Consider the following 57,671-nt stretch of genomic DNA (forward strand, 5'->3'; position numbering starts at 1 on the left):
CCACCCACCCCAGCCGCCGAGGCCCTCCAGCTAGCCGGCTCGGCCTTGAAAATTCGTGGTGTTGGGTACCCACCATTGTTTGGTAACCCAACACCTCGAATGCGTTTCAAGCCATGCCGCGTGCGGCTGCGATTATCTACTGCCCTTGCTGATAGGCAACACCCGACAGCTCATTGCAGATGTCTTTGACCCTTGCCTATGCAGCCGTTGCCGTCTTCACTTCATAGTCTCCCCTGCCGTGCGGGCACATGCCACAGGCCCCCCGACCTTGCGCCCTCTGTGCAAAGACCGGCCGTCAGGAACCGACGCGCAGCCGAACAGCGCGGTAGCCGAGGCCCACCGCAAACATGACCAGTCCCCCGATGACCGCGCTGGGCGGAAGCGTGGCAACAAGTACGACGCAGCCAACGGCCCCCGCGACTCCCAACCAGGCAGGGCTCATGCGTTCTTCCCGCGGCTGCTTGACCGCCGCGAGGTTGGCGATCAGGTAGTAGACCAGCACGCCAAACGAGGAAAATCCGATGGCAGTTCGCAGGTCGAAGAACATGATCAGCAAAACCACCGCGACACCGACGGCCAACTCGGCTCGGTGCGGCGTGGAGAACCGCGGGTGGATGGCAGCCAGGGGATGGGGCAGGTCGTGTTCCCGTGCCATGGCCATTGCCGTGCGCCCGATTCCCGCGATCAACGCAAGCAACGCCCCGAGAGATGCCAACGCCGCGGCGATCTGCACCAGCGGCAGGGCCCAGGAATCCCCCAGCGCGGTCGCCAACGGCTTGGCGCTCTGTGCAATGCCGCCGGTGCCCAAGACACCGAGGAGCACCAGGGCGACCGCCGTGTAGAGCACCACGACGATGCCCAGTCCGATCGCAATGGCACGGGGAATGCTCTTGGTCGGGTTCCGCACTTCCTCGCCCAGGGTCGCGATGCGTGCATATCCGGCGAAGGCGAAAAACAGCAGCCCGGCTCCCTGCAGGACGCCAAGGAGGCCCATGCTCTCCCCTGCAACATAGGCCGGTGGCACATGGGTGCCGGCCAGGATCACCACCAGGACCACGGCCAGGAGCGCCAACACCGCAGTGACAATGACTCTTGCTGCTGCCGCGGTGCGTGTAACTCCCAGGTAGTTGACTCCGACAAGCACCGCCACCGCCAGCGCGGCAACGGGCTTCACCCAGGCTTCGGGAACCGTGTAGGTTGCGAAGGTCAATGCCATGGCCGCTGCCGAAGCCGTCTTGCCGACCACGAATCCCCAACCGGCGATGAAGCCCGGCCACGGGCCAAGCACCTCACGCCCGTAGGCATAGGTCCCTCCTGAAGTCGGGTAGCGTGCCGCGAGCTGGGCACTGGAGCGTGCGTTTGCGGATGCCAACGCGGCGGCCAGGAACAGCGACACCAGAAGTGCGGAACCGGCCGCGGACGCCGCGGGAGTGAACGCGGAAAAGATCCCGGCGCCAATCATCGCGCCCAGCCCGATCATGACTGCGTCTTGGGTACCCAATCGACGTTGAAGGCTTGGACCCACTTGTTCTCCACTCAGGCTGCGCATTCTCAACAACTACTACATTGAGATTAACGATGGGTGGCGCACCGGCATCATAGGACGCGCCCAAGGCATGCTCTCCGACTCCCCTGCCCGCTGCCCGAGGAACCCGACGAATGCGGTCCGCAGGGGATTGTCCACAGAACATCATTGCTACGGGGACCATCCATGGTTGGTTCGCCTAGGCTCAGAGAAGATTGTTCGAACGGGCAAGATTCGGAGACTCGCATGACGCTGGGACATTTCGCAGTAATTGACACGGAAACCACGGGACTGTTCCCGGGCAACCACGACCGCATTGCAGAAATTGCGGTCATCACGATGGACCGTTCCGGCACGGTCTTGGATCGATGGGAGACATTGATCAATCCAGTGCGTGACCTGGGCAAGCAATCGATCCATGGGATTCGAGCCAAGGGCATCCTCGATGCACCACGCTTTGGCGACATCGCGGAGGAACTTGATTGGCGCCTTTCCGGAACCATCATCGTGGCGCATAATCTCGGCTTCGACGCGCGATTCCTCCGTGCCGAGTTCCATCGCGCGGGACTCGCACTGCCTGATTTCTATCTTCCCCGTGGATTGTGCACCATGCAGATGGCGCACGAATACCTGCCCGGTGCCGGTCGCTCCCTGCAGGACTGCTGCGATTCATTCAGCATCGAACTGCGGCATGCCCACAGCGCCGGGGACGATGCCGAGGCCACGGCGGTGCTTCTGTCGCGGTACATGGAGCTTGACCCCGATCTGGGCGATTGGGACCACCTGCTGAACGAGGCTGCGGCAACCACGTGGCATGACGCATCGCCTACCGCCCTGCTCGCACCCATCCACCGTGCGTCAGGGGAATCCAGGGAAACACACTTCCTTGATCGCATAGTGGTTCGTCTGCCCGAAATCGCCGGGCCAGCCGAGCACCAGGAATACCTCGCACTGCTCGACCGCGCGCTACTTGACCGGTACCTCTCGGCCCACGAACAATCCGCGTTGGTAGCGATGGCCGATGAACTCGAACTCAGCCGAACCACCGTCCTGGAACTCCACTCGCAGTACTTCTCGTCGGTCGCGGATACCGCATGGGCCGATGGTGTTCTCACCGACGAAGAACTGCACGATCTTGCGATCATTTCGGAGTTGCTCGGCATCGAGTCCGAACAGCTTGAAGCCGCTACCCGAACGAGACCGGATTCCCCGGCACTGGCACCCACCATGAAAACCGCCGCAGCATCATACCTGGAGCCTGGTGATCTCATCGTGTTGACCGGCGACATGAGCAGGCCCCGCAGCGCCATCGAAGCCGAGCTGAAAGCTGCCGGGTTCAAGCCGCACGGTGCCGTAACAAGAAAGGTCAAACTACTCGTGGCCGCCGATCCGGACAGCCTCTCGGGCAAGGCCCGAAAGGCCCGGACTTACGGCATCCCGGTCGTTGGCGAAGACTACTTGTGGAACCAGGTATTCCACTCAACAGGGCGTTGAGATCGATCCGGAAAACATAATTTTCTGTACTATCGGACCCTGCTCGCTAGTATGCTCAACTCATCAGCGGCCGTGCCGTCCCATGAGGCCTTGCCACGAGACTCAACCCCTGCGGAATGATGATGTCGCACAAAGACCCGAAGTCTGCCAAGAATGCCGAACCTGCGCCACACGAAGCAAGTGGACCGTTCATCGTCAACATCGGCGAGCACCGGATTCGTCGCGAGATTCCACGTATTTTCCCGTCTTTCGAGGCTTGGTGCCAGGAACAAAAGTTCGATGTCCAGGGCGAAGCCCTCAAGACACGAATCACCGCCTTTCTGGGACACTACGCGCGACTGAACAGGGACAGCGACATCACCCTTCTGAATGTCCAGGCTTTCGCAGCAACGCTGGATGAATTGATGTTCCTCGGGAAAACCAATGACTTCCTGGAAATGACCCACGTCTTCGGTGCCTACCTCGAGTTCCTGCATGTCTCGGGTAGGTGGGGAGGGACCCACGAAGAATTCGAGCAGATCGACTCCTATTTCAGATGCTTCGACTTCCCCAAGTTCGAACCGGATTACTCTCCGATCCCCGAACTTCAAGCCGCAATAATTACCGTCCCAAAGCTCACCGAGGAAGAAATTCTCGAAGCGATCAACAACTTGCCGGTGGCCGAGCGAGTGCAGTCGTTCCTGCGATGGTTCGGCCCGAAACGTGAAATCACCAGTTTGAAAGTCCTGAACAAGAAACATGTTCAAGAGGCTGCCGCCGCTCTGGATGTCGATGCAATGTTCATCTCTGGTGACATACCAGTCGGAGGACAACCCAAGACCGGCCCGATCCTGTTCAAGGGAGCACAAGGCGTGTTCCGGCTTGGATTCTACTGGGACGCGCTGGTTGCTGCGGGACTGATCGACCTGAGTGCCACCCGTGCCTACCCGAGCCGCGAGGCGATCCGCTTTCTCGAGGATCCTGCGGCGAACCTTGTCGAAGTTACCCGTTGCGTGGCTCAGAATATGTACCGGGCAGTCTCAGTGGAGATCAACGACCGTTATCAGGATATGGAGATGGGCTACCTGACCCGGTATTTCCTGTTGGAGGCTGCGGTGGAACCGATAATCGTCGAGGTGCTCAAGCACCCGATTCGCGGCCTTGACGATTTTGATCCGCGGGGAGATGCCGACACCATCGAGATCGCTTGGAATAGGCTGGAACGGTTACGCGACGAAGGGCTCGTGACAATTGATTCGCGGCTTTCCATCCCTCCTGCCTTGCTAAAACCCTTGGTTCTTGAACTCGCGAAGGCTTCCGAGGTCGAGTTCCGATTCAAGGACCCCGCCGACGAGGGGCCCGATTTGGCGGACCGCCCGTGGACATGAGACTGACGATTCGCCGGAAAGCTACGTCTGGATTCCCAGGTAGTTCGCTAACACGTGTTCGGCAATGGCCATGGAGGAAGTCGCCGCGGGCGAGGGCGCGTTTCGAAGCAGGGTGACCGGGCCGACTTGGTCCACGGCGAAGTCATCCAGCAAAGACCCGTCCCGGGCCCACGCCTGAGCCCGGACTCCCGCAGTGGTCTTGTGCGTCAGATCCGAGGGCAGCAACTCAGGGATAAACGCCTGGGCAGCCTTGAAATACAACGGCTTGAATACCGAGGCCGCGATTTCCTTTCCGCCCATTTTCCAGTGGGCCTTGGCCAGCGTGCCGGCCCCGGGCCACCGCAGTGACTCCCAGGTGTCGCGAACCGAAATCTTGCCCCAGGAATATCCCTCGCGGGCCAGGGCAGGCACGGCGTTGGGTCCCACATGGACCTCGCCATAAACCCCGCGGGTGAAATGGACCCCGAGGAACGGGAAGGCAGGATCCGGAACCGGGTAGATCATGCCCTTGACCAGGTCGCTGCGTTCGGGCGCCAGGGACCAATACTCGCCTCGAAAAGGTAGGATCCGTGGCGACTCCGCGGCACCAACCAGCTTGGCGATCGTATCGGAGTGCAAGCCGGCGCAAACCACCAACCGGTCAAAGGCATGGGTGGTACCGGCGGTGGAGACCAGACACGCGCCGGCGGCCGTTTGCACGGCCGTGACTTCCTGATTCAGCAGCACCCTGCCGCCGGCCTTCCGGACCTGGTGCGCCATGGTTTCGGCAATGGCCGCATAATCGACCACGGCGGTATGCGGGGAATGCAGTGCGGCCACTCCCGCGGCATGGGGCTCGATTTCTCGCAGCCGCGCCATGGAAACGCGGGCCAGGCCGGGCACCGCATTGAGTCGGGAGCGACGCTCGATCTCGTCAAGACGAGGCACCTCGTCCGCGTTCAAGGCGACGACCAGCTTTCCGATTTCGCGATACGGGAGGGAGTGTTCCAGGCAATATTCGCGGATCAAGACACGCCCCTTGGCGCAGAGTCCCGCCTTGAGCGAGCCCGGCTGGTAGTACAGCCCGGCATGCACTACCCCGGAGTTCCGTCCGGTTTGGTGCGTGGCCACGCGCGCTTCCTTTTCCAGGACCGTGACGTCGTATTCCCCGGTGCGCACCAGTGCCTGGGCAATGGCGAGGCCCACGATACCGGCACCGACAATTCCAATTCGTTCAGTCATCGATGTGGCCGGTCCCGCGTGGCTCCACGAATTTCCCCATGGCCTTCATCCTCGAATCGTCTCATGTCACCGTCCGGATGGCCACGGCGTCCGGGAGCATTCTCCCGGCAAGACCCGCCGCCGGCAGGGGACGCCTCGGCTACTGGGCGAGCGGGGATCCGGTCGTTTCCCCGTTGACGCTGCGCACCTTCCAGCCACCCTCGTCGTTGTCGACCAGCGAGACCGAGCCGTTGAGAATGCTGTCGAATTGGTCTCCGGCGAGCGCGGAGAGGGTGTAGCGGATGATCGTTCCGTGGCATACGACCGCGACGTTCTTGCCCGGGAAGTCGGCGGCGATCTGGTCGATCGCGGCGCGGCCGCGGGCCACCACCGAGTCCAGCGTCTCTATTCCGCCGCCGGCCTTGTTGGGCCACAGCTTTTCCCATTCCCCGTCCTGCATGCCCTCGGCCTGGCCGTAATCGCGCTCGATGAGCTCGTTGTAGCTGCGTCCCAGCTCGATGCCCAGGCCGGCGGCGATGATTTCTGCCGTCTCACGCGCCCGGGACAGCGGGGAGCTGACGATCGCATCCCAGGTGCCTGCGCGAAGCATGGCCACGGCGTCGCGCGCCTGCTGGCGTCCCACATCGTTCAGCGGGATGTCGCTGGAGCCCTGCAGGCGGCTTTCCGCGTTCCAGTTGGTTTGTCCGTGTCGAATGAATCCGAGTCTCATTCCTCCATTCTCGTGCTTGCGTGCCCGGACTGCCTATTTTCGACACCCGCCCGGAAGGATATCTGCCAACGTCCAGGGGCAACCGGTGGGTCCGCGTTTGAGGGCCCCTGTCCAAGGGGCCGACTTCCGTGCGATCCTCTAATGGTTGAGAGGTGGGACACATGGGCGCACATCGGCTGGAAGCCGCACTGGCGGCATTCGAGGATCCGGCGGCCAAGGCGCGGTCGCTGGTGCCCCTGCACCGGGCGTGGGCCAGCACCGAGAGCATCCCCGAACCGGTGCGTCCCGTGGTGGCCCGCTCCTGGAAGCGGCAGTCGCTGAAGAACCCTGCCATCCGGCCGCTGGGCACCGAGGACATTGTTGACCGCAGGGAACGTGCAGCGGTGCTGTCTGGCCTGGTGCCAATGCTTGAAGACCGCCTGCTGCAGTTGGCCGCGGATGCCGGCAACGAGCTGGTCATCAGCGATGACGAGGGCTACGTCCTATGGGTTGCGGGGCCCTCCCCGATTCGCCGGCGCAGCGAGGACATCGGATTTGTTGCCGGGGCGCGCTGGCGCGAAACGGATGTCGGAACCAACGGGCTGGGCGCCGCAATGGCAGAACGCACCCCGGTACAGATCTTCGGACCCGAGCATGCCCGCGAGGAGCAACATACCTGGGTGTGCACCAGCGCCCCGATCATCGAGGAGCGCACGGGCCTGGTGCTTGGCGCCATCACGCTCTCCGGGTCCTACCGCACCGCGCATCCGCACACCCTGGCATTGGTCAGCGCGACGGCGCGCGAGGCGGCCGGGCTGCTGGCCGCGCGGCACGACCGCGAGCTGCATCGGCTGGCAGGTTCGGTTCCCGCCCCGGCCGGCCGCCATGTGCTTGTCGATGCGCAGGGCTGGGTGGCGCATTCGGCGGGCTTCGGGGTGGGGAACCGCTTGCGCCTGCCCGGAACCCTCTGCGTCGGCGGGGCCTGGCTGCCCGAGCTCGGGGCGGTGGTGGCCGAACCCGTCCCCGGGGGCTGGCTGCTGCACGGCGGCAACCGCGAGTCGGACGCCCGACTGGAACTGGCCCTTGCCCCGGTGCCGGTTGCCATCGTCATCCAAGACGGGCAGCGCACGGAGATCCGTCTCAGCGAGCGGCACGGCGAGATCCTGGCACTGTTGGTGGCCAACCCCGCGGGCCTTGACGCCCACGGCCTCATGGAGCTGCTTCCCGGCGTCACCACGACCGTCACGGTGCGCGCCGAGCTGTCCCGGCTGCGCGCCAGGCTCGGCGGGTTGATCGAGTCCCGTCCATACCGCTTGGGCCTGCCCGCGACCTTCCGAGCCTGACTGACCGCCCGGCGTTGCAACCTCTTGCAACCCTCGCGGCACTGTGATGCAGCTCATAGCATCGTCTCCATCGCAACATGCTTTCGAAGGAGACGGACATGATGGAAGAGAACGCCGGCACGGTGGCAGGGCAATGGCTCGGCGAGCTGGATCGGGCACTGGAGGCGGGCAACACCGAGGCGGCAGCTGCCCTCTTCGGCGAGGAATCCTATTGGCGGGACCTTTCCGCGCTGACCTGGAACCTGCACACCTCCGAGGGCCGGGAGCAGATCAAGGCCATGCTGGACGGGGTCGGGCCCGACGCCTGGCCGCGGGACATCGCGCTGACCTCGGCCACCGAGGGCGACGGCGTGATCGAGGCCTGGTACACCTTCACCAACAAATCCATCGACGGCAAGGGGCTGCTGCGGCTGCGCGACGGCAAGTGCTGGACCTTGCTTTCCACCGCCCAGGGCCTGCGCGAATTCCCGGAACCGGCAGGGGCCCTGCGTGAACGCGGGGCCGACCACGGGTCCGAGATGTCAAGCGAAAACTGGCTGGATAAGCGCAACCGGCGCGCTGCCGAATTCGGCATCACCGAACAGCCCTACGTGCTGGTCATCGGCGGCGGGCAGGGCGGCATCGGGCTCGGCGCCCGGCTCAAGCGCCTGGGCGTCCCGGCCCTGGTCATCGACAAGCACCCGCGCCCGGGTGACCAATGGCGCTCGCGCTACCACTCGCTGGCCCTGCACGACCCGGTCTGGTACGACCACATGCCCTACATCCCCTTCCCCGACCACTGGCCGGTGTTCACCCCCAAGGACAAGATGGGCGACTGGCTCGAAAGCTACACGCAGCTGATGGAACTGGACTACTGGTCCAACACCGAGGCCACCTCCGCCACCCACGACCCTGACACCGGGGCCTGGAGCGTGCAGATCATCCGCGAGGGCCACAAGCACACCCTGACCCCCTCGCACGTGGTGATCGCCACCGGCATGTCCGGGATCCCCAACATCCCCTCCTTCGAGGGCCAGGACGCGTTCGGCGGGGAACAGAACCACTCCTCGACCCACCCGGGCGGCGAGACCTACCGGGGCAAGAACGTGGTGGTCATCGGCGCCAACAACTCCGCCCACGACATCTGTGCCGACCTCTACCAAAACGGGGCCAAACCGGTCATGGTGCAGCGCTCCAGCACGCACATCGTGCGCTCCGAGTCCCTCATGAACACCGTGCTGGGCCCGCTGTACTCGGAGGAGGCTCTGGCCAACGGGATCGACCACGAAACCGCTGACCTGATCTTCGCCTCGATCCCCTACAAGGTCCTGCCCGAATTCCACCGCCCCGCCTTCGAAAAGATCCGCGCAGACGACGCCGACTTCTACCAGGGGCTCGCCGATGCAGGGTTTGACCTCGATTTCGGGGACGACGAGTCGGGGTTGTTCCTCAAATACCTGCGCCGCGGCTCGGGCTACTACATCAACATCGGCGCCTCCGAGCTGGTCGCCGACGGGTCGATCGCCCTGGCCCATGGAGACGTGGCGCGCCTGACCGAGGACTCGGTGGTGCTCGACGACGGCACGGTCCTGCCGGCGGACGCGGTGGTCTATGCCACCGGCTACGGCTCGATGAACGGCTGGGCGGCCAAGCTCATCTCCCAGGACGTGGCCGATGCCGTGGGCAAGTGCTGGGGACTGGGCTCGGCGACCACCAAGGACCCGGGGCCGTGGCAGGGCGAGCTGCGCAACATGTGGAAGCCGACCCGGCAGGAAAACCTGTGGTTCCACGGCGGGAACCTGCACCAGTCCCGGCACTACTCCAAATACCTGGCGCTGCAGCTCAAGGCCCGCTTCGAGGGGATCGACACCCCTGTCTTCGCGCTGGCCGAAACGCACCACGCCTCCTGAGAAATCGCCCTTGTGCCCCGAAGCCCCGGTGAATCGACGGGGCATCGGGGCACAATGGTGTTGTGAGTCCCACGCGACGCGATCCAGCCCAACCTGAGTTGCCGCTGGACGATGTCTCGATCCAGGCCCCGGCGCCGGCAGACACCGACGCCCACGCCGATGCCGTCCAGCGCGAGCTCGAGCGGCTGCGCATCGACAATGCCCGGCTGCGCAAGCTGCTGGCCCCGGGTGTTTCCGAGGCCCGGGCGGCGGCACCCGCCCAAGGGGAACTCGCGCTGCGCCCGTCGGGTCCGGTGACCGCGGGCTCCCCGGAGGCGGACAAGGTCCGGCTCTACATGGATCTGTTCCGCACCCGTACCGACGTCTTTGCGCTGCGCTGGGAAAATGCGGCCGAGGGAAAATCCGGTTGGGTGCCCGCGGTTCCCGGGGGCTGGCGCAAGTGGATGGACCGGGAATCCGCGAACTACACGACGTTGACCCCGGCCGAGGTCGAGGGCCACCTGCGGGGCAGGCAGCACATCGGGCTGTACCCGTTGACGGCGAGGGACACCTGCTTCTTTGTGGCCGCCGATTTTGACGGGGACGCCGCGATGCTCGACGCGCTGGCCTACATCAAGGCCGCGCGCTACCGGAACATCCCGGCCGCGCTGGAGGTCTCCCAGTCCGGGCGCGGCGCGCACGTGTGGATCTTCTTCACCCAGGAGGTTCCCGCCGAGTCCGCGCGGGGGCTGGCCAGCTCGCTGCTGCACGAGGCCATGGGCATCAGGGGCTCGATGTCGCTGCGCAGCTATGACCGGCTCTTCCCGTCCCAGGACCGGCACACCGGCAAGGGCATGGGCAACCTGATCGCCGCCCCGCTGTCCGGCAGGCGCCGGATGCACGGCACCACGCTCTTCCTGGACACCGCGACGCTTGAACCCTTTCAGGACCAGTGGGCCTACCTCTCCGGCCTCGGGCGGGTGAGTGCGGGCGAGTTGAAGTCGTTGTTGCGGATCCTGCCGGCACCCGTCACCGGGCGCAAGACGCGCCTGGAGGTGCCGGTTTCCTCCAGGATCTCCCCGCGCCCGGCACCGGTCGTCAACGCGGTGATCGGTGCACGCATCACCCTGCGTTCCACGGACCTGGGCCCGGCAATGATCACCGCGCTGAAGCATGCAGCGGCACTGCCCAACCCCGACTTCTACGAGCGCCAGCGCCAGCGGCGCTCCACCTGGGGCATCCCGCGCTTCCTCACCAGCTACGACGAAACCCTCGAGGGCGACCTAATCCTGCCCCGCGGGCTGCTGCCCATGCTGGAAATGCTGGTCGAAACCGCCGGCAGCCGCCTCTCGCTCACCGACCAGCGGGTCACCGGCGAGGACCAGGACTTCACGTTCACCGCCACGCTGCATCCCGAGCAGCAGCGGGCCTTCGATGCCCTGGCGGCCCGGACCCACGGCGTCTTGGTGGCGGCCCCGGGCAGCGGCAAGACCGTCATGGCCTGTGCGCTGATTGCCGCCAAGGGCGTCTCGACGCTGGTGCTGGTGGACCGCAAGGCGCTGGCGGAGCAGTGGCGTGCGCAGATCCTGGGCTTCCTGGGCGAGAAGTCCGGGCAGATCGGCGGCGGCAAGACCAAGACCACCGGCCGCATCGACGTGGCCCTGCTGCCCACGCTGGCTCGGCGCAGGAACGTGGCCGAGCTGGCCGCCGGATACGGGCTGGTGGTGGTCGATGAATGCCACCACGTCCCGGCCGCCGCGTTCAGCCAGGTCATGAACCAGATCCCTGCCCGCTCCTGGCTCGGGCTCACCGCCACCCCGTACCGGCGCGACGGACTGGAGGAGTTGATCTTCCACCAGCTGGGAACCTTCACCCACGAGTTCGCCACGGCCCGCCACGGCGAATTGCCGCAAAGCGCCGCGGAGCTGCCAGCGCCGGCCCTGCGGCTGCGCCTGCACGACACCGGGTTCGACTACGACGGGGACATCGACCCGAGCTCGCCCGGCGGCATTGCGCAGATCTACAAGATCCTCATCGAGGACGCACCCCGACTGGCGCAGATCGCCGCAGACATCATCGAGGCGCATTCCCAGGGCAGGCAGATCCTGGTGCTCTCGACCTGGAAACGCCACCTGCAGCTGATCTCGGAGGCGCTGCGCTGCGCGGGGCTGGACCCCATCGAGCTCACCGGCTCGCTCAAGACGACCGCGCGGCGGGCGGCCATGGAGCGGATCAATTCCGCCCCGGCCGACGAGCCGCTGCTGGTCCTGGGCACCGGGTCGTTGATCGGCGAGGGCTTTGACTGCCCGCGCCTGGACACGCTGTTCCTGGCGGCGCCGGTGTCGTTCAAGGGCCGGCTCGTCCAGTACGCCGGGCGCGTCACCAGGCCTTACCCGGGCAAGGGCACTGCCGTGGTGCACGACTACGTCGATGTGCTGACCCCGGTGATCGCCCGCGCCTACGACAAGCGCGCCGGCGGGTACAAGGACCTGGGATTCTCCCCGGCGGCCGGCACCGACATGCATATTAGACAGTAAGGCGGGCGGCCACCATCCCCGTCACCAGGGGATGGCTGCCGCGCCGCCGCTGTCGTTGCGCCGGGCGGCGACCTAGCGCAACGGGTTGAAGTGCCGCATGATCGCCGGGGTCGAACCCCCGGTGATCGAGGCGGCAAGCATCTTGCCGGTCAGCGGGCCAAGGGCCACTCCCCACATGCCGTGGCCGCCGGCCACGTGCACGCGCGAGGAACGGGTGGCGCCGATCAGCGGCAGGCCGTCGGTGGTGCATGGCCGCGATCCGACCCACTCCTCCTGGCGGTCCTCCCAATTGATTCCGGTGAACAGCGGGGACGCCGCGGCGACGATGGCCTCGATGCGCTTGGGCTCCAGTGGATGGTCGGCGTCGCGGAACTCCATGGTCCCGGCGACCCGGAACCTGTCCCCGAGCGGGGTGCAGGCCACGCGCTGGGCGGGGAAGTAGATCGGATGGGTCGGCATGACCTCGGGGACCACTGTGAAGGAGTAGCCGCGCCCTGCCTGGACGACGCGCTTGACGCCGAACTTCCGCGCGAGCTTGCCCAGCCAGGCCCCGGTGGCAATGACCACCGCGTCGGCACCCTGGATCCGCCCCTGGGCGTCCACGACCTCGACGCCGTGGGCGTGTTCGCGGATGTCGGAGACCTCGAAGTCCGTGACGATTTCGCCGCCACGGGCGATGACCGAATCGGCCAGGGAATCCATGAACTTGGGCGGGTTGATGAAGCGCTGGTGGTGGATCGAGATCCCTGCCTTGACCCCGTCCCCCAGGGTGGGTTCCATGGCACGGATTTCCTCGGCGCTCATCAGGTCGAATTCGACCTCGCCGCCGGAGGCACGGATGCCCTCGAATTCGTGGAGCAGCCCGTCGCGGTCCTTGAGGTTCTTGAAACCCGTCAGGAAGGGTTCGGCCGGCCGGGTGGGTTCCACGACGCCGGTTCCCAGGGTTGCGGTGCCCCCGTCGTTGCCCGAGGCGCCGGCGCCCTTGACGGCGCCCGCCTTAGCGATCCTGCTGATGGTGCTGCCTTCGGAGATCTCGTCGAAGGCGTCCAACCCGGTGGCACCGATCTCGCTGAAGACCGCCATGGCCTCCCGCCACTTGCCCGGTGTGCAGTGCCGGGCAAAGCCCAGCAGGAACCGGATGAGCGAGGGTTTGGCGGAGAGCGGGATGTAGAGCGGGGAGGCCGGGTCGAACATGGTCTTCAGTCCGTAGGTGAGCACCGAGGGCTCGCTCAGCGGGAGCGTCAGTGCAGGGGTGAGCCACCCGGCGTTGCCCCAGGAGGAACCCGCGGCCACGCCGTCCCGGTCCAGGATGGTGACCTTGACCCCGCGTTCCTGCAGGTACCAGGCCGTGGACAGGCCCACCATGCCCGCACCGATGACGACCACGTGTTCCGGACTCGTTGTGCTCATTTCACGCTCCACTCTCTTGCTCGCCGGGCACTGCCGGCGGACGTCGCTGTCCGCGGGCCGTGCCCGGCCGAATTGCCGATGTTCAATGTCTGGGGGCGCGGCCGGGAGGGCACCGGAGGCGTGCACGCACGCCTCCGGTGTTGTTCCTCCCGCCCGCGGGGGGTCTTGCGGACGGACCTGCGGTTTAGACGTAGTCCTTGTACTTCTCCAGGTGGCGGACCGGGGTGGAGAGTGCGTCGCGGCGGAACGGGTCGCCCAGTTCGCGGGTGCACATGACCTCGATGACGGTGGTCTTGCCGTCGACCATCTGGGCGTTCAGGGCTTCCTTGAGGGCAGCACCGACGTTTTCCAGCTTGTCCACGACGATGCCCTCGGCACCCATGCTGCGGGCCATTTCGGCGAAGGACTCGCCGTTGTCCAGCTCGCCGGCGATGAAGCGGCGGTTGTAGAACTCGACCTGGTTCTTCTTCTCCGCGCCCCACTGGCGGTTGCGGAAGACGATTGCCGTGACGGGGATGTCGTGGCGGACCGCGGTGAGGACCTCGCCCATGCTCATGGCCCAGGCTCCGTCGCCGGCGTAGGCGATGGCCGGGCGGTGCGGGGCTGCGGCCTTGGCGCCGATGATGGTCGGCAGCGCGTAGCCGCAGTTGCCGAAGGACATCGGGGCGAAGAAGCTGCGCGGCTTTTCGAAGCGCAGGTAGCTGTGGGCCACGGAGTTGATGTTGCCGATGTCGGTGGAGATCATGACATCTTCCGGCATGGCGTTCTCCAGCTCGCGCAGGACCTGGCGCGGGTGCAGCCAGTTGCCTTCCTCGCCCTTGGCCTCTTCGATGACGTCGAGGGAGTACTCGTCCTTCTCGTGGGTCCACTCGGAGAGCTCCTGCTCCCAGGCGGCCTTTTCGGCCTTGATGGTCGCGGCGCGCTCGGCCTTGTTGGAATCGGAGACCAGTTCCTTGCCCTCGAGGCGCTTGGCCAGTTCGATGGCAACGGCCTTGGCGTCGCCGCTGATGCCCACGGCGATCTTCTTGACCAGGCCGAGCTTGGTGTGGTCGGCGTCGATCTGGATGATCTTGGCCTCGGTGGGCCAGTAGGCCTGGCCGTACTGCGGCAGGGTGCCGAACGGGCCAAGCCGGGTACCCAGGGCGATGACGACGTCGGCCTGCGAGATCAGCTTCATGCCGGCCTTGGATCCCTGGTAGCCAAGCGGTCCCGCCCAGAGCGGGTGGCTGGCAGGGAAGGAATCGTTGTGCTGGTAGCTGTTGACCACCGGTGCGCCCAGGCGCTCGGCCAGGGCCTTGCATTCCTCAACTCCGTCGGCCATGACGACGCCGCCGCCGGAAACGATGACCGGGAACTTGGCGGTTGCCAGCAGCTCGACGGCCTCGTCGAGTGACTTGGTGCCGCCGGCGCCGCGGTCCACCCGGCGCGGGGCGGGGATTTCGGTGATGGACTCGCCGTAGAAGTAGTCGCGCGGGATGTTCAGCTGGGTCGGGCCGTTTTCGCTCATGGCGCGGTCGAAGCAGCGGGCGGTGTATTCGGCCATGCGGTTCGGGTGCGTGACGTGGCCCTGGTACTTGGTGAATTCCTGGAACATCGGGAGCTGGCTGGCTTCCTGGAAGCCGCCAAGACCGATGGTGGTGGTTCCGGCCTCGGGGGTGACGATCACGACGGGGCTGTGTGCCCAGTAGGCGGCGGCGATGCCGGTGACGCAGTTGGAGATGCCAGGGCCGTTCTGGCCGATGACCACGCCGTGGCGGCCGGAGGCCCGGGCGTAGCCGTCCGCCATGTGTGCGGCGCCCTGTTCGTGCACGACCGGCACCAGGCGAATACCGGCCGGGGCGAAGATGTCCATGGCGTCCATGAAGGCGGAGCCCATGATGCCGAAGATGTCGGTGACATCGTTGGACACCAGCGTCTCAACGAAGGCTTCCGACGACGTCATCTTCTGCGCGCCCTTGACAACCTCGCGGGATGTGGCCTTTTCAGTCATTACTAGTCTCCTTCGGGGATCAAGACGTCGCAATCACGCAAAGTCTCAAAAAATGATTCGAACTGCTCCCAAAAACGGGATTAATGACAAAGCTATGCGACTCACGTCACACTCGTCAAGCCCCTGTTCCATTTATTCTTCGTCCTGATACGATTTAATGAAACTTCACTCGTCGGCAGATCGGACTCATCATGGAAAACCTCACGGAACCGGATCTCGGCCCCGCGGGTGCCGTCCAGGGGGAAACCCCGGCCCTGCGGCTCTTTGCGCTGCTGGAACTGATCACCACCCGCGACCAGCTCTTCACCCTGCAATCGCTGGTGGACCAGACGGGCCTGCCGAAGCCCACCCTGCACCGCATGCTGCAGCAGTTGGAGGGCGCCAACCTGCTGACCCGGCAGTCCGACGGCCGGCACTACGGAACCGGCTCGCGCATGCGCCGCATGGCCGAGGATGTGCTGCTCAATGACACCCGGCATGGCACACGGCACGCCATCCTGCGGGGCCTGGTCGATGAGATCGGCGAGAGCTGCAACATCACCGCCCTGTCCGGAAACGAGGTCATCTACCTCGATCGCGTCGAAACCAACGAACCGTTGCGGGTGCACCTGGGCCCCGGGTCCCGGGTGCCCGTGCACTGCTCGGCCAGCGGAAAGCTGATCCTTGCCCAGTTCGGGCCCACGCAGCGCGAACGCGTGTTGGCCACCGGGCCGCTGCAGCGATTCACCGCCCACACGCTCACCGACAAGTCGGAAATCGAGGCCGAACTGGCCCGGATCCGGCTCGACGGATACGCCGAGGACCGCCAGGAATACCTGGACGGGCTGGTCTGCCTTGCGGTGCTGGTTCCCAACCCGGCCGGGCGCTCGAATCTCTGCGTCGCGGTGCAGGCCCCCATGATGCGCAAGAGCTCGGCGGACCTGCTCAATCTGCTGCCCGCACTGCGCCGGGCCGCCGAGAGCATCTCGCGCATCGAAGACCACGCGGACCTGGGTTCCCCGGAATCCGAGCCGGTCGCGGCGGGATGGTGAGGGAGATGAACCAGGAATCCGCCACCCTCGCGCGGCAGGAATTGGTCTCCGTCCGCGAGACCTTCGGCATCGACAGCGACCTGCGGGTCCCCAAGTTCGCTGAAACATCAGACCATGTCCCGCCCCTCGACCCCGCCTACAGGTTCAACCCGGATGTCACCCTTGCAATCCTTGCCGGGTTCACCCACAACAGCCGCGTCATGATCCAGGGGTTGCACGGCACCGGAAAATCCACACACATCGAGCAGGTCGCGGCGCGGCTCAACTGGCCGCTCATGCGGGTGAACCTGGACGGCCACATCAGCCGCCTCGACCTGGTCGGCAAGGACACCGTGGTGATCCAGGACGGCGCCCCGGCCACCAGGTTCCAGGAGGGCGTGGTTCCCTGGGCCATGGTCCAGCCCATGGCACTGGTCTTTGACGAATACGATGCGGGGCGGCCCGATGTCATGTTCGTCATCCAGCGACTGCTCGAGCGCGACGGCGGTTTCACGCTGCCGGACCAGAACCGCGTCATCCGCCCGCACCCGCACTTCCGGCTCTTTGCCACCGCCAACACCGTCGGACTGGGAAACCTCAACGGCCTCTATCACGGGGTGCAGCGCCTGAACCACGCGCAGCTGGATCGCTGGAACATCGTCGCGGCCCTCGACTACCTTCCGGTGGCGGACGAGGTCCGGATCGTTGCCGCCCGCGTCCCCGCGTTGGCCGGCACCCCCGCCGGGCTGGAACTGATCCGGTCCATGGTGAATGTTGCAAACCTCACCCGCGACGGCTTTGCCGCCGGGGACATTTCCACCCTGATGTCGCCCCGCACGGTGATCACCTGGGCGGAGAACGTGTCCATCTTCCGCGATCCGGGCCTGGCCTTCAGGCTCTCCTTCGTCAACAAGTGCGACGAGGCCGAGCGCTTCATCGTTTCCGAGTACTACCAGCGCGCCCTGGCCACCGAACTCGACGAGTCCTACGCACTCGTGCCCGTCGGGGCCTAGGGCAAACCCGGCGCGCCATGAGTGCAGCCCCAGCCCCCGAACGCCGCGCCCAGGAAATCAGGGCGCTGTGCGCCGCGTCCCTGCGTGCGCTCGGCGCCGATCCGCGACTCGAATTGCTCGGTTCGCGCCCCTACCGCGGCACATCCGTGCTCCCGTTCAATGCCCCGCATCTCTATCCACCGGCACCGGGCGCCTCCTTCGAGTCGTTTCGCGGCGCCACCGACGGTATGGCCCTGCGCTCGCTGCATTCGGACACCGCCGCGCACCTGGCCCTGATCCCGCAATCGCCCAGCGCCAGGCTGGTCTTTGAGGTGCTCGAGCAATTCCGCTGCGAATCACTGGCAACCCTGCCCGGGGTCATCGAGAACCTCCGGGCCCGACATGTCGCCTGGTCCAAGGAATACCTGGCCTCCGGGCTCACCGAAACCTCCCTGGGCATGCTGCTTTACACGATCTTCCAGGTGACCCGCTCGCGGATCAGCGGCGAGCCGGTGGTCCACGAATCCGAGGACATGATCGAGGCGACCCGCGCGAACCTGTCCTCGACGCTCGGCCCCCTGCTCCCAGCCCTTCGCCGGAACAAACACAGCCAGGGAGACTTCGCCCCGCACGCTTTGCTGGTCGCCGAACTCGTCGCCGAGGCCGTCAGCGCCCTGGAGTCCCGGGCACCTGCCCGCCAGAGGGCCAAGGACAAGCAATCCAAGGCGCCTGAATTCTCACTGCTCGTGGATGTCGAGCACGATGCCGCGGCCATCGGGACCCTCGGAACCGGAACCAGCAGCACGCTAGAGGCGGCCGCCAACGGCTACGCCGTCTTCACGCGCGCCTACGACAAGGTGTCACCTGCCACCGCATTGGTGCGCGAGAACCTGTTGCGCGACTACCGCGAACGCATCGCCGCCCGCGTGCACACCGAGGCGGTGAATGTGCAGTTGCTGTCCAGGAAACTCCAGGGGCTGCTCTGCGTCCCCGAGCGCTCCGGCCACGATTCCGGCGCGGAGGAAGGCCTGCTCGACGGCACCCGGCTGGGCCAGCTGGTCGCTTCCCCCACCGAGCGCAGGCTGTTCAAGACCGAGCGATTCGAACCCTCCGCCGCGGCGACACTGACATTCCTGGTGGACTGCTCCGGCTCCATGAAAGGGCACGCGGAGGGGCTTGCGGCATTCCTTGACGTGTTGGTGCGGGCGCTGGAACGCATCGAGGTTCCCTGCGAGGTGCTCGGCTACACCACCGGCGCGTGGAACGGCGGGCGCGCGCTGAAGGACTGGCGCCGGGCGGGAACCCCGCCGAACCCCGGGCGGCTCAACGAGCTGTGCCACCTCGTCTTCAAGGATGCCGCGGCCTCGTGGCGCACCGGGCGATTGGGGCTTGCCTCCATGCTCAAGTCGACCCTTTATCGCGAGGGCATCGACGGGGAGGCCGTGCGCTGGGCGCTGGGTCGTCTCGAGGCCCGGAGCGAGGAGCGAAGGATCCTGGTGGTGGTCTCCGACGGCAGCCCAGCTGACGGTGCCACGGCAAACGCCAACGACGAAAACTACCTGCAGCACGATCTCGCAAACGTACTCCGCGAGGCCGAGGCAGCCGGCGGGGCCACGATCCTCGGGCTGGGGCTGGGACTGGACATGAGCCCCTACTTCAGGCGCAGCACCATCCTGGATGCGCAACGGCTGGGCGGTTCGGAAACAGTGCGGGACCTCCTGGTCCTGCTGGAACGTTCGCTGCGCGCCACGCGCTGATCGCGCGACAACCAAGAACCAAGCAACGGGCACCGGGCAACTTCACCACCCCGGGGCGATCCACGACCGTCGGCCTTTGGTGCCCGGCCGCCGCGGTCCGGGGGGCACTGGCCCTACGGGGACTTCACCGGGCCGGCGGTACGCTGGGGTTGTCCACCACGATCGAGGAGACCCATGGCAGCGAAGGCACCCGCAATGTCACCGTCGGACCTTCCGGTTGCCCAGGTACTTGACCGGGCCACGGGGCCACGTCGCGCCGAGGCCGACGAACTGCTCGAGCTCCTCGGCGAGATCAGCGGCGAGCAGCCTGTCGTGTGGGCGGGCCGCATCATCGGCTTCGGAGAGTACGAGTACCGCTACGAGAGCGGGCATTCGGGCAGCTCTCCCGTGCTCGCCTTCGCGCCGGGCCCGACGAAGCACACGATCTACCTCGTCAACGATTTTTCGGATCGCTGGCCCGACCTGATGGCCCGGCTCGGCAAACACCGTGCCAGCAAGGCATGCCTGTACCTCACACGGTTGACAGGGGTGGATCGCAGCGCACTGCGCCAACTTCTGGAACAATCACTCGCCGAGACCCGGTCCCCGGGCCGTTGAACACCGAAAGATCTCGAACGGCCGCGGTGATGGCGCGTTCGATAGACACAGGGACGGCAACTTGGTCCGCAACATGCGGACGTCGCAAAGATGAACGTCTTATGGGCCACGGCGTTCGGGACAGGAACCAGTAATGGGCTGCCGGCCCGTGGTCCCGCCGTGACCATGGGCCTATCCTGAACCATGGGTGTCTTCGTTCTCGTTGCCTTTGTCGTTCCCGCGCAAGCCGGCCTGGTCTTCCCCCGGTCCAGCTGGCCGCTGCACATCACTTTGGTTCGCTTCGACACCCGTGAAACCGCCGAGGTCGTACGCGCCCGGCTCGACGGCGTGCTGCCGGCGCGGCTGGGCTTTGGCGTGCGCATGGGCCCGGACGCGCAGTTCGGCCGCGACGGGTCAGTGCCAGTCTCGCTGGTGGAACCGGAGCCGGCCCTGCATCAGCTTCACACCGCCGCACTGGAGGCGCTGGGAGAGCAGGTCCACCTGCCCGGTGCGCAACACAACCGCTCGAACTACCGCCCGCATGTCACCCATGCCAGTGAACGCCTGCGGCCCGGGGACCAGGTCCAGATTCGACAGGCAGCGCTGGTGGATATGCGTCCGGACAATGATCCACGGCTGCGCCGGGTACTGGCCGTCTGGGAACCGGCGTAAAACAGGATCCGCCGCAGAATGCCTTGCGCCACGGCATTGGAACCTCTGCAGGTTGTGGCGTCCCGCGAGCCACGCCGCCTCCATGATGCTGCGATGGCACCGGTATTTCATTCGTCGCCAGGGCCCGGATCTTCCCGATGTCCGCGGGCTTGGGCCCCCGCTCCTTCGGCTCCCGGGCACGCCTCACCTTCCCACGCTCCGTGGTGATCTGCCGGTGGCTGGCCGGCAGCGCGAGCGTTCCTCGCCCCGGCATTGAACTATGACACGGGCAGGACCGGTATGGCCCGCACGGAGGCTCAGGTTCCGCAGAACGTCCGGTAGGGGCCGAAGCTTTCCGGGGCCGCGGCGGCGAACCGCTCGAGGCCGGGACGTTCCTGGAAGGGTGCCGTGAGCGCAGCCAGAAGCTGCGAGAACGGCCTCTGGTCGCCGCCGACGGCGGCAGCGAGCGCCTCCTCGACGAGGTGGTTCCTCGGGATGTAGACGGGATTTCTCCGGTCCATCAGATCCGCGTCCGGTTCCAGCGCCCGCCAGCGCTCCGCCCAAGCCTCGAACGCGGCCGGGGAGGGGAACATGGAGCGCGCGGACTCGGCGTCACCCCGCGCGGCCCTTCCCAGACTCCGGAAGAAGGACGTGTAGTCCACGCGACCTTTCTGAAGGAGGGTGAACAATTCCTCGGTGAGTGACGTGGCTGATTCATCGTCGAGACTGTCAGCCAGGCCGAGCTTGGCTTTCATTCCGTCCAGCCACGCGGCGCTGTACTGGGTGTGGAAGGTGCCGAGGGATGCCTGTGCCAGGGCAACGGCCTGCTCCTGGTCCTCGTGGAAGAGGGGCAGGAGTGCCTCCGCCAGTCGGGCGAGGTTCCACTGCGCCACGAAGGGCTGGTTGCCGTAGGCATAGCGCCCGTTTTCGTCGATCGAGCTGTAGACCGTGGCCGGATCGAAAACGTCCATAAAGGCGCACGGGCCGTAGTCGATGCCCTCCCCCGAGATGGTCATGTTGTCTGTGTTCATGACGCCGTGGATGAAACCCACCAGCATCCATTGGGCCACCAGCGATGCCTGGGCCGAGACCACCGCTTCGAACAGGGCGAGATAGGGGTTCTCCGCCTCCGCCGTTCCGGGATGGTGGCGCGTCATCGCATGGTCGGCCAGTCGACGCAGCAGGTCCTCGTCGTCCATTGCCCGGGCATATTGGAAACTTCCCACCCTCAAGTGGCTGCTTGCCACCCTGGTCAGCACCGCTCCGGGCAGCATGGTCTCGCGGCTAACCGGCTGTCCCGTCGCCACCACGGCCAGGGAGCGCGTGGTGGGAATGCCCAAGGCGTGCATCGCCTCGCTGATGACGTATTCACGGAGCATCGGGCCGACCGTGGCAAGGCCGTCACCACGGCGGGCAAACGGCGTGCGTCCGGAACCCTTGAGGTGGATGTCCCGCAGGCGGCCCTCGGCATCGGCAATCTCGCCGAGCAGGAGCGCCCTGCCATCACCCAGACGCGGCGAGTAGGAGCCGAACTGGTGGCCGGCATAGCCCTGTGCCACCGGAGTGGCACCACTGGGTAGCGCGGTACCGATCAGCAGCCCCAGGCCCTCGGCATTGCCCAGGGACTCGGGGTCGAGACCCAGCTCGGCGGCCAGCGGCTCGTTGAGCACGACCAGTCGCGGATCCGGAGCCTGTCCAGCCTGCCAGGGAACGGCCAGTTCGGGAAGTTCACGGGCAAATTGGCCGTCCAAGGTGAAGGTTGATTGTGCGTCGACGCTCATCTTTCAAGGGTACCTTCGACATCGGGCGGCCGGCGCGGAAAGACTGATGGTTGCCACAACCAACCGCAGTGTCCAATGCAGCATCCGGGCGGTCGACAACGGCGCGTCACCACACCGGAAAACGGGGAAGGACACCCCTGCCCGAAAACCGTCCCGACAAACGCGCCCTTGCCTCCTGTACCCGAGGCGTGCATCGAGCTGCCGCCCATGCCCTACATCTGAAGCAACAGGACTCCCGCGTAGCCGAGTCCGGCAATCAATGCCCAGGAACTCAGCGCCATGAGAAGGGAGGCACCCCTCGAGGCAAAGAGCTGGCTGATCCGCACCGCCGAGCCCAGGCCGAAGAGCGCGGCGGCCAAGACCACGTCCTGCACGATGGTCGCCACCTCCAGAACTTCCGCCGGCACGTCGAAGATCGAGCGCACCGCCACCAACGCCACGAAGCCGATGATGAACAGCGGGACGATCGGTGGAAGCTTCAGCCCCTCTTCCCCGTCATCTGCCCGGCCCTTGCGCCTGCCGATGATGCCGGCGGCGGCGACCATCGGGGCCAGGGTCAGCACGCGGGTGAGCTTGATGACGATGGCGATGGCAAGTGCCGAGGTCCCGGCGGTCTGCGCGGTGGCCACCACCTGTCCGACGTCGTGCACCGAGGCGCCGACCCATTGCCCGAAGGCTTCCGGGTCCAGCCGCAGCGGGACCATGAGCAGCGGCAGCACGGCGATGGCCAGGGTGCCGCACAGGGTCACCAGCGCCACCGGGATCACGGTGTCCTCGTCCCGTGACCTGCGCACCGCGCTCATCGCGCCGATGGCCGAGGCTCCGCAAATGGAGAAGCCGGTGGCAACCAGCAGTGGCTGGTCCCCGGGCAGCCGGAAGGCCTTGCCCAACAGATAGGTCCCTCCGAAGGCCAGCAGCACGACCAGCACCACCACCCCGAAGGTCGCCCAGCCCAGGTCCAGCACGTCGATAATGCTCAGCTTCAGGCCCAGCAGCACGATGCCGGCGCGCATGAGCTTCTTCCCGGCGAATCCCAGCCCCTTCCGCCAGGGCCCCTCCACCAGCCGGCTCGCCCCCGGAAGGTTGGCTGCCAGGATGCCCAGCACCACGGCCGTGGTCATCACCGGGATCGAGGGGACCAGCAGGTGGACCAGGAAGGAGAGCGGGACGGCCACGGCACAGGCCGCCAGTCCCGCCCAATGCCCGGCCGCCCAGGTGCGGGTCCGCCCGGCGGGCGTCCGGGAACCGGCCTCGGCCGGGGGCTGCAGGGCGGGCTCGTGGGCTCGATGCCCCATGAAGATTGCTCCGTCGCTCAATGGGATTGCCGCGGCGCCGCCGCAGGCCCCGGGGTTTCCTCCCGCCGGGGACTGCGGCCGCGCCGCGGCCGGGTTTTTGGGTACTGTTCCTATTCTGCCCGCTATTCAGGATCCCGTCGTCGTGGCGGGCCTCGCCGACTTAAGCTCGCTGCCCTCCGGGCGCGGGGCGCCCAGCACCAGGATGTCCACCTGGTCGTCGGTGAGCGTCTTGTTGTGCTTGCGGCGCATCAGGAAGAACACGACGCCCAGCAGCGACCAGACGGCCAGCGCCAGCATGGATTCCTTGCCCAGCGCGCCCGGGGACCCGGGAATCAGCAGCAGGCCCATGAAGACCAGGGAGGTCACCGCGCCCAGCGCGCTGAGCACCTTCTTGGAGGTCGAGTTCGTGCCCTCGAGGGTTCCCTCGCGGACCGGGGCCCCGGTGGTGCGAAAGAGGCGGTAGGCGCACAGGCAGGTGTAGAGGTAGGCGACGGTGACGCCGACCGCCGACATGTCAACGACCCAGGTCAGTGCCGCGCGGCCGAACCACGGGCTGATCAGGCAGACGGCGCCAACGAAGATGATCCCGATGTAGGGGGTCTTGTACTTGGGGTGCAGGCGGGCGAACATCTTCGGGACCATCTGCGCGCGGCCCATGCCCAGCAGGATGCGGCTGGCCGAGACGTAGAAGCCGTTCAGGCCCGTGCTCACGCCCATGGTGATGCCGATGGTCAGCAGGAACATGCCTGCCCCGCCCATGACACCGGTCAGCGCATCGGCCGTGCCCCAGGCGGAGTCGCCGGCGACCAGGGCCTCCCACGGTGCCGCCATCGCCACCGCGGCGATCATGGCGCAGTAGAGCAGGGCGGCTGCCAGCAGCGCCAGCACGATCAGGCGCATGGCCTTGGACGGCGGGAAGTCGAATTCCTCCGCGGCCTGCGGCACGTTGTCGAAGCCGATGAAGGCCCAGGGTGCGATGGCCACGATGGCGGCGATGGCGGCGATCGGGTTCACGTCCTTCGGGAAGGCCGGCAGTGCGTTGGAGAAGACCACCTGCGGGCTGGCGATGACGGCGACCAGGATGCAGGCGACGGCAACGAGCATGATGACGCAGGCAATGAACTGGATCTGCCCGGACAGTGCGGTGCCGCGGATGTTCAGGTAGGCGAAGACTGCCAGCGCGACCATGGAGATGACGACTTCCACCAGGTACACGTCCCAGCCGGCCACCGAATACAGGTAGCCCTGCTGGACGAAGTCGGGCATGAGCTTGCGGAAGAGCAGGGCGAGCGCCGAGGCGTTCAGCGCCACGATGCAGGTGTAGCCCAGGGTCAGGTACCAGCCGCAGAAGAAGGCGTGGGTGCGCCCGAAGCCGACCAGCGCGAAGGCAAGCTCGCCGCCGGAGACCGGGAAGGACTTGATCAGGAACCCGTAGCTGACGGCGATGAGCACCATCAGGGCGCCACCGATCATGAAGCCGGAGATGGCCCCGGCGGGACCGCCCATGGCCATCCAGTCGGTGGGGAGGATGAAGGCGCCCCAGCCCACGGCCGATCCCAGGGCAATGGCCCAGACCCACCGCGCCTTGAGCGTCTTCTCCATGCGTTCGGGCTGTTCGGGCCCGGAGCCCGGCGATGCCGATGCCATGGGAGTCACCACCGTCTTATCTGTTGTGGCTTTCATTTTAACCTCGTTCTCGGGTGGTGGCGGCGATGCCACCGCTTGCGAAGACCTGTCACCCCGGAAGGGGCGGACCGGTGGGTCAAGATTTTTGGGACTGCATCATGCTGATGAGTGAAACGTTGACGATGTCCGCGACGCTTGCGCCGCGGGACAGGTCGTTGACCGGCGCGGCCAGCCCCTGCAGGATTGGCCCGTAGGCCTGGGCGCCGGCGAGCCGTTGGGTGATTTTGTAGCCGATGTTTCCCGCTGCCAGGTTGGGAAAGATGAAGACATTTGCGTGTCCCGCCACCGTTGAGCCCGGGGCCTTGGACGCGGCAACCGATTCAAGCAATGCAGCGTCGAATTGCAGTTCCCCGTCGATCCTCAGCGTTGGTTCGGCCGCCCGGGCCAGGGCGGTTGCCGCGCGGACCGTGGAAATGCTTTCGTGCTCCGCGGACCCGGCGGTGGAGAAGGAGAGCATGGCGACCGCAGGCTCCTCACCGGTGAGGATGGCGAAGGTCCGTGCCGTGGCGCATGCGATGTGCGCCAATTGGGTGGCATCGGGGGTCGGGATGACGGCGCAATCGCCGTATCCCACATAGCGCCCGTCGGCCAGCCGCATGAGGAAGGAGGAAGAAATGGTGCCGGTGCCGGGGTCCGTGCCCACCACGCGGAGTGCCGCACGCAGCACGTCGGCGGTGGGCCGGGTGGCCCCGGCGACGGCGGCCGAGGCCAGCCCCGCAGGAACCGCCGCGACCGCCAGGAACAGCGGGTCGTCCATCCACCCGGCGGTCTTGGCGGGGCCGAGGTCCGCGACCTTGCCCGCCAAGTGGGCCCCGGCGGCGCTGTCGCGCAGCTCGGCCACGCACATGATGGTGGTGGCGTCGGTGATCGTGACGCCTTCGGTGAGTGCCATCGCCGTGATGCCTTCATGCTCGCCGACCAGGATGGTGTCCACGCCGATCTCGTTGAGCACGCCGGCGGCGGCGAGAGCGCGCGGATCGTGCCCATCGGCAAGGATGAGTGGTCCGCGGGAGCCGCCGGCGCAGCCGGCCAGGAACCGGGCCAGGATGTTTTCGTCGACGCCCGCGGGTCTCACCGTTGCGATGGTCATGAGACGGTTTCCTCCCCTGGACCCTAGACCGCGGCCAGGGTGACGGCCGGCGACTTGAGGTAGCTGTCGGCGGCACTCATCACGTGGTCGACCTTTTCCAGCAGGTCATCGAGCACGTCCTGGTCGGCGACCAGCGGCGGGGAGAGCACCAGCATGGTTGCGCCGCGGTTGTCCGGCCGGGTGATCAGGTTGACCTCGCGCATGGCCTTGGGCATCACCTTGGTCAGCAGTTCCTTGGATTCCTCGGCCGTGAGCTCGCGCCCGGTGTCCCGGTTGGCGGTGAGCTCGATGGCGTAGAAGAATCCGGTCCCGCGGTATTCCTTGATACTGGTGTGCGCCGAAACGATCTTGTCGAGTCCGTTCTGGAAGTACGGCTCGAGGCTCCTGACGTTGCCCACGACGTCCTCTTCCTTGAGCGCCGTCATGTTGGCCACCGCGACCGCGGTGGAGACCGGATGGCCTCCCCAGGTGGCCCCGTGGGTAAAGATGCCTGCCAACGGCGAGGAAAGCATGGCATCGGCCAGCGGCTTGCGGATGATGACCCCGCCCAGCGGCGCGTAGCCGGAGGTGGAGCCCTTGGCGAAGGTGATGAGGTCGGGGACCACGCCGTACTTGATGCTGCCGAACCATTCGCCCAGGCGGCCGAAGCCGGTGATGACTTCGTCGGCGACCAGCAGGATGCCGTGCTCGTCGCAAATGGAACGCAATTCCTGCCAGTAGCCGGTCGGCGGGACCAGCGCGCCGCGGGAGTTCTGCACCGGCTCGGCAAAAAGCGCGGCGATGGTGTGTGCGCCCTGTTCGGCGATGACCTGGCGGATGGCCTGGATGGAGGGCAGGTCCGCGGCGGATCCGCCCTCCGGGACGACCTCGCCCAGCGTGTTGGGGACGTGGAAGACGCCGGGCATCAGGGTGCCGAAGGCCTCCTTGTAGGCGGGGATCCCGGTGACGGCCAGGGCGCCAAGGGTGGTGCCGTGATAGGCCATGTTGCGGGCGATGATCTTGGTGCGCTCGGGTTCGCCTTGGCCGCGGTGGTACTGGCGGGCGAACTTGATGGCCGACTCGACGGCCTCGGAACCGGAGTTCACGAAGAAGACGACGTCGAGGTCGCCCGGGGCCAGCCCGGCGATCAAGGTGGCGGCATCGACCGCCGCCGGGTGGGCCGAACCCCAGTTGGTCCAGTAGGCCAGCTTGGACATCTGCTCGTACGCGGCCTTGGGGATGTCCTGGCGGCCGTGGCCGATGTTGGCGCAGAAGAGCCCGGCCAATCCGTCGAGGAACTTGTTGCCGTCCTCGTCAAAGAGGTAGCTTCCCTCGCCCCGCGTGATGATGGGCAGGTTCGGGTCGTTCCACGCCTGGCCTGTGGTGAAGTGCGGGTAGAGATGCCGCTGTGCACGATTGCGGATATCTGAGTTGGTCACGAGACCCCTCCATTCAAAGTTTTCCTGTCAGGGCCCCGGGCGCTTCCTTGCACCCGGGGATCCCCGCGCCATCCGACGTTGCCGTGTGGTGTGTATCACTCTGCCCTCATGCTGGGTCCTTTCCCAGACCCAAATTGGCTTCCCTTTTTAGGTACCAGCAGCGCGGCTACACGTAGATCCGCGGCACCCTGGTCCCCACGCGGGTCAGGATCTCGTACGGGATGGTCCCGGAGGCCTCCGCCCACTGCTCGACATGCGGCTCACCGGCGTCCCCGGGGCCAAAGAGCAGCGCAGCGTCGCCGGCGGCGACATCGTCGTCGGCCACGTCGATGACGAACTGGTCCATGCAGACCCGGCCCAGGACCCGGTACCGCCCCGCGCCGATCTGGACCGGTCCCACGGAGCTGGCACTGCGGAAGACCCCGTCGGCGTAGCCCAGCGGAACGACCGCCAGCGTGGTGTCCCGCTGTGTGGCTTCGGTGTGGCCGTAGGAGATCCCGGCGCCGGACGGCGCGCGCTTGGTCTGCACGACGGCCGCGCCCAGGGTCATGGCCGGCCGCAACGCCGGGCAGTTGGTGCGTTCCTGCACGGGCAGCGGGTTGACCCCGTAGACGGCGATCCCGGTGCGGACCATGTCGAAGTGCGCCTCCGGGGTCGCGAGGGTTGCCGCGGAGTTGGCGATGTGGCACAGCGCCGGGTCCAGCCCCAGGGACCGGGCCATGTCGATGGCGGTGGCGAAGACCTGCAGCTGAGCCGCCACCGAGGGGTGTCCCGGTTCATCGGCGCAGGCCAGGTGGGACCAGATGCCCAGCACCCGGATCCGGCCGGCGACTTCCAGTTCCCGGGCCGCGGCGCACAGCGCGGGCCAGTCCGCGATCGTCGCCCCGCCGCGCCACATGCCGGTGTCGATCTTCAGGTGGATCCGGGCCACCCCGCCGACAGCCCGCGCGGCGGCGGCGATCTCCCGCAGCTGCGCCACCGAATACGCGGCGAGCTCGATGTCCTCGGCGATGGCCCGGGCATAGGGGGCGCCGGGGGCGGCCAACCAGGAAAAGAGCGGTGCGGTGATTCCGTCGGCGCGCACCGCGAAGGCCTCCTCAAGCACGGCCGTGCCGAGGTAGTCCGCTCCCCCGTCGAGGGCGGCGCGGGCGGCTGGCACCAGGCCGTGCCCGTAGCCGTCGGCCTTGAGCACCGCCAGCAGCCTGGCACCGGCGGCGACCTTCCGCAGTGCCCGCACGTTGGCGGTGATGGCCGCCGTTTCAATGTAGGCGGCCCGTTGCGGCACTGCGCCAAGGGCGGTCTGCGGGTCTGTGGCCTGGTTGTTTTCGAGCGTGCTGGAAAGTTTCATTGCGACTTCCTTGTCGTTGGGAGGGGGGTGCCGGCGCGCGGGCACGGGCGGTGGTGCGGCGAACTGCCCGCGTTAGCTTCCACTGTTCTGCAGGGGCGCCGTTGGGCACAGATCCAGATCGTGCAGGGTTCAATGGGTCCACCGGATTGCGGGGACCGGCCCCGCGCTAGCCGGCGAGCTTGGCGATGACGCGGCCCAGCTCCCTGATGCCCGGGCGGATGGCCTCGAGCTTGATGGCCGCGAATCCCAGGCGGAAGTGGTTGCGGTTGGCGCCGGGGTCATCGAAGAAGACGTCCCCGCGCTCAATGACGACCCCTGCCTTCAGCGCCTCCGCGGCCAATTGCACGCAATCGAGGTCCGCGGGACCCGTGATCCAGACACTGACCCCGCCCGGGGGCGCAACGACCTTCCAGGGCACGAATTCCTCCAGCGCCTCGGTGAGCACCTGCCACTTGCGCTGCAGCTGGGTGCGGCGCCGCGAGATGGTGCGATGATACTGGCCCGATTCGATCAGCAGCGCCATGGCGCGCTGGGGGTGGCCCGGGATGTGCCGGATCTTGTAGCGCCGCTGGTTCCGCAATTCGGTGATCAATTCCGCCTCGGCCACCAGGTACCCCATGCGCAGCCCGGGGGCCAGGAACTTGGTGAAGGAGCCGAGATAGATGACGTGCCCGGAGTTCGGCAGGGCCTTCAGCGCCGGGGTGGGCTTGCCTCGGTAGCGGAACTCGCTGTCGTAGTCGTCCTCGATGATCAGCGCCCCCGCGTCGCGGGTGCCGGCCAGGATCTGTTGGCGCCGGCTGCCCGAGAGCGTGACGTTGGTGGGGCTGTGGTGGCTGGGGGTGAGGTAGAGCAGGTCAAGGTCCCCGAACGCCTCGGGCGGCACCAGCCCGAGTTCGTCAACCGCCAGCGGGCGCAGCGTGGCCCCGGTGCGCGCGAAGGTGTGCCGGGCATCGACGTACCCGGGGTTCTCCACCCCGACCACGGTGTCGCTGCCCATCATGGTCTGCGCCAACAGATCCAGCCCCTGCTGGGAGCCGGCGGTGACGAGGATGTTTTCCGGCCTCGCCAGGATGCCCCGGGCCGGAAGGACCCGCTTGCACAATACCTCGACCAGGTATGGGTCGTCTTCGTCCACCGAGTCGCGCAGCGAGTAGAACAGGTGCGGCGCATCCAGGGCGTCGCGCAGCGCCCGCGACCAGGCCAGGCGCGGGAAGTCGCGCTCGTCGACCTGCCCTGCCACAAACGGGTAGGGGTAGGAGGACCAGTTCCGGACCTTGGTGATTTCGGGCATGCCCGCGTCCTCGCGCGGACGGATGTGCCGGGACCAGTCGACGGCCGTCCCCTCGGCCGTGGCGGTGGCGCCATCGAGTTCGCGGTTGCGCAGCATCTGGGTGTTGATGAAATAGCCGCGGCGCGAGCGCGACTCGATCATGCCCGAAGCCAGCAGTTCCTGGTAGGCGGCGTTGACGGTGTTGCGCGAAAGCCCCAGTTCGCGGGCCAGGTCTCGCGAAGAGGGCAGTGGCTGATCGGGCACCAGGGTGCCGACAAGGATCTGGTGTTCCAGCGCCTGCCGAAGCTGCCGGTAGAGCGGCTCGCCGGACTCCGTCGAGACCGCAATGGGCGCCAGGACCCGATCGCGCAGTTCCGGAAGCAGCTGCCGGACTTCCGGGCCACCGGGGCGCGCGATCCTAGAGAAATCCATGGCTGGCGCCCGCCGGGATGGGGACGTAGAAGCGCGGGACGACCACGATGGGGACCGGTAGGGCGCGCAGCATCTTGTTCGCGGTGGACCCCAGGAAGATCCGGCTTCGCTCCGCCAGGCGGCTTGACCCGAGAAGGACGATTTCGGACTCGTCCCAGTCGAGGGCATCGACGGCGGCTTCGGTCGAGCGGCCCTGGGCGACGTCGGCGGTGACAATCGTCCGGTTCCGCACGCCCGCGATGGCCGTCTCGAGGGTCTGCCGGGCGTGGACGCGCGCCGCGTCGATCCGGTCGCCGTGGTGCTTCTCGCCATCCATGGCCACCAGGGAGATCAGCCGCAGCGGAACGTGGCGGACGGCGGCGGAGTCCACCGCTGCCTCCAGCACCGAGTCCGCCCCGGTGCGCGTGCCCAGGGCACAGGTGATGCGGGTGATTTCCCGGGGCGGGAGGTAGCCCGAGGGAGCCAACGCCACCGGAACCGGCGAGGAATGCAGTAGGGCGTTGGCCACGGAGCCCACGGTGAACCGGCGCAGCGGCCCGGTGCTGGCGGCTCCCACCACGACCAGGTCGGCCTTGAACGCTGCCACCGCCTCGAGCAATCCCTCGGCCATCGACGCGGCAAAGCGGATCTGGGTTCGCGCGACCATGCTGGAGGGCACGAGCGCAAAGGCCCGGTCCATCCATTTTTGGGCGGCCTGCTGAAGGAACTCCTGGTACACGCGCTCACTCCGGGTGGCGGCCTCTGCCGGCGGTACCCCGGGAAGGATGTGGACCAGTTCGATCTCGGCATGCGCGGGTGCTGCCAACGACCTGGACAGGGCAAGGGCCAGCGAGATTGCCTCGCGGCCTCGCTTGTCCTCGGTGCATCCAACGACATACCGCATGGCGTGGGGTCCCCTTCACTGGGAGTCGGTTCGGGCTTTCCCCCTCATGCCTACCAGTTCGCGGTGCCGGGCAGAAAGAATGACGCACGTGTGACGCGGCACACTATTTGTCCATCGAGTGCTGCGCCAGGAAGGAATACACTTCGGTCTCGTCCACACCCGGGAAGGCCCCTTGCGGCATGGCAGCCAAAAGGTGCGTCTGGGCACGCGCGCTGGGCCAGGCCTGGCCCGCCCACTGCTGTTGCAGTTCCAGTGGCGGGCGGCGGCAGCAGGATTCGTCCGGGCACGTGGACACGGAGCGCTCGGTGGTGTCGCGTCCGCGGAACCACTTCACGTGCACGTAGGGCACCCCGATGCTCAGCGAGAACTTCCCGGTGTTGGAACGCTCGGTCCGCGCGGTGCACCAGAAGGTTCCTGCCGTGGTGTCGGTGTACTGGTTGTAGGCGCTGAACTGGTCGGCCACGTCGAAGACCTCACGGCTGGTCCAGTGCCTGCACACCGATTGGCCCTCGATGGCGCCCATGTGGTCCATCGGGAAGTTCACGCCGTCGTTCTCGTAGGCCTTGTGGATGATGCCCGACTCGTGGACCTTCTGGAAGTGCACCGTGATGCCCAGGTGCTCGGTGGCCAGGTTGGTGAAGCGGTGTGCTGCGGTCTCGTAGGAGACAGCGAAGGCGTCCCGGATGTCCTCGACGGCGAGCTCCCGGGCGCTCTTGGCGCGCTGCAGGAATTCCACGGTGGCCTTTTCGGGCATCATCAGGGAGGCTGCAAAGTAGTTGGTGGCCACGCGTTGGCGCAGGAACTCGGCATAGTCCCCCGGGGTGGCGTGCCCCAGCACGTGGTGGCCGAAGGCCTGCAGCAGCACCGAGCGGGTGGAATGCTCCGAGCGCTGGGACTGGGTGAGGTAGACCCGCATGTTCTTCAGGTCGGTGACCGAGCGGGTGGAGTGCGGCAGGTCCGAGACGTTGTGCAGGGAGAAGCCCAGGTGCGAGGCGATGTCGGCGACCTGGTGGTGCGAGAGCGGCCCGGCGGTGTGGCCGATGGCCTTGAGCACGCGCGCGGCTTCCTTCTCGATCGCCGGGAAGTAGTTGTTGCGTGCCTTCATCTCGCCGCGCAGTTCCGCGTTGGCGCGGCGTGCCTCTTCGGGGGTGGCCGATTGCTCGTTGAGCCGTCTCTCCAGCTCCCCTTGCAACCCGACCAGGGATTCGAGCACGTCCATGGGCGTGCGCGAGGAGATGCGCACTTTGGGGAGCCCGAGCGATTGGTAGAGCGGACCGCGCTGGGCGCGCTCCAGCTCGATCTCCAGGGCGGCGCGCCGGGTGGGTGGCGCGGCACCGAGCAGCTCGTCCAGCCCGACCCCGAAGATGGCGGCCAGGGACTTGAGCATGCTGAGCTTGGGCTCGCGCTTGCCGTTTTCCATCAGTGACAGTTGGCTGGGCGCGGTGCCCACGGCTTCCGAGAGGTCGTCAAGGGTCATTGCCTTGGCCTTGCGCAGGTGCCGGATCCGCCGGCCGAGGGAAATGATGTCCAGCTGCTCGGCATCTTCCTGCGACAGGACGCTCTTCTCCGGTGTTGCAGGCCGGTTCCATGTGGGGGTGCTCACGTTTTCAGGGTACGCGAAGAAGTGGAGATCTTCCCAGCACTTGACCAGAAAAAGCTGCATTGGAAACGCCAAACATGCGTTTCGGGGAAGTTGAATGCCGAATCCGCCTGCGTGCATAGCCGCCCACGAACCACCAGGACTCGATGTGGAGCTATTCGCGTCGGGCTTTCCCGCCGCTCAACGGGGGTTGTGCCGAACCCACCGCCCTGAGAGCATGAAACCGGTGACTGACCATGCGAAATACCTCGAGGCCTACGACGACCAGCTCCGCACCGACGCCGAAACGCCCAGCGCGATCCGAGTGGACCTGCTGGACACCCTGCGCCTGGTGACGTTCGTCGGAGGGCGAGGCTTTATTACGTACCGGGATCTGGGATCCCTTGACGAATTCGGAATCGCCACACTCGTCGGCCGGGCGCTCGACCATTTCCGCAAGGATCCGACGATCGCCGGCGTCGAGTGGAAAAGCCGGGGGCACGATCATGCACCGGGGCTGCACGAGGCACTGCTGGCCCATGGATTCCTGCCCGACGAGCCAGAATCGATCATGATCGGAGCCCTCGAGGGATTATGTGCCGATGTCCCGACCCCTGACGGGGTCGGCCTGCGGCGGATCACCAGCGATTCCGATGTACGCACCATGAGCGAGATGGTCGAGCAGGCTTTCGGCAACCCCTCCAACACCCGTCTTGCCGATGCACTCATCAACCGACTGGCGCACAACGACGGCATGGAGCTCTGGGTGGCCGAGACCGATGGGCGCATGGTCAGTGCGGGCCGGCTCGAGCCCGTGCCTGACACCGACTTCGTTGGCATCTGGGGCGGCGCCACCCTTGAGGTCTACCGCGGGCGCGGCATCTACCGCGCCTTGACGGCTGCACGGGCGCGGTCGGCGCTGGCCCAGGGCAAGAAGCTGGTCCACAGCGACTCGACGGAGTACTCGCGGCCCATCCTTGAACGCTCGGGCCTGCTCAAGGTCTCGACGACCACGCCTTACAACTGGTCCCGCAGGCCGCGCCGCCCGACTACGCCTTTTTCGACGCCCCGATGGCCCAGACCCGCGGCAGGGCCACGCCGTTGACGGCGTGGTCCCCCACCAGGCGGGCCTTGTAGACCCAGGGGTTGTGGTTGCCCGCGGTGCGGGCGTTGCGCCAGTGGCGGTCCAGGTTCTTGGTGGTGCTGGTGGCCGAGGCGGCAAGCGCATCAAAGGCATGGGTCACCGCGTTGAGCACCAACGGGGTCAGTGCCACCTGCGCCTGGGCCGAGGCCAATTCAGCGGCGTCGTTGGCAGCCTCGTCCTCCTGCTCGGTGACCTCCCCGGTGTGGATCCCGACGGCGGTTTCGGAGGCGCGCTGCAGGGAAACGGCCACGCGTTCCACCGCGCCTGCCGCGACGAATGCTGCGGCGGAAACCTCCCCGACGATTTGCAACAGCTGCGGGTCCTGGCCCGCCACATCGGCCGCCGCGTGGCTGAAGGTGCGCTTGCGCGCGGCCAGCTCGGCGGCGAACTCGCGTTCGACGGCGCGCGCCGTTCCCGCCAGCACCGCCAACAGCACCTCCTGGTAGAAGGCGGTCTGGTACTTGAACCGGGTGTCGAACTCGATGAGGTTCTCCGCGGTCACGACGGCATTGGTGAACGTGGAGGTCCCGGTGCCGGTGGTGCGCTGGCCAAATCCGTCCCAGTCGTCGTCAAGCCGCACGCCGGGCTGGTGGGCGTTTACCGCGGCAATGACGCGGGTGCCGGTGTCGGTGCGCTGGGCGTAGGTGTCGATCCAGTCGGCATAGATCGACCCGGTCGAGTAGTACTTGGTCCCGTTGACCACGAACCCGCCGTTGCCGTCGGGGCTGACCTTGGTGTTCACCTCGCCCACGGCCACGACCCCGATCTCCGTCCAGGAGTTGCCGACCAGCTCGCCGGCGACAAAGCGCGCCAGCCACGCATCGCGTTCCACGCCGGGGGCGGCGACGAGCCGGTCCTCCACGAACGCGAAGTGTGCACGCAGCGCCTGGGTGATGTTGGGGTCGGCCGCCGCCAGTTCGGTCAGCAGCTCGAAGAGCTCGGGCAGCGTGACACCCGCGCCTCCGTGGGACTCGGGCACTCGCACCGCGCCGAACCCGGCGGCGGCCAACGCTGCCACCTGTTCGCGGGGAAGTGACTGGGTGCGGTCGCGCTCCGAGGCGCCTGCGGCGATGTCAGCGAAAAGCGGGGCGAAGCGTACCGAGAGCTGCTCGAGCCGGCTGCGGGAGAGGGACGTCGTGGTCATTGTGGGCTCCTGGTCGTGTCAACGAATCGATCGAAATGGTTAGGACATCTGGTTTGAAGCGCGAACCTTCAACAACTTCGGTGGCGAAGAACTCGACAAGCCCAACTCCCCACGGGCACGGCAAGGCCGGTTCGAGAACGGAAGCGCGCGATCGCCATCGTTCATGGCTGAAGCACGATCCACGAACCGCTCCGTGAACTTGCTGCGGCGTCAACAAGCCAGGTCTCTCGGCCGCTCTGGATGGGTACCCTTTGATTCAATCAGGCGCAATTGGCCGACGAAACCCGGATGACACACGACGACCAACGGTCGATCCCTGACGTCACTCAAGGTCTTGTTTGTCGTCCTGCATGGGCAGGTGGGGACGTTCACTATCGGGAACCCGTCAAACGCCGCAAGAAATATTCACCTTTCGTCATGTGACTTGGAGCAAGCCACAAGCACGTGAACCTGATCTCGGGCTCCAGTGAACCGACACGGCGACAGCAAAAGATGTTGTCGGATTTCATGCTCAGATCCGGCCAACAAATCTAGAATTGAGGTACGCATAAAGGACTCGGTGATGACAATGAAAAACAGAATTCCCCGCCCTGAGAACACCGCGGGCAGGATTTCAAGGATGGGGCCTGCAGCCCTGCATGGTTCGGCATCAAGCCCCGGGCTCCCGAATCTGGCCGGTGCCCAGATCCCTGGCCCTGGCACCAAGCATGTCCTTTACGGAGAGGATGGCAGGTTGTCCGACGCGGCCGCCGGTCCGTGGGAGCTTGACGGCCATTTGGGTTCCCGCGGCGGGCTTCGCAGTTTTCTGGGCAGGATCTTTGGACGCTGACAGCCCGGCAAGACGTCCAATACGTTGAGCCCCGGGGTGTATGGGTAGGTGAAGCGCGGTAGCCATCTTCGTGGTTGCCTGCGCTTCGCTTTCCCGTGTCCCGTCCGCGGCAGGCTACTGAACCGAGATCGATAGTGGGAAACATTTGGGTTGTCGACGCTCACCATCCTTGGGTTCCGGGTGTGTTCGGACTGCCCGATGCGGCTTAGCAGGTAGGCGCATGCAGTCGAGGCTGCCCTGCAGGCGCCCGGCCACGTTGTCCCGTGAATTTTCATGGCCCCACCGTTGGGAACACTCTTCAAGACTTCGACGCTTCGCGCTTTCACGGTGCGTCCCGTCCCGACGGACCGCAGCAACCCTGGACGCCGGCGATGCGCGCGCCTCGTCACGAAAACCGCTTGCTTCTGCCCCGTCTGGTTACATGTATCGAGAGATGAGCGTGGAAAGGGACGAACGCATACATGGCCAAGAAATCGACCGCAGCACTGGGCACGATACCCGACCCGGTACTGCGCTCCATCGGCTTCCTGGCTTTCTTTGACCGCTTCGCCACCCCGCCCATGCTCGTCGCTCTGGCAACTTTCACGGATCTTTCACTGGCCCAGGCAGTCCAACTGGTCGCCGTCTATGCGCTTTTCTACGCATTCGGACAACCCTTGTGGGGATTGCTTAGCGACCGGTTCGGTCGGCTGACAGTGTTGCGAACGGCTTTGCTCGGGGCCGTGCTTGGCGCCGTCGCGAGCACCCTGTTCATGACCTACCTGCCGTTGCTCGTGGTCCGGGCATTCACCGGTTTCATGTTTGGTGCCCTCTATCCGACCTTGCTCACGCTGCTGGGTGATACCCGGACGGGGATCGACCGCGCTCGGGGGCTCTCGGACCTGCAGATCTATTCCTCGCTGGGGGCGACCCTGGCCACCCTGGGTGCAGGAGCCGTGGCGACCTTCGTGGATTGGCGGCTGGTCTTCGGGCTTCCCGCGCTGGGGGCCTCGACAATCCTCTTCGCACTGGCAAAGGTCGCAGCCCCTCCAGTAGTCCGCGGCCGCTTCCAACTGCGGCGCGCCTTTACCGGGGCCACGGTTGGCCTCTATGTCATTGCCCTGGTGGAAGGCATGGTGTTGCTCGGTGCACTGACCTACATCGTGCCGGCGCTGCAGCACGCCGGAGTGGGGATCGGGGTGGCAGGGCTGTTGGCCACCGGCTATGCCGTGGGGGTGATTCTCGGGGCCCGCGCCATGAAGATGTTGGTGCACCGTTTCTCCCGGACCCAGCTGATCTGTGCCGGCGGAACGGTATTGACGCTGGCTTGCGGGATCTCCATGCTCTGGCCGGTGCCGACGGTGGTCACCGTGACGGCGACCTTGATCGGCGTTGCCAACGCGGTCATGCACTCGTCAATGCAGGGCTGGGCCACCGATGTCGCACCGCAGGCCCGTGCGACGACCGTCTCCTTGTTCGCCGCATCGCTGTTCCTGGGTGGCTCGCTGGGAATCTTCGCCACGGCTTCGTTGGCCGAAACGGGCAATTACGCAGCCATCTTCGGATACGGTTTGCTTCTTAGCGCGGTTCTGACGGCGACCGCGACCATCGGGCACGCCATCTGGAAGCGTCGCCACGGCGAACCGGCCACCCACGACTGACGACACCGTCGCGATTGCCGGGCGGTCCACCCACTTCTCCATTATCGGGCAACCTCAACGCGCCTAGGCTCGTTGCCGCCCGCAGGCTAGTTCCAACAGGTCGCGGAGCGCTTGACCCTTGAACCATACGTCGGCAAGTCTTCACCGACAGGTCCCCTCGCTGGACCTCGATCCCGGTGTGCCATTCACCTGCGCTTGGAATGTTGATGGTGCCGACGAAATGGTCGGCAGGTTTCCCCCAACCCGGAGGTACATCGTGCAGTCGTTCGCCCATACGCCCAAAAAGCGCCAAACCCGCCCGATCGGCATCACCGCCGCAACCTTGGCTATCCTTGCCGCAGCCGCTTTGGTCTCCCCCGCCGCCAGCGCAGCCCCTGCCGAAAGCGACTGGGACGCAGCTGCCTTCCGCGGCACCGTCGATGTCGTAACGTCGACCGGCGACACCGCCGAGCAGGCGATCGATGGAATCGTCTTCGATGACAAGAACAAGAACTCCAAGCAGGACGCCAAAGAGCTCGGCCTGAACGGCGTGACCGTGTCGAACGGACGCGACGTCACAACGACCGATTCGAAGGGCCGCTACGAACTGCCGGCCTTCGACAACATGAGCGTGTTCGTCACCCAGCCGCGCGGCTACCAGGTACCGGTCGACGAAAACAACGTCGCCCAGTTCTCCTACCACCACCTGCCCGAAGGTTCCCCGGAGCTGAAGTTCGGCGGCATCGCCCCGACCGGCGCCCTGCCTCAGGCAGTGAACTTCCCGCTGGCCAAGAGCAAGCTGACCCAGTCCCCCGAGCAGCACTGCCTGATCGGCGGCGACATCCAGACCTACAACCAGGACGAGGTCGAATACGCCCGCAACGGCGCCTTCGCCGACCTGGCCCAGCGCACCGACTACGAGGGCTGCGGCGCCCTGTTCATTGGAGACGTGGTCGGCGACGACCTTTCCTTCTACCCGCAGACCCGCGAGCTGGCCAGCGTCCTGAACGGCCCGGCCCGCTTCCTGCCCGGCAACCACGACCTGGACTTCGACTCGGCCACCAGCGAGCACGCGTTCGACACCTTCAAGGCCAACCTCGGCCCGGATTACTACTCCTACGACGCCGGCAAGGCCCACGTGGTCGCGCTGAACACGGTCGAGTACCCGACCAAGCAGCCTGCAGCGAAGGGCGACTACACCGGCGCCCTGGACGAGCAGCAGCTTCAGTGGCTGCGCAACGACATCGCCCAGGTACCGATGAACAAGGTCATCGTGCTGGCCGCACACATCCCGCTGCTGGACTTCGCCGACCAGGGCAGCGCCAAGCACCAGGTCAAGCAGGTCGCCGAGATCTACGAACTGCTCGAAGGCCGCGAGGTCGTGGCCCTGGGCGGACACACCCACAGCATTGAGAACATGCGCGAAGGCGACAAGCTCGCAGGCTGGAACGACATCTTCGGAATCGACGGACTGCCCTTCACCCACATCACCGCCGGCGCGATCTCCGGTGACTGGTACTCGGGACGCGACGGCGAGAGCGGCTACCCGCTCGCCCTGCAGCGCGACGGCGGACGCCCGGGCGTGCTGACCCTTGACATCAAGAACACCGATGTCGTCGAGCGCTTCACCGTCCGCGGCGAAGACGACTCCGTGCAGATGGCCCTCGGCCTGAACACCCCGGCCTACCGCGACTGGTACACCGCTAACCTCGGCAACAAGGGCAGTGCCCCCGAGTTCGAGAACCCGCTTTCCGTTTCGAAGGCCGATCTGGCCAACGACACGTGGCTGACCACCAACTTCTGGATGGGTTCCACCGGCTCCACCGTCAAGGTGAGCGTCGACGGCGCGGCATCCACCGAAGCGACCCGCACCCAGGCGATGGAAGGCGAAGCCCCGCTGGTCGGCGCCGAGTTCTCCGACCCGGTGGCAGTTGCCGAGCAGCTGGTCAACGGCGGCAGCGTCGCGGACCGCTCCATGCACCTGTGGCGCCTGGAACTGCCCTCCGGCCTCGCCGTCGGCGAGCACACCGCAGAGGTCACCGCGACCGACGTTCACGGCCGCGAATTCACCGAGGCCCTGACCTTCGAGGTCACCGAGTAACACCCCGCTTCACAGCTTCAAACGCACCGGCGGTGCGTCGCGGCTCTCGGGCCGCGGCGCACCGCCGTCGCTTGTGGACTTGCCGCTTGCCGCCAAAAGCCCGGCGGCAGGGGGTTTCATGTTTGGGCCCAGAGCCGGGCCATGGACGATCCGTCCCGCCGGCCGACGCTAGCCGGTGTGGGTGTTTGCCAGCATGAATGCGCGGGCCGCTCGTGTCTGCTCCCCGGTGGGCGTCACGCCGGTGTAGAGCACGAATTGCTCCACTGCCTGTAGCGTTGCCACGTCGGCGCCTGTCACGACAGGCTTCCCCGCGTTGCGTGCCGCACGGATGAGAGGTGTTTCCGCGGGCACGGCAACCACGTCGAACACTGCCCGCGCGGCCGCGACCTGCTCCAGAGTGAAAGGCAACTGCTCGGCTTCCTCACCGCCGGCCATGCCAATGGGGGTGACGTTAACCAGCAGCTCCGCACCGTCGGCGGCTTCCGGCGCCCAGACGAAGCCGTACGCCTGCGCCAATTTCCGTCCCGCCGATTCGTTGCGGGCCACCACCACGACCTCGCCAAACCCGCAGTGCGCCAGCGCCGCCACCACCGCCTTGGCCATTCCCCCGGACCCTCGGACGACAGTTCGCAACGACGGAGGCAGGTTTTGGTTCCTCAGCAGTTCAACCACGGCCGAGTAATCGGTGTTGTGGGCCGTGAGGAAGCCATTGTCATTGACAATGGTGTTCACGGACTCGATGGCCGCAGCGGAGGGGGCCATATGGTCCACGAGCGGGATCACCGCTTCCTTGTAGGGCATGGAGACGGCGGCGCCCCGGATGCCCAGCCCACGGATGCCGGCGACCGCCTGGGCCAGGTCGGTGGGGGCGAAGGCCTTGTAGATCCAGTTCAGGCCCAGTTGGTCGTAGAGGTGGTTGTGGAACAATGTCCCGTTGTTGCTGGGCCGCGCCGCCAGCGATATGCAGAGCGTCATGTCCTTGTTCAAAATCGGCATGCCCCAGTCTATTCCGGCAGCCACGGGCCCAAATTTCTGGACGTCCAGAAGGACGATACCTGCAACGGCCGCCCCCTGCCTGTCTGCCTGCCTGCCTGCCCATGGTCGTTTACGGGAGGACAATAACGCCGGTACCGCACATGAATTCTGTGCTTGGCCTTGTTATTGCGCCGTTTGGCGAGTCTTCATGAGCTTGACCTAGTGCCGGTCCGCGATGGCGGCCTTCCATTCATCGGCGTTTGGAAGGCTGGTGGCGGTCGGCGAAATAGCCGGCTGGTTTTCCCCAAACCGGAGGTAAGTCATGCCCTCGTCCACCCATCCGCCGAAAAGACTCCCCGGCCGACCGCTCGGCATCATTGCAGGGACCGCTGCCGTGCTCGTTGTGGGCACTCTGCTGTCCTCGTCCGCCGGGGCAGCGCCCGCCCAGGTCGACTGGGACGCAAATGCCTACCGCGGCTCCGTTGACGTTGTTGAATCCACCGGCGCCAACAACCAGGATTCACTCAAAGGTATGGTTTTCGATGACTCCAACAAGAACGCCGTTCTTGACGGCAACGAACGGGGCCTTAATGGCGTTGCCGTGTCCAACGGGCGCGATATCGCCACGACCGATCCGAACGGCCGCTACGAGCTTCCGGCCTTTGAGAACATGACGGTCTTCGTCACCCAGCCCCGCGGCTACCAGGTCCCGGTCGATGAGCACAATGTCGCCCAGTTCTTCTACAACCACCTGCCCGCTGGCTCCCCGGAGCTGAAGTTCGGCGGGATCGCACCCACCGGCGCCCTGCCGGAGGCGGTGAATTTCCCGCTGGCCCAGAGCAATCTCACCCAGTCCCCCGAGCAGCACTGCGCCATCGGCGCCGATATCCAGACTTACAACCAGAAAGAGGTCGAATTCGCCCGCAACGGCGTATTCGCGGACCTCGCCGAACGCCGGGACTACGCGGGTTGCGGGGCGCTCTTCATCGGGGACGTGGTCGGTGACGACCTTTCGGTCTTCACCCAGACCCGCGAACTGACCTCCATGCTCAACGGCCCGGCGCGGTTCCTGCCCGGCAACCATGACCTGGACTTCGATGCGCTCGACGGCGAGCACGAGTTCGACTCGTACCGCGCCCAGTTCGGTCCGGAGTACTACTCCTACGACGCCGGCAAGGCCCATGTGGTGGCCCTGAGCAACATCGAATACCCGACGAAGGTTCCCGCAAAGAAGGGCGACTACACCTACGGGCTCGGCGAACACCAGCTCGAATGGTTGCGCTCCGACATCGCGAAGGTCCCGAAGAACAAGGTGATCGTGCTGGCCGGCCACAGCCCGCTGCTCGAGTTCTACTACAGCAACTCCCACACGATGAAGCAGCTCAAGGAGCTCTACGGGATCCTTGAGGGCCGCGAGGTCGTCTCGCTGGGCGGGCACACGCACATGGCTGAAAACCTGCGCAAGGGCGACCTGATGGACGGATGGCGCGACGAAGTCGGCGAGGCGGGCCTGCCGTTCACGCACCTGACCGTGCCCGCGGTGTCGGGCCATTGGTACGGCGGCCGGGTCGTCGATGGGGGTTACCCGACCTCGGTCCAGCGTGACGGCACCCCGCCCGGCGTACTGACCCTCGACATCAAGAACACGGAGGTCACGGAGCGGCTCACCATCCGCGGCGGCGACGGATCCGAGCAGATGTCCGTGGGTCTGAACACCCCGAAGTACCGTGCCTGGTACGCAGACAACATCACGGTGCCGCGCGGGTCGGCTCCGGAGCTGGAAAACCCGATGGCGGTGTCCCAAACCGATCTGGCGGGCCAGTCCTGGCTGACGACCAACTTCTGGATGGGTTCGACCGGTTCCACGGTCGAGGTCGAAATCGACGGCGGCGAGCCGTCGGTTGCGTCGCGGACCCAGCAGCTACGTGGCGAGACCCCACTGGTCGGCTCCGAGTACTCCGATCCCGTTGCCATCGCCGAGCAGTTCGTCCACGGCGGCGGCTTGGCCGACAGATCGATGCACCTGTGGCGTCTGGAGCTGCCCTCCGGCCTCGCCGTTGGCGAGCACACCGCCGAGGTCACCGCGACCGACGTGCACGGCCGCGAGTTCACCGAGACCCTGACCTTCGAGGTCACCGAGTAGCTCCCGGGTTCACGCGTTCAGAGACACCGACGGTGCGTCACGGTCTTGCGGCCGCGGCGCACCTTCGGCGTTTTACGGCTATCTCCCGGGCATCCAGCCCATGCAGTAGTCGAGGTTCGCGATGACGGTGCGCACGGCGGCCTCGCCGTCCCCGGCCTCGATCGCGTCCAGCAGCTCTTCGTGGCCGGTGGCCAGGCAGCCGTCAAAACCGGCCTCGAGCCGCTGGACCATCTTGGTCCCGTGGAAGACATCACCGAAGCTTTCGTAGAGCTCGTGCAGGAGCGAATTGCCTGAGGCCTCGGCCACGCGCAGGTGGAACTCCCAATCCGCGGCCGACCAGGCCTCGTAGTCGCCGGCCTCCCAGGCCTCGCGCCGTCGCGCCAGCAGCGCGCGGAGTTCGGCGACCACTGCGGTGTCGGCAGAGCCGGCGGCGAGCCGGGCGGCCTGGGTGTCCAGGGCAAAGCGTACCTGGAGCACGTCCTCGTCCGCGTGTTCGCGGTAGACCCGCTGTGCGGTGCCGCTGATTTCGCTGGTGGCCCGCACATAGGTCCCGTCCCCGCGCAGGACCTCGAACAATCCGGCGTGGGCAAGCGCCTTGATGGCCTCGCGCAGAGTGCCGCGGGAGACCCCGAATTCGGCAATGAGTTCGGGTTCGGAGGGGATCTTCTCCCCCACGCGCCAGCGGCCCGACGCGACGGCGTTGCGCAGCCGGGCAACAACCTCGTCGGCCAAGGGCTGCCGCACCCCGGGGGCAGTCATGCCCGCACCACGGCCGGGACGCTCGGCTTGCGCCCAAGTCCGCCCAGCCGGTAGCCCAGGACGAACTGCACCAAGGTGATTCCGACGAGGATCACCAGCGGAACCGTCCAGGATCCAAGAACGCCCTGCAACAGTCCGAGCCCGAACGGCCCGGCGGCGGCGATGAGGTATCCGACGGACTGGGCCAGGGTGGACAGCGCGGTGGTTTCGGCGGCGCTCTCGCCGCTGCGGCTGATCATCAGCATCAACAGCGGGAAGATGCCGAGCCCCATGCCGGTGAGGATCGCCGGGATCACCGAGAACGCGACAGGGAGCAGCAGCAAGGAGGTGAAGCCGGCGACGGCGCATCCGCAAGTCAGGATGAAGGCGCCGCGCAACAGCCGCGGCTTCGATGCCATCCACAGCATGAGCAACACGGTGGGGATGCTGACCGCCTGCACCAAGCCCAGCATGAAGCCCGCGGTGGCAGGGTCCGATCCGCGCGAGATGAGGATGTGCGGCAACCAGCTCAACAGCGTGTACACCAGCATCGACTGCACGGCGAAGGTCGAGGTGAACAGCAGGCCCCTGCGGGTGGCCAGCATGGGCCACGGGGAAACGTGGGGTCCCGCGGGTCCTGCCGTGCGGCTTCCGCGGATGGCCAACGGCAGGAAGACCAGCAGCGCCAGGGCCGCGGGGATCGCCCAGGCCGCCAGCCCGAGCGTGGGAGAGCCCAGACGCGCGGCGATCGGCACGCTCAGGGCAGCGGCGGTGGTCGCGCCCACCGACATGGTGACGGTGTAGGTGGCGGTCATCGCCGCGGACCGGCTTGCGTGGTGCTCGCGGATGAAGGAGGGCATGGCCACGTTGCAGATGGCCAGCCCGGACATGCCGAGCACGGTGCCGGCCAGCAGCAGCCAGGTGGACTCGAAGGCGCGCACGACCAGGCCCAGGGTCAGCAGCAGCAGGGCCAGCCCGATCGCCCGTTCAAGACCCGCGTGCCTGACCAGCCAGGCTGTTCCCGCTCCGGCAAAGGCGAAGCACAACACCGGGATGGTGGGCAGCAGCGAGGCCACTATCGTTCCGTAGCCAAGCAGTTGTTCAAGGTCGTGGAAGAGCGGCGCCGCGGAGGCAATCGCCGCGCGCAGGTTCAGGCCGACGAGGACCACCGCGGCCACCGTCAACGCACCGATGACCCAGCGATTTCGCGTTGCGGGTACGGGTCCGGCCGCCGGCGCGCCTACGGCCGCCTCGACCTCTGCCATTTCGCCGGTGGCATCTTCGATGGCCTGCGGTGGGCGGGGTGGGTGTCGGGTGGTCTCTGAGCTCATGATTAAACATTAGACGTCTGATGTTTGTTACGGCGAATCCCGTGGTCTTAACCACGGACCGGTTCGGCCGGCGAGGGCTCGGATACGCTGGTTGCAGGACCCCGGCGCGAATCGGCCACCGTGTCCCAAGAACCCGAAGGAGCCCGCCACGCACCGCCGCCCATCACCGCGCACGGCCCTGCCGTGGGTCATCGCCGGCATCGTGGTCGTGGCGTTGAGCCTGCGTGCACCGATCATCGCGCCTACCGCGGTGATCACCGACATCCAGGCAGACACCGGGCTCACCGCCGTCGGGGCCGGCATGCTGACCGGGCTGCCGGTGCTGCTGTTCGCGCTCGCCACGCCGCTGGCCACACGGAGCATCCGCCGCTTTGGCCCGGAGACCACCATCATCCTTTGCCTGGCCGGGGTGCTGGCCGGAACCGTCATGCGCTCGATCGGACCGGCCTCGGTGGTGCTGGCCGGAACGGTGCTGATCGGCGCGGCCATGACCCTGGGCAACATCGCCATTCCGGTGCTGATCCGCCGGGACGTGCCCTTCAACCGGATCTCCGCCGTCACCGGCGCCTACTCGGCCACCATGAACATCGGTTCCATGGCCACGCTGCTGGGCACCGCACCGCTGGCGGCACTGCTTGGCTGGCGCTGGGCGATCGCGGCCTGGGGCGTGGTGACAGCCGCAGGATTGGCCTATTGGCTGCTGCGGCAACGGCGCGCACGGCGGCATGCCATGCCCGGCCCCCAAGCGGAGGCGCCCCGCGCATCCGCGGTTCGCAGCGTCCCGGACGGGCCCGGTGCGGCGGCCGCCACGGCCCGCGCGTCCCTTGACCGGACGCACTTCCGCCGCGTCGTCGCCCTGCTGGTCCTGGCCTTCTGCGGCCAGTCGGCCGCCTACTTCGCCACGACCGCCTGGCTGCCCCTGCTGCTCTCCGACACCCGCGGTCTGGACCCCGCAACCTCGGGCGCGGCGGCCTCGCTGTTCCAGATCGCCGCGGTAGTCGGGGCGTTCGGGGTGCCACTGCTGGCCGCGCGAACGAAGCTGTGGATCGCCACGGCCGTCATTGCCGTGTTCTGGGTCGCCCTGCCCATCGGGCTGCTCGCGGCACCCGAGGCATTCGTCCTCTGGGCCGTCATCGGCGGCGTGGCCCAGGGTGGTGGTTTCACCGCAATCTTCTCGATCATCCCCCGTGTTGCCCACAACAACGACGACACGGCCACCGCGTCCGCCCGCATCCAGGTCGGCGGCTACCTCGCCGCGACCTGCGCCCCGCCCCTGGCCGGCTGGCTGAACAGCACCACCGGCTCCTGGACCATGCCCTTGGTCCTGGTGCTCGCGGCCACCATCGCCTTCACGATCGGATCGCTGTTGGCAGTGCGGCTCGCGGACCGGCATTAGACCAGAGTCGGGCGCTGGCGCCGGTTACTCCCAACATTGCCTGCCAGTCCTCCATTCCCAAATGTTCACGAGGAATACGAAACCACGCCGCCGCGTTGGCTACCAGTGTGAAGAACATCGGATTCCTGTCATTCGGCCATTGGACCGACCACCCGCAGTCCGGCACGCGCAACGCGTCCGACTCGCTGCTGCAGGCCATCGACCTAGCGGTTGCGGCCGAGGAGCTCGGCGCGGACGGCGCCTACTTCCGCGTCCATCACTTCGCCCAGCAACATGCCTCCCCGTTTCCGCTGCTCGCCGCGATCGGGGCGCGGACCAGCCGCATCGAGATCGGCACCGGCGTCATCGACATGCGCTACGAGAACCCGCTGTACATGGCGGAGGATGCCGGCGCGGCCGACCTGATCTCGGGCGGACGGCTGCAGCTCGGCATCAGCCGGGGTTCACCCGAGCAGGTCATCGACGGGTGGCGCCACTTCGGCTTTTCCCCCGCCGGGGGCGAGTCGGACGCCGACATGGGCCGGCGGCACACCGAACGCCTGCTCGAGGTGCTCACGGGCGAGGGCTTCGCGGAACCGAACCCGCGCCCGATGTTTCCGAACCCTCCGGGACTGTTGCGCGTGGAGCCTTATTCGGCGGGCCTGCGCGAGCGTATCTGGTGGGGATCCGGCTCCAACGCCACCGCCGTATGGGCCGCGAAACTGGGGATGAACTTGCAAAGTTCCACGCTCAAGGACGACGAGAGCGGCAAGCCATTCCACGTCCAGCAGGCCGAGCAGATCGAGATCTACCGGCAGGCCTGGAAGGATGCAGGGCACGCGCGTGAGCCGCGAGTCTCGGTCAGCCGCAGCATTTTCGCGCTGACAGACGAGCGCGACTGGCAGTACTTCGGTCGCGACCGCCACAGCTCGGACCAGGTGGGCAACATCGACGCGAAGACGCGCACGGTCTTCGGCAAGTCCTACGCCGGTGCCCCCGACGAGCTTGTTGCGAAGCTGGCCGAAGACGAGGCGGTAGCCGCAGCAGACACCTTGCTGCTCACTGTCCCGAACCAGCTCGGCGTCGACTACAACGCCCACGTCATCGAGTCGATTCTGACGCACGTGGCACCGGGCCTCGGCTGGCGCTGACGCCTCGGGCGCCGCGCCCATGCACTCGGCCCCACCGTCGCCGTCCCGCTGAAGTCAATCGGCGGGACGGCACCGGTTTGGCTCAGTACCGCCCGGCAACGACCTGGGAAAGCTGGACCCAGGCGCGCTCGCGGTTTTCACGCAGCAGCTCCTCCTGCCGCGGCGAGGTGTGCCAGAGACTGGCGACCATGCGGTGCCGCGGGGCCACGTGGGCCGCGGTTCGCACCTTCCGCCTTCGGGCCAGGTGCCGGGCCGCGGCGGTGTTGTCGATGAATGGATGGACTGGAAATGCTTCGGTTGAGGTGCTCATGCGTCCATCCTGAAACCACCGGCGCCGCACGGCCACCATTCGGCTATTTCCGAATCCTTACCCCGGGACGTCCGCGTGCCTAGACTGATTGACATGCAGATCAGCCTGTCGGCCGAGGACCTGACCCGGGTGCGATTCACCATCTCGCCCCTGTGGGAAACGGTCACCAGCGTGCGTGCCCTCCAGCTGGGCACCCGGATGCACCGCCCCTGGATCAGCGATGCCACCACGCGCATTCTCGCCTCCCCCGATCCGCAGAAACAGGACCACCTGCGGCTGCTGACCACGTTGATCCGCCCCACCGGCTACATCGCCGATTCCCTGACCCCCACTCCCCTGCGGCAGGACACCTTCGAGGCGGGGCTCGCCGCGGTGGGCGCCGTCGCGCCGGAACTGTGGATCCGCGACCTCGACTACCTGTTCGCCACCGGATTGGAGGAGACCCGCATGAAGGAGGTGCGCGCGATCCGCGACGACCCCGAGTCAGAGATTCCGCGCATTGTCGCGGCCCTGCACTGGTACTGGGAAACCGCTGTTGAACCCTTCTGGCCGCGGCTGCGTGCGATGCTCCTCGCGGATCTCGACTACCGGCTGGCCCTGCTGGCCGAGCACGGCATCCACCAGGTCTTCAACACCTTGCATCCCAACGTGCGCCTGACGCGCGACGGCATTGAGGTCACCGCCAATTGCGACGGCAGCCACCATGCATCCCCGGGCAACGGGCTGATCCTGGTTCCCAGCGCCTTCGTCTGGCCGCGCACCCTGGTGCTGGACGTGGACCCGTTTGTTCCCACGCTGACCTACGCCCCACGCGGGGTCGGCCGGCTCTGGGAAAACACCCGGGAGGTCAAGGACTCCCCCGTGGCACAACTGCTCGGGCACACCCGGGCGCAGATCCTGGCCCAGCTCGACCTGCCCATGACCACCACCCAATTGGCCTGCGCCCTGGACCTGGCGGCTGGAACCGTCAACGGGCACCTGAAGGTGATGGCGGCGTCCGGGCTCACCGACACCATCCGCGCGGGCCGCGAGGTCTTCTACCGGCGCGCGGACCTGGGCGAGGACCTGCTCGCCCGTGCGTAACCCCCGCCGCAATGCCCCGGCTGTCCCTGCTGCTGGGTATGGTCGGGACATGATCGATTTCAACAACGCCTCCGTGTTCAAGCTCAGCCCCTGCGACCCAAGTGACGTGGCGGGGGAAGTCACGCCCCTCTTTGTCCAGGGCGAGGAGCTGCTCGCCGCCTTCAAGGGCGTGCGCGACTATGTGGTCTTCACCAACAAGCGGCTGATCGCGGTGAACATCCAGGGCCTCACGGGCAAGAAGCGCGACTACACGTCGTTGCCGTATTCCAAGATCCAGGCGTTCTCCGTGGAAACGGCGGGCACCTTCGACCTCGATGCCGAGCTGGATTTGTGGTTCAGCGGCCTGGGCAAGGTTCGCCTCGAATTCAAGGGCAAGGTCGATGTGCGCGCGCTCTCGCAGCTCGTCGCCTCTCACGTCCTATAAGTCAACAAAAGACGGCAAGACCTCGGGGCCGGCCCAAAAAGGGCGGCCCCGAGGTCTTCCTGGCTAAGCTGGCGCCTGACGGCGCCCGGAGTCATCGCGCGGCAGATGTCAATGCGCGGCGGGCTCCTTCAGCTCGGCTTCCTCGACGCCAAGGCCGGCATTGAACGCCGCGGCGGTCATGTGCTCCTGGGCAACCTTGGCCGCGTGCATGGCACGCAGTTCGGCGTGCTTCGGCTTGCTTCGCAGGATCGCGTAGCCGATCCCCAGTGCCACAAACCAGATCGGGGTCAAGAGCAGCGCCGACAGGGTGTCGGCCTGCGTGGTCAGGGCCCAGAGGATGAAGCCGAAGAAGGCCAGGACCACGTAGGGCATGAACGTTCCGCCGGGCATCTTGAACTTGCTCGACGCGTGCAGCTGCGGGCGGCGCTTGCGGTAGACCAGGTAGCTGATCAGGATGATCGACCAGACGAACATGAAGCAAAGAGCCGAAATGGTGGTGACCAAGGTGAAGGCCTCGGCCACGCCGCCCTCGGCGTAGAGCAGTGCCACGCCGGCGAGCAGGAACATACAGGAGAACAGCAGCGCGTTGCGCGGAACCTTGGTCCGGGAGAGCTTCGCGAAGCCCTTGGGGGCGTCGCCTTCCTCAGCCAGTCCGTGGATCATGCGGGACGTCGAGTAGATACCGGAGTTCGCACTGGAAGTTGCCGAGGTGAGCACCACGAAGTTCACGATGCCTGCGGCGCCGACCAGGCCTGCCATGGCGAACATGCCCACGAACGGGGACTCCTCGGCGCTGAACAGGTTCCACGGCTGGACCGCCATGAGGATGACCAGGGCGCCGACGTAGAAGAAGAGGATGCGGATCGGGATGGAGTTGATGGCACGCGGCAGGGTCTTCTCCGGGTCCTTGGTCTCGGCGGCGGTGGTGCCCACCAGCTCGATGCCGACGAACGCAAACACTGCGATCTGGAAGCCGGCGACGAAGCCCATGAAGCCGGTCGGGAACATCCCGCCGTCGTTCCAGAGGTTCGCAAAGGAGGCCGTGGCGCCGTTGTTTTCGAACCCCGTAATGATCATGACAAGGCCGACGACGATCAGCGCGCCGATGGCGACGATCTTGACCAGCGCGAACCAGAACTCGGTCTCGCCGAAGTTCTTCACGCTCGGCAGGTTAAGTGCCACCAGCAACAGGATGCAGGCCACGGCGGGGATCCACAGCGGCAGGTCCTTCCACCAGAACGCCACATAGTGGGAGATCGCCACGACGTCTGCGATGCCGGTGACGACCCAGCAGAACCAGTAGGTCCAGCCGGTGAAGAATGCCGCCCACGGGCCCAGGATGTCCCCGGCGAAGTCGGAGAAGTTCTTGTAGTTGGTGTTGCTCAGCAGCAATTCGCCCATCGCGCGCATTACGAAGAACAGCATGAATCCGATAATCATGTACACGAAGATGACGGACGGTCCGGCAACCGCAATGGTCTTGCCGGAGCCCATGAACAGGCCGGTGCCAATGGCCCCGCCGAGCGCGATCAGTTGGATGTGGCGGTTGGAGAGCCCTCGTTCGAGGTGGGGCGCGGAACTGTTGTTGCTCATGCTATTGCCTTCCAGATGGGTGCTGGTGCTTCGGTGGCGTGCCATGGACGATTCCCTAGAGGTCATCGCCGACGGGGGCGAGGCCCTGAATCGAGCCCTCCGCATTGTTCTCCGAAGCAACCATTCCCATGCCGTTGCGCTTGCAGGAGAGCCCAGCGGCGATGCGCGCGGCAAACTCCGGATCCAGCACAGCTGGATCGCGGAGCAGGCCGGCGGGCGCGCCGAAGGGCGACCGGGCAGTGGCGTGGGTGGTTAGCATCATGGAGGAACTCCCGAATCGCGCGCGGACGACGCCGCGCTGTTCTTGGATCCTCCCCAATCTGTATGAGTACCTGAGAGTTTCCATCCCGGCCCGCGAGGGGTGGGACTTGCTCCTTCGGTGAGCACGCATTGCAACGTGCTGCTTTCCAGATTTGCCTCTTCGTGGCGGTACGGGTGCCTGAGAGTTTCCTGGGGAGGAATTGCTCCTACGGCGCCCGTCCATGGTGTGGACGGGACTCTCCCGCCACGTGTCAACGGCAAGTTGTTTGTGATTGCAGTCATAACTTACGCGGTGCATCCGTGTGGTGCAAATCACAGCAGGCTTTGTGTCGAAGCGTATTAGGAACAGCCCGCTGACATGGGATTTGATGCGCTACGAAGTTGCGTCACATTTGTCATGAGGGGAAGGGGGGTGCGCGTTGGCAGAGGAACAACTGGACCACCCGCCGACGACCGCCGAGAACGACACGACCCTATCCGGATGCCGCACATTCCCCACCGGCTCCCGGTTTCCCTCCGTAAAAAAGACTGGCGATTATTGACCGTGGCGGCGCGCGGGCGTTCCCAGCGTCGGCAGCCTGTGGCCATTGGCGACGTCAAGTGCGGTCGCACATTGCGGGACCCCGCGCCTCCGACGCGCTCCGTGTACAGCCATGGTCCCGATCCTGAACAGACTGCGATCCCGCTGCGTTGCCGAGAACCTGACGCGGACCGGTCAGCTGTTGGAATAAAGGATCTGCAGAGCCGCGTGCAGGCCCTCCCGGCGCCCCAGGGGGCCGGTCCTTGCCTGGCGAAGCGGCTCGGCTTCGTCCAGCGCGTCCCAGAACCCTTCTGTTGGCATTGACGGCGGCGGGACGATGAACCAGCAGTGGGCCAGCGGGTCGGCGGGGCCGGAGATGCCGACGTCGGCCAGATAGGCAGAGATGTCCTTGGTGGCCGTCCCGGAACCCGGCATGTCCGTTGGCCTGACCTCGCGCGGAAGGCGATAGACGACGTTCGGCACTCCGAGCTCCAGAATGCCGGCGACGGCGAGGAATCCGAAGCCGCTGGGTGGCACCTCGACCGCGCCTGGAGGCGGGTCTGCCACGGGGACGGAATCCCAGTTGACGGCATTCATGCTTCCTCCTTGGTCGGCGGACGGGGCGATGGACCCCGGCGCGGCCAGCCTAGCCGACGCACACGGGCCGCGAAAGGGCACGGCCGCAACGTCTCCAGGCGGCCCCGCCCGGACCGGGCCTAATACCAGGCGTCGCGCGGGCTCAGCCGGGCCGCTGCCATGGAGGCGCCCAGGATGATGGTGCGCATGAAGCGCTCCGCAGCCTCGATGAGCAGGCGCTCCCCGTCGTCCACCGCCTCCTGCAGCGTCATCGGGATCGGGACGATCGAGGCGATCGCATCGATGCCGATGTCGTGGACGTCGCGGCAGCCCTTGCCCAGCGTCCCTGCCAGGGCCACCACCGGCACCCCGTGCAGCGCCGCGCGGCGCGCGACCTCGGCGGGGACCTTTCCCTTGGGCGTTTGGAAGTCGATTGCCCCTTCGGCGGTGATCACCAGGTCGGCACCGCGCAGCAGCGAGTCCAGGTCGATGCCTGCCAGCCCGGAATCCAGGATCGCCTCGAAGCGCGGCATCAGCACCGCCCCGAGGGCCGCAAGCCCGGCGCCGAGCCCGCCGGAGGCACCGGTTCCCGGTGCGTTCGCGAAGTCGGTGCCGCGGGCGGAATCCAGGGAATCGCGGCGCAGCACCGCCGCCCAGTGCTCGAAGCCGGCGGACATCGCCTCGACCTGATCGGGGGTGGCGCCCTTCTGCGGGCCGAAGACCCGGGCCACGCCGCGCGGACCGGTGAGAACGTTGTGCTGGTTCAGTGCGAGCGTGATCTCCACCGTCCCCGCAGCGATGGACGGGTGCAGCCCGGAAAGGTCGAGCCGGTCGATGCGCGCCAGGTGGTTGCCGCCGGCCGGGACCTCGCGCCCGGCGGCGTCCAGGATCCGCACGCCGAGTCCCTGCAGCGCGCCCATGCCGCCGTCCGACGTGCCGGAGTCGCCGCAACCGACGAGCACCTTTTCGGCGCCTGCATCGATCGCGGCGGCGATGAGTTCGCCGACCCCGTAGCTGGTGGTCATCCCGGGGTCGCGCTGATCGCGCGGGACCAGGCGCAGCCCGGCCGCCGCGGCCATTTCGACCACCGCGGTGCCTGTCGCATCCCCGCCGAGCATCGCGTAGTGGGAATCGACGGGTTGCCCGACTGGGCCGGTGACCCGGGCCGGGACCAGTCGGCCGCCGGTGGCGCAGGCGAGGGTTTCGGCGGTGCCTTCGCCGCCGTCGGCGATGGGAACTGCCTTGACCACGGCACCGGGCAGGGCGCGTCGGACGCCGGCGCCGATGGCCTGGGCGACGGCCGCGGCGTCGAGGGATTCCTTGAATCCGGAGGGGGCAACGAGGATGCGTCGGGGCAGGGCGTTGGACATGGTGGTGGTTCCTTATCTGTTGGAGTGGTGCTTGTGATGCGTTGGGGTGTCGGTGGCTAGAGGAAGAGCGGCAGGCCCATGGCCGGCCAGATCCAGAGGGCGAAGACCAGCACGAGGGCCACCATGACGGGGCCCAGCACGGCGCTGAGCCGCAGCAGGTCCGCCGGCGCATAGGTGTCGACGCCCTCGATGTCGGAAAACAGATTGACCGGTTTCGCGCTGCTGGTCAGGGTGTGGCAGAAGCCGGCCGCGGCGGTGGAGGCGAACGCGATCGCGACCGCGTTGACCCCGAGGCCGGGGGCGAGCGAGACGACCAGCGGGATCAGCACCGCGGAGCGGGCCGAACGCGACTGGATGACCAGGTGGGCGGCGGCCGACATGACGACCACCAGGACGGTGAACACCCACGGTGCCGCAGCGCCGAGCCCGGCGACGGGGCCCAGCACGCTGCGCGCCAGCCATTGCGCGGCGCCGGTCCCGACCAGCGCGGTGCCCAGGGTCAGCGTGGCGGCCATGAAGATGAGCATCGACCACGGCACCGCCTTCAGCGCCTTGGCCAGGGGCACGGAGCCGAAGCCGGGGCTGGCCACGAGCAGGGAGCCGAGCAGGGCCACGATTGCAGGGTGCAGGTGGTGCAGCGGTTCGGTGCACCAGAGCACCACCACCGCGGAGATCAGCAGGGCGGCCCGGGACTGGGCGACGGTCAGCGGCCCGGTCAGCGGGACCGGGGAATGTTCCTGCAGCGTTTCGATGCCGACCGCCAGCGGCAGCCGCCGGTCCGATGGGCGGGTGAAGAGCCAGAGCACCAGCTCGGCGCACAGGTGCGAGGAGAGGAAGGCCAGCGGCAGCCCGTAGAGCAGCCAGCCGGCGAAGGAGAAGCCCGCGTAGCCGGAGGCGGTAAGGATCTGGCTGGTGATCAGGTGCGCCCCGGCGCCCAGGTAGGAGGCGACGGCGGAGAGCAGGATGACCGAGGGGAAGACCAGCGACAGGGCCAGCACCACGCGGCGGAGCTCGTGCAGGGCACGGGCCAGGGCGATGAACACGGGGATCGCCAGGGCCGCCCGGCCCGAGGTGGAGGGCACCGCGAACGCGGTGGCGACCAGTACCCCGGTGGTCAGGTGGACCAGCTGGCGGGGGCTGCGGGCGCCGGCGACGATGTATGCAGCTGCCCGGGTGGCCAGCCCGGTGGCGGTGATCCCTGCAGCGATCACGAACGCCGCTAGCATCAGCCAGATGGTGTCCTCGCCGAGCGAGGCGAACAACTCGTCCTCGGGCAGCACGCCCATCAGCACCAGCAACAGTGCGGCACCGAGCGCGACGTAGGTGTCACCGACCGGGGAAAAGATCCACAGCCAGATCGCGACGGCGAAGACGGCCAGGGTCAGCGCGCCCTGGGCGGGCAGCGCCCGGCCCGTCACGCCTGCCGGGCCGAAGGCGCTCGTTGCGCACCAGAGCAGGAACACTGCCAACAGCGCGGCAGCGAGCAGTGCCGCGATGCTGCGGCGGTTCCATCGCGGCCGCCTTGGGCCGACGTCCGCGGTCGCTTCCTTGGGAGCCGGGGCTGCCGTCGCATAGCGGAATCGGGAGGGGCCGGCGGTGTCGGTGTCGGTGGTATTCATGATTCCTCCCCGAGGGTGGCGGCGAGCCGGTCGGCGAACGCATCGTCGGAACGGCGGGCGGGCGCCAGGGTCTCCAGCGGCAACGTGAGCCCGAAGCGGGTGCCGGCCCCGTCCCCGGATTCGACCCAGGCGGTGCCCTGGTGGGCTTCGGCAACCGCCTTGACCACGGCCAAACCCAGGCCCATGCCGGGGGCTGTGCCCTCCGCGCTGCGGTAGCTATCGAGCAGTGCGCAGGCCCGCTCGGGATCCAGCGGCGGGCCCGGATTGGCCACCCAGAAGCTGGCGAACCCGTCGGCGACCGAGGAGCCAATGCGGATGGTGTCGCCCGGTGCGGTGTGAGCGACAGCGTTCTCGATGAGTTGGCGCACCGCATCGGCGATCCGGATCCGATCCAGCCACGCGTCGGCATGACCGGTCGCCTCGATGCGGAAGTGCCGTTCGGGGTGGGCGCCGGGCCGCGATGCTTCGGCGGCGACGTCCGCCGTCACCTCGCCGACCGAGACGCGGGCGGGCTTCACGAAACCGGGGTTCCCGCTTTGGGCCAGCACGTCGAGATCCGCGAGCGTGCGTCCCATCTGGCCGATCAGGTTCTGCGCCCGGCATCCGATGCGGGCGCGCGCGGCAAGCGGCAGGTCTTCGTCGACCAGTTCGTGCAGGGCCGCGGCGACCCGGCGCTGGGGTTCGTTGAGGTGCTCGCGGGCCTCGGCGATGAAGTGGCGCTGCGCCAGGTGCGAGGCCTCGATGCGGTCGAGCATGGCGTTGAGCGTCTCTGCCAGCTGGGCCAGGTCGTCCCGGCCCTGAACCGGGATGCGGGCGGAGAGGTCGTGGGCGGTGATGGACTCGGCCGTTTCGCGCACGGTGCGGATCGGGCGCATGATCTGGCGGGCCACCAGCCAGGCGATCCCGGCGGTCAGCCCCAGCCCGCCCACTGCCACACCGAAGAGCAGCACGGCCTGCCGGTTGGCCTCCTCCTGCGCTGCCCCGGTGAACTGCGCGACGACAAGGTGCGCCTGGCGTTCCGGCGGGGTGGCTGCGGTTTCGCCGGCGGCGACGGCCGCGGCCTTGCCCCAGCGAACCGTCCCGTGGGCCGTCTCATAGACCCCGGCTGTCTGCGCATCGTGCAGGATCCGCTCGACCAGGGCGGCGTCGCCGACCAGGATGCTGCCGGTCTGGTCGGCCACGCCCTGCGCGGCCAGCACTCTCCCGCCGGCCACGCCAACGATCGCCTCGCCGGCCAGCGGCTGCTGCCGGGCCAGGTAGCGCTCCATCAGTGCGCCCATCGAGGTGAAGGGCCTGGCCGTGTGCGGGTCCAGTCCCTCGGCGGCGAAAGTGCGGAACTCCTCAATCTCCTGCACGACCCCCACGTTGGCGGCCTCGGCGACCTGCCCGGACATGACCGAGCGCATCGTCACGGTCACCGCGAGCAGTGCCAGCGCGGTGGTCAGCACGATCCAGCCGACAATCCGCCAGCGCGCCGACACGGCCGAGCCCTGCCGGTCCCGGGCCTCAGTCCTGACCATGGTTGCGCTCCTCGGTCAAGGCCTGTTCTGACGGCGACAGCGGGTAGGCAAGCTTGACCACAATGGGTTGCTGGTGCGGGAGCTGGGGGTTGGCGGTGTTGGCGAGCACTTGGCTGGCGGTCGCCAGTCCGGCCGGAATGGCCAGGACGACGAGCAGGAGAAGTATGCGGCGAATCATGCACCCAACATTAGAAATGCCTTGTGAGAGCAGGATGATGTGGCAGTGAGAGGCAAATGAGAGCCGAACGGGCAGCCCCCGGCGAGCTCCGCAAGGTCGGCGGACTGGGTCAAGGTCGCTGTCGGGTCAAGCGCATCTGCGCCCGTGATTTCCAGGCTCGCTGCTACCGCGCAGCCAACTTGCCGGGCAGCGATCCAGCGTGTGCCTCCGCACACGGTGGCGGTGCCCAGGTGCAGGGCGGATGCGCTCGCTCCGGCGGGACATCACCACTCACAGGCAACGCACAGTGCGGTGCAGGTATCGATTCTCTTCGCTTGGTCGTTGAACCGGGTAGAGAACCTAGTAAGTCAACCAATGGAGCCCATTGCATTCAATGCCCACAGCCTCGACCACGACAACCGCCACGCTACCGAATCCGCGGCATGCCGATGCCCCTTCGGATGACCCGTCGCGCCG

General features: G+C 66.9%; 45 protein-coding genes and 1 riboswitch (1 of these 46 running past the window's edge). Of the genes, 19 read left to right on the top strand and 26 right to left on the bottom strand.

Features of this window, described 5'->3' with window-relative positions; translation table 11 throughout:
• Positions 1-295: 295 nt before the first annotated feature.
• Positions 296-1,549 (bottom strand): APC family permease, encoded by a 1,254-nt coding sequence (locus ACLQ7E_RS07045; protein ID WP_411731861.1) that lies wholly within the window; start codon positions 1,547-1,549, stop codon positions 296-298.
• A gap of 222 nt (positions 1,550-1,771) precedes the next feature.
• Here ACLQ7E_RS07045 and ACLQ7E_RS07050 point away from each other — a divergent pair, with 222 nt between their 5' ends.
• Positions 1,772-3,019: an exonuclease domain-containing protein gene (locus ACLQ7E_RS07050; protein WP_411731862.1), complete on the top strand. Its 1,248-nt coding sequence runs from the start codon at positions 1,772-1,774 to the stop codon at positions 3,017-3,019.
• Positions 3,020-3,135: 116 nt separating this feature from the next.
• Complete coding sequence (locus tag ACLQ7E_RS07055; protein ID WP_411731863.1) at positions 3,136-4,386, top strand: hypothetical protein; 1,251 nt, start codon at positions 3,136-3,138, stop codon at positions 4,384-4,386.
• Positions 4,387-4,407: 21 nt separating this feature from the next.
• Here the strand turns inward: ACLQ7E_RS07055 and lhgO are convergent, their stop codons facing one another.
• Positions 4,408-5,607: an L-2-hydroxyglutarate oxidase gene (gene lhgO, locus ACLQ7E_RS07060; RefSeq protein ID WP_411731864.1), complete on the bottom strand. Its 1,200-nt coding sequence runs from the start codon at positions 5,605-5,607 to the stop codon at positions 4,408-4,410.
• A 139-nt stretch (positions 5,608-5,746) separates the two neighbouring features.
• Positions 5,747-6,316 (bottom strand): histidine phosphatase family protein, encoded by a 570-nt coding sequence (locus tag ACLQ7E_RS07065; RefSeq protein ID WP_411731865.1) that lies wholly within the window; start codon positions 6,314-6,316, stop codon positions 5,747-5,749.
• 161 nt (positions 6,317-6,477) lie between these two features.
• Between ACLQ7E_RS07065 and ACLQ7E_RS07070 the strand changes: the two genes are divergently transcribed.
• The 3 genes from ACLQ7E_RS07070 to ACLQ7E_RS07080 all read left to right on the top strand — a co-directional run bounded on the left by ACLQ7E_RS07070 (position 6,478) and on the right by ACLQ7E_RS07080 (position 12,043).
• Entirely contained in the window at positions 6,478-7,638 is a 1,161-nt protein-coding gene (locus tag ACLQ7E_RS07070) for a GAF domain-containing protein (RefSeq protein ID WP_411731866.1), read from the top strand.
• 98 nt (positions 7,639-7,736) lie between these two features.
• On the top strand, positions 7,737-9,527 hold the full coding sequence (locus ACLQ7E_RS07075; protein ID WP_411731867.1) for an NAD(P)/FAD-dependent oxidoreductase: 1,791 nt from the start codon (positions 7,737-7,739) through the stop codon (positions 9,525-9,527).
• Between the two features lie 62 nt (positions 9,528-9,589).
• The gene (locus ACLQ7E_RS07080) at positions 9,590-12,043 is read left to right on the top strand and encodes a TOTE conflict system archaeo-eukaryotic primase domain-containing protein (RefSeq protein ID WP_411731868.1); all 2,454 of its coding nucleotides are present in this window, start codon (positions 9,590-9,592) and stop codon (positions 12,041-12,043) included.
• 72 nt (positions 12,044-12,115) lie between these two features.
• On the opposite strand, the gene ACLQ7E_RS07085 is transcribed toward ACLQ7E_RS07080, so the two are convergent.
• Both ACLQ7E_RS07085 and xsc read right to left on the bottom strand, forming a co-directional pair.
• Complete coding sequence (locus ACLQ7E_RS07085) at positions 12,116-13,579, bottom strand: FAD-dependent oxidoreductase (RefSeq protein WP_411731869.1); 1,464 nt, start codon at positions 13,577-13,579, stop codon at positions 12,116-12,118.
• Positions 13,580-13,637: 58 nt separating this feature from the next.
• Positions 13,638-15,443, bottom strand: a complete 1,806-nt coding sequence (gene xsc, locus ACLQ7E_RS07090; RefSeq protein ID WP_411731870.1) for a sulfoacetaldehyde acetyltransferase — start codon at positions 15,441-15,443, stop codon at positions 13,638-13,640.
• A 191-nt stretch (positions 15,444-15,634) separates the two neighbouring features.
• On the opposite strand from xsc, the gene ACLQ7E_RS07095 reads away from it, so the two are divergent.
• The 5 genes from ACLQ7E_RS07095 (at position 15,635) to ACLQ7E_RS07115 (ending at position 20,450) form a co-directional block, all read left to right on the top strand.
• Entirely contained in the window at positions 15,635-16,474 is an 840-nt protein-coding gene (locus ACLQ7E_RS07095) for an IclR family transcriptional regulator (RefSeq protein WP_411731871.1), read from the top strand.
• Between the two features lie 5 nt (positions 16,475-16,479).
• Positions 16,480-17,466: an AAA family ATPase gene (locus ACLQ7E_RS07100; RefSeq protein ID WP_411731872.1), complete on the top strand. Its 987-nt coding sequence runs from the start codon at positions 16,480-16,482 to the stop codon at positions 17,464-17,466.
• A gap of 17 nt (positions 17,467-17,483) precedes the next feature.
• Entirely contained in the window at positions 17,484-19,202 is a 1,719-nt protein-coding gene (locus tag ACLQ7E_RS07105) for a cobaltochelatase CobT-related protein (RefSeq protein ID WP_411731873.1), read from the top strand.
• Between the two features lie 195 nt (positions 19,203-19,397).
• On the top strand, positions 19,398-19,799 hold the full coding sequence (locus ACLQ7E_RS07110; RefSeq protein ID WP_411731874.1) for a DUF1801 domain-containing protein: 402 nt from the start codon (positions 19,398-19,400) through the stop codon (positions 19,797-19,799).
• Between the two features lie 183 nt (positions 19,800-19,982).
• Positions 19,983-20,450 carry a 2'-5' RNA ligase family protein gene (locus ACLQ7E_RS07115; RefSeq protein WP_411731875.1) on the top strand — a complete coding sequence of 156 codons (468 nt, stop codon included), beginning with the start codon at positions 19,983-19,985 and terminating at the stop codon, positions 20,448-20,450.
• 296 nt (positions 20,451-20,746) lie between these two features.
• Here the strand turns inward: ACLQ7E_RS07115 and ACLQ7E_RS07120 are convergent, their stop codons facing one another.
• From ACLQ7E_RS07120 to ACLQ7E_RS07160, 9 genes are all read right to left on the bottom strand, one after another.
• Positions 20,747-22,210 (bottom strand): protein adenylyltransferase SelO, encoded by a 1,464-nt coding sequence (locus ACLQ7E_RS07120; protein ID WP_411731876.1) that lies wholly within the window; start codon positions 22,208-22,210, stop codon positions 20,747-20,749.
• A gap of 212 nt (positions 22,211-22,422) precedes the next feature.
• Positions 22,423-23,505, bottom strand: coding sequence for a YeiH family protein (locus ACLQ7E_RS07125; RefSeq protein ID WP_411731877.1), 1,083 nt, complete (start codon positions 23,503-23,505; stop codon positions 22,423-22,425).
• A 126-nt stretch (positions 23,506-23,631) separates the two neighbouring features.
• A complete protein-coding gene (locus ACLQ7E_RS07130; RefSeq protein WP_411731878.1) occupies positions 23,632-25,188 on the bottom strand; it encodes an APC family permease in 1,557 nt (518 codons plus the stop codon).
• A 79-nt stretch (positions 25,189-25,267) separates the two neighbouring features.
• A complete protein-coding gene (locus tag ACLQ7E_RS07135; RefSeq protein WP_411731879.1) occupies positions 25,268-26,281 on the bottom strand; it encodes a phosphotransacetylase in 1,014 nt (337 codons plus the stop codon).
• A 23-nt stretch (positions 26,282-26,304) separates the two neighbouring features.
• The gene (locus ACLQ7E_RS07140) at positions 26,305-27,699 is read right to left on the bottom strand and encodes an aspartate aminotransferase family protein (protein ID WP_411731880.1); all 1,395 of its coding nucleotides are present in this window, start codon (positions 27,697-27,699) and stop codon (positions 26,305-26,307) included.
• A gap of 166 nt (positions 27,700-27,865) precedes the next feature.
• Positions 27,866-29,047 carry an alanine racemase gene (gene alr, locus ACLQ7E_RS07145; RefSeq protein WP_411731881.1) on the bottom strand — a complete coding sequence of 394 codons (1,182 nt, stop codon included), beginning with the start codon at positions 29,045-29,047 and terminating at the stop codon, positions 27,866-27,868.
• A gap of 166 nt (positions 29,048-29,213) precedes the next feature.
• Positions 29,214-30,749 (bottom strand): PLP-dependent aminotransferase family protein, encoded by a 1,536-nt coding sequence (locus ACLQ7E_RS07150; RefSeq protein WP_411731882.1) that lies wholly within the window; start codon positions 30,747-30,749, stop codon positions 29,214-29,216.
• Positions 30,736-31,632: a universal stress protein gene (locus ACLQ7E_RS07155; protein WP_411731883.1), complete on the bottom strand. Its 897-nt coding sequence runs from the start codon at positions 31,630-31,632 to the stop codon at positions 30,736-30,738. The genes ACLQ7E_RS07150 and ACLQ7E_RS07155 overlap by 14 nt, the downstream gene beginning before the upstream one ends.
• Before the next feature lie 103 nt (positions 31,633-31,735).
• Positions 31,736-33,295: a helix-turn-helix domain-containing protein gene (locus ACLQ7E_RS07160; RefSeq protein ID WP_411731884.1), complete on the bottom strand. Its 1,560-nt coding sequence runs from the start codon at positions 33,293-33,295 to the stop codon at positions 31,736-31,738.
• A 154-nt stretch (positions 33,296-33,449) separates the two neighbouring features.
• Between ACLQ7E_RS07160 and ACLQ7E_RS07165 the strand changes: the two genes are divergently transcribed.
• Complete coding sequence (locus ACLQ7E_RS07165; protein WP_411731885.1) at positions 33,450-34,316, top strand: GNAT family N-acetyltransferase; 867 nt, start codon at positions 33,450-33,452, stop codon at positions 34,314-34,316.
• On the opposite strand, the gene ACLQ7E_RS07170 is transcribed toward ACLQ7E_RS07165, so the two are convergent.
• Positions 34,261-35,499 (bottom strand): acyl-CoA dehydrogenase family protein, encoded by a 1,239-nt coding sequence (locus ACLQ7E_RS07170; protein WP_411731886.1) that lies wholly within the window; start codon positions 35,497-35,499, stop codon positions 34,261-34,263. The genes ACLQ7E_RS07165 and ACLQ7E_RS07170 overlap by 56 nt on opposite strands.
• Positions 35,500-36,789: 1,290 nt before the next feature.
• Between ACLQ7E_RS07170 and ACLQ7E_RS07175 the strand changes: the two genes are divergently transcribed.
• A complete protein-coding gene (locus tag ACLQ7E_RS07175) occupies positions 36,790-37,968 on the top strand; it encodes an MFS transporter (RefSeq protein WP_411731887.1) in 1,179 nt (392 codons plus the stop codon).
• Positions 37,969-38,224: 256 nt separating this feature from the next.
• Positions 38,225-40,048: a calcineurin-like phosphoesterase C-terminal domain-containing protein gene (locus ACLQ7E_RS07180; protein WP_411731888.1), complete on the top strand. Its 1,824-nt coding sequence runs from the start codon at positions 38,225-38,227 to the stop codon at positions 40,046-40,048.
• A gap of 168 nt (positions 40,049-40,216) precedes the next feature.
• Here the strand turns inward: ACLQ7E_RS07180 and ACLQ7E_RS07185 are convergent, their stop codons facing one another.
• Positions 40,217-41,044 (bottom strand): shikimate 5-dehydrogenase, encoded by an 828-nt coding sequence (locus tag ACLQ7E_RS07185; RefSeq protein WP_411731889.1) that lies wholly within the window; start codon positions 41,042-41,044, stop codon positions 40,217-40,219.
• A 301-nt stretch (positions 41,045-41,345) separates the two neighbouring features.
• Here ACLQ7E_RS07185 and ACLQ7E_RS07190 point away from each other — a divergent pair, with 301 nt between their 5' ends.
• A complete protein-coding gene (locus tag ACLQ7E_RS07190; protein ID WP_411731890.1) occupies positions 41,346-43,166 on the top strand; it encodes a calcineurin-like phosphoesterase C-terminal domain-containing protein in 1,821 nt (606 codons plus the stop codon).
• A gap of 78 nt (positions 43,167-43,244) precedes the next feature.
• Here ACLQ7E_RS07190 and ACLQ7E_RS07195 read toward each other — a convergent pair whose 3' ends face one another.
• Entirely contained in the window at positions 43,245-43,925 is a 681-nt protein-coding gene (locus tag ACLQ7E_RS07195; protein WP_411731891.1) for a FadR/GntR family transcriptional regulator, read from the bottom strand.
• Positions 43,922-45,235, bottom strand: a complete 1,314-nt coding sequence (locus tag ACLQ7E_RS07200) for an MFS transporter (protein WP_411731892.1) — start codon at positions 45,233-45,235, stop codon at positions 43,922-43,924. Before ACLQ7E_RS07200 ends, ACLQ7E_RS07195 begins: the two co-directional genes overlap by 4 nt.
• 178 nt (positions 45,236-45,413) lie before the next feature.
• Between ACLQ7E_RS07200 and ACLQ7E_RS07205 the strand changes: the two genes are divergently transcribed.
• Both ACLQ7E_RS07205 and ACLQ7E_RS07210 read left to right on the top strand, forming a co-directional pair.
• Positions 45,414-46,631: a CynX/NimT family MFS transporter gene (locus ACLQ7E_RS07205; RefSeq protein WP_411731908.1), complete on the top strand. Its 1,218-nt coding sequence runs from the start codon at positions 45,414-45,416 to the stop codon at positions 46,629-46,631.
• Between the two features lie 107 nt (positions 46,632-46,738).
• Positions 46,739-47,761, top strand: a complete 1,023-nt coding sequence (locus ACLQ7E_RS07210; protein WP_411731893.1) for an LLM class flavin-dependent oxidoreductase — start codon at positions 46,739-46,741, stop codon at positions 47,759-47,761.
• 82 nt (positions 47,762-47,843) lie between these two features.
• Here the strand turns inward: ACLQ7E_RS07210 and ACLQ7E_RS07215 are convergent, their stop codons facing one another.
• Entirely contained in the window at positions 47,844-48,071 is a 228-nt protein-coding gene (locus tag ACLQ7E_RS07215; protein WP_411731894.1) for a hypothetical protein, read from the bottom strand.
• Between the two features lie 93 nt (positions 48,072-48,164).
• Between ACLQ7E_RS07215 and ACLQ7E_RS07220 the strand changes: the two genes are divergently transcribed.
• Together ACLQ7E_RS07220 and ACLQ7E_RS07225 are read left to right on the top strand one after the other, a co-directional pair.
• Entirely contained in the window at positions 48,165-49,154 is a 990-nt protein-coding gene (locus tag ACLQ7E_RS07220; protein ID WP_411731895.1) for a DUF5937 family protein, read from the top strand.
• Positions 49,155-49,203: 49 nt separating this feature from the next.
• Complete coding sequence (locus tag ACLQ7E_RS07225; protein ID WP_411731896.1) at positions 49,204-49,578, top strand: PH domain-containing protein; 375 nt, start codon at positions 49,204-49,206, stop codon at positions 49,576-49,578.
• A 108-nt stretch (positions 49,579-49,686) separates the two neighbouring features.
• Here ACLQ7E_RS07225 and cycA read toward each other — a convergent pair whose 3' ends face one another.
• From cycA to ACLQ7E_RS07260, 7 genes are all read right to left on the bottom strand, one after another.
• Positions 49,687-51,171, bottom strand: coding sequence for a D-serine/D-alanine/glycine transporter (gene cycA / locus ACLQ7E_RS07230; protein ID WP_411731897.1), 1,485 nt, complete (start codon positions 51,169-51,171; stop codon positions 49,687-49,689).
• Between the two features lie 55 nt (positions 51,172-51,226).
• Positions 51,227-51,433: a hypothetical protein gene (locus ACLQ7E_RS07235; RefSeq protein ID WP_411731898.1), complete on the bottom strand. Its 207-nt coding sequence runs from the start codon at positions 51,431-51,433 to the stop codon at positions 51,227-51,229.
• Positions 51,434-51,588: 155 nt separating this feature from the next.
• A riboswitch (glycine riboswitch) is annotated at positions 51,589-51,686 on the bottom strand.
• 461 nt (positions 51,687-52,147) lie between these two features.
• Complete coding sequence (locus ACLQ7E_RS07240) at positions 52,148-52,549, bottom strand: hypothetical protein (protein WP_411731899.1); 402 nt, start codon at positions 52,547-52,549, stop codon at positions 52,148-52,150.
• Positions 52,550-52,668: 119 nt separating this feature from the next.
• A complete protein-coding gene (locus ACLQ7E_RS07245; protein WP_411731900.1) occupies positions 52,669-53,898 on the bottom strand; it encodes a glycerate kinase in 1,230 nt (409 codons plus the stop codon).
• A 56-nt stretch (positions 53,899-53,954) separates the two neighbouring features.
• Positions 53,955-55,517 (bottom strand): SLC13 family permease, encoded by a 1,563-nt coding sequence (locus ACLQ7E_RS07250; protein WP_411731901.1) that lies wholly within the window; start codon positions 55,515-55,517, stop codon positions 53,955-53,957.
• Positions 55,514-57,037: an ATP-binding protein gene (locus ACLQ7E_RS07255; RefSeq protein WP_411731902.1), complete on the bottom strand. Its 1,524-nt coding sequence runs from the start codon at positions 57,035-57,037 to the stop codon at positions 55,514-55,516. The genes ACLQ7E_RS07250 and ACLQ7E_RS07255 overlap by 4 nt, the downstream gene beginning before the upstream one ends.
• On the bottom strand, positions 57,024-57,215 hold the full coding sequence (locus ACLQ7E_RS07260) for a hypothetical protein (protein WP_411731903.1): 192 nt from the start codon (positions 57,213-57,215) through the stop codon (positions 57,024-57,026). The genes ACLQ7E_RS07255 and ACLQ7E_RS07260 overlap by 14 nt, the downstream gene beginning before the upstream one ends.
• Positions 57,216-57,588: 373 nt before the next feature.
• Between ACLQ7E_RS07260 and ACLQ7E_RS07265 the strand changes: the two genes are divergently transcribed.
• On the top strand, positions 57,589-57,671 hold the start of the coding sequence (locus ACLQ7E_RS07265; RefSeq protein ID WP_411731904.1) for a dTMP kinase. 571 nt of this gene lie beyond the right edge of the window; only the first 83 of its 654 coding nucleotides appear in the window; it begins with the start codon at positions 57,589-57,591; the stop codon falls past the right edge of the window.

The organism is Paeniglutamicibacter sp. (genome assembly GCF_046714615.1).
In the GTDB taxonomy this organism is placed as follows: Bacteria; Actinomycetota; Actinomycetes; order Actinomycetales; family Micrococcaceae; genus Paeniglutamicibacter.

Excerpts from the sequence above, each read along its gene's own strand:
- ACLQ7E_RS07045 (WP_411731861.1), bottom strand. The coding sequence starts at position 1,549 with ATGCGCAGCCTGAGTGGAGAACAAGTGGGTCCAAGCCTTCAACGTCGA.
- ACLQ7E_RS07050 (WP_411731862.1), top strand. The coding sequence starts at position 1,772 with ATGACGCTGGGACATTTCGCAGTAATTGACACGGAAACCACGGGACTG.
- ACLQ7E_RS07055 (WP_411731863.1), top strand. The coding sequence starts at position 3,136 with ATGATGATGTCGCACAAAGACCCGAAGTCTGCCAAGAATGCCGAACCT.
- lhgO (WP_411731864.1), bottom strand. The coding sequence starts at position 5,607 with ATGACTGAACGAATTGGAATTGTCGGTGCCGGTATCGTGGGCCTCGCC.
- ACLQ7E_RS07065 (WP_411731865.1), bottom strand. The coding sequence starts at position 6,316 with ATGAGACTCGGATTCATTCGACACGGACAAACCAACTGGAACGCGGAA.
- ACLQ7E_RS07070 (WP_411731866.1), top strand. The coding sequence starts at position 6,478 with ATGGGCGCACATCGGCTGGAAGCCGCACTGGCGGCATTCGAGGATCCG.
- ACLQ7E_RS07075 (WP_411731867.1), top strand. The coding sequence starts at position 7,737 with ATGATGGAAGAGAACGCCGGCACGGTGGCAGGGCAATGGCTCGGCGAG.
- xsc (WP_411731870.1), bottom strand. The coding sequence starts at position 15,443 with ATGACTGAAAAGGCCACATCCCGCGAGGTTGTCAAGGGCGCGCAGAAG.
- ACLQ7E_RS07095 (WP_411731871.1), top strand. The coding sequence starts at position 15,635 with ATGGAAAACCTCACGGAACCGGATCTCGGCCCCGCGGGTGCCGTCCAG.
- ACLQ7E_RS07100 (WP_411731872.1), top strand. The coding sequence starts at position 16,480 with ATGAACCAGGAATCCGCCACCCTCGCGCGGCAGGAATTGGTCTCCGTC.
- ACLQ7E_RS07105 (WP_411731873.1), top strand. The coding sequence starts at position 17,484 with ATGAGTGCAGCCCCAGCCCCCGAACGCCGCGCCCAGGAAATCAGGGCG.
- ACLQ7E_RS07110 (WP_411731874.1), top strand. The coding sequence starts at position 19,398 with ATGTCACCGTCGGACCTTCCGGTTGCCCAGGTACTTGACCGGGCCACG.
- ACLQ7E_RS07115 (WP_411731875.1), top strand. The coding sequence starts at position 19,983 with ATGGGTGTCTTCGTTCTCGTTGCCTTTGTCGTTCCCGCGCAAGCCGGC.
- ACLQ7E_RS07120 (WP_411731876.1), bottom strand. The coding sequence starts at position 22,210 with ATGAGCGTCGACGCACAATCAACCTTCACCTTGGACGGCCAATTTGCC.
- ACLQ7E_RS07125 (WP_411731877.1), bottom strand. The coding sequence starts at position 23,505 with ATGGGGCATCGAGCCCACGAGCCCGCCCTGCAGCCCCCGGCCGAGGCC.
- ACLQ7E_RS07130 (WP_411731878.1), bottom strand. The coding sequence starts at position 25,188 with ATGAAAGCCACAACAGATAAGACGGTGGTGACTCCCATGGCATCGGCA.
- ACLQ7E_RS07135 (WP_411731879.1), bottom strand. The coding sequence starts at position 26,281 with ATGACCATCGCAACGGTGAGACCCGCGGGCGTCGACGAAAACATCCTG.
- alr (WP_411731881.1), bottom strand. The coding sequence starts at position 29,047 with ATGAAACTTTCCAGCACGCTCGAAAACAACCAGGCCACAGACCCGCAG.
- ACLQ7E_RS07150 (WP_411731882.1), bottom strand. The coding sequence starts at position 30,749 with ATGGATTTCTCTAGGATCGCGCGCCCCGGTGGCCCGGAAGTCCGGCAG.
- ACLQ7E_RS07155 (WP_411731883.1), bottom strand. The coding sequence starts at position 31,632 with ATGCGGTATGTCGTTGGATGCACCGAGGACAAGCGAGGCCGCGAGGCA.
- ACLQ7E_RS07160 (WP_411731884.1), bottom strand. The coding sequence starts at position 33,295 with ATGCAGCTTTTTCTGGTCAAGTGCTGGGAAGATCTCCACTTCTTCGCG.
- ACLQ7E_RS07165 (WP_411731885.1), top strand. The coding sequence starts at position 33,450 with ATGAAACCGGTGACTGACCATGCGAAATACCTCGAGGCCTACGACGAC.
- ACLQ7E_RS07170 (WP_411731886.1), bottom strand. The coding sequence starts at position 35,499 with ATGACCACGACGTCCCTCTCCCGCAGCCGGCTCGAGCAGCTCTCGGTA.
- ACLQ7E_RS07175 (WP_411731887.1), top strand. The coding sequence starts at position 36,790 with ATGGCCAAGAAATCGACCGCAGCACTGGGCACGATACCCGACCCGGTA.
- ACLQ7E_RS07185 (WP_411731889.1), bottom strand. The coding sequence starts at position 41,044 with ATGCCGATTTTGAACAAGGACATGACGCTCTGCATATCGCTGGCGGCG.
- ACLQ7E_RS07190 (WP_411731890.1), top strand. The coding sequence starts at position 41,346 with ATGCCCTCGTCCACCCATCCGCCGAAAAGACTCCCCGGCCGACCGCTC.
- ACLQ7E_RS07195 (WP_411731891.1), bottom strand. The coding sequence starts at position 43,925 with ATGACTGCCCCCGGGGTGCGGCAGCCCTTGGCCGACGAGGTTGTTGCC.
- ACLQ7E_RS07200 (WP_411731892.1), bottom strand. The coding sequence starts at position 45,235 with ATGAGCTCAGAGACCACCCGACACCCACCCCGCCCACCGCAGGCCATC.
- ACLQ7E_RS07215 (WP_411731894.1), bottom strand. The coding sequence starts at position 48,071 with ATGAGCACCTCAACCGAAGCATTTCCAGTCCATCCATTCATCGACAAC.
- ACLQ7E_RS07220 (WP_411731895.1), top strand. The coding sequence starts at position 48,165 with ATGCAGATCAGCCTGTCGGCCGAGGACCTGACCCGGGTGCGATTCACC.
- ACLQ7E_RS07225 (WP_411731896.1), top strand. The coding sequence starts at position 49,204 with ATGATCGATTTCAACAACGCCTCCGTGTTCAAGCTCAGCCCCTGCGAC.
- cycA (WP_411731897.1), bottom strand. The coding sequence starts at position 51,171 with ATGAGCAACAACAGTTCCGCGCCCCACCTCGAACGAGGGCTCTCCAAC.
- ACLQ7E_RS07235 (WP_411731898.1), bottom strand. The coding sequence starts at position 51,433 with ATGATGCTAACCACCCACGCCACTGCCCGGTCGCCCTTCGGCGCGCCC.
- ACLQ7E_RS07240 (WP_411731899.1), bottom strand. The coding sequence starts at position 52,549 with ATGAATGCCGTCAACTGGGATTCCGTCCCCGTGGCAGACCCGCCTCCA.
- ACLQ7E_RS07245 (WP_411731900.1), bottom strand. The coding sequence starts at position 53,898 with ATGTCCAACGCCCTGCCCCGACGCATCCTCGTTGCCCCCTCCGGATTC.
- ACLQ7E_RS07250 (WP_411731901.1), bottom strand. The coding sequence starts at position 55,517 with ATGAATACCACCGACACCGACACCGCCGGCCCCTCCCGATTCCGCTAT.
- ACLQ7E_RS07255 (WP_411731902.1), bottom strand. The coding sequence starts at position 57,037 with ATGGTCAGGACTGAGGCCCGGGACCGGCAGGGCTCGGCCGTGTCGGCG.
- ACLQ7E_RS07260 (WP_411731903.1), bottom strand. The coding sequence starts at position 57,215 with ATGATTCGCCGCATACTTCTCCTGCTCGTCGTCCTGGCCATTCCGGCC.